Origin of the sequence: Sphingorhabdus sp., assembly GCF_046292425.1 — a bacterium.
GTDB lineage: Bacteria > Pseudomonadota > Alphaproteobacteria > Sphingomonadales > Sphingomonadaceae > Sphingorhabdus_B.
In genome coordinates, this window is sequence record NZ_JBKBQV010000007.1 from 1 (window position 1) to 55,432 (window position 55,432).

Annotated in this window: 58 protein-coding genes and 1 tRNA gene (1 of these 59 cut by a window edge); 27 read left to right on the forward strand and 32 right to left on the reverse strand. The window is 54.7% G+C overall.

The features are described from left to right. Positions 1-263 (forward strand): SOS response-associated peptidase family protein (locus ACK4S7_RS02655; RefSeq protein ID WP_409644266.1); only part of this gene is annotated, 263 nt, incomplete at its 5' end. Between the two features lie 282 nt (positions 264-545). Then, entirely contained in the window at positions 546-986 is a 441-nt protein-coding gene (locus ACK4S7_RS02660) for a hypothetical protein (RefSeq protein WP_409644268.1), read from the forward strand. Here ACK4S7_RS02660 and ACK4S7_RS02665 read toward each other — a convergent pair. The 6 genes from ACK4S7_RS02665 to ACK4S7_RS02690 all read right to left on the reverse strand — a co-directional run bounded on the left by ACK4S7_RS02665 (position 983) and on the right by ACK4S7_RS02690 (position 7,268). Then, positions 983-1,282 (reverse strand): DUF1294 domain-containing protein, encoded by a 300-nt coding sequence (locus ACK4S7_RS02665; RefSeq protein ID WP_409644270.1) that lies wholly within the window; start codon positions 1,280-1,282, stop codon positions 983-985. The genes ACK4S7_RS02660 and ACK4S7_RS02665 overlap by 4 nt on opposite strands. A gap of 24 nt (positions 1,283-1,306) precedes the next feature. Beyond that, complete coding sequence (locus ACK4S7_RS02670; RefSeq protein WP_409644272.1) at positions 1,307-1,549, reverse strand: excalibur calcium-binding domain-containing protein; 243 nt, start codon at positions 1,547-1,549, stop codon at positions 1,307-1,309. A 127-nt stretch (positions 1,550-1,676) separates the two neighbouring features. Then, on the reverse strand, positions 1,677-3,140 hold the full coding sequence (locus ACK4S7_RS02675) for a hypothetical protein (protein ID WP_409644274.1): 1,464 nt from the start codon (positions 3,138-3,140) through the stop codon (positions 1,677-1,679). Beyond that, a complete protein-coding gene (locus tag ACK4S7_RS02680) occupies positions 3,137-4,189 on the reverse strand; it encodes a ribonucleotide-diphosphate reductase subunit beta (protein ID WP_409644276.1) in 1,053 nt (350 codons plus the stop codon). The genes ACK4S7_RS02675 and ACK4S7_RS02680 overlap by 4 nt, the downstream gene beginning before the upstream one ends. Before the next feature lie 52 nt (positions 4,190-4,241). After that, positions 4,242-6,137 (reverse strand): ribonucleoside-diphosphate reductase subunit alpha, encoded by a 1,896-nt coding sequence (locus tag ACK4S7_RS02685; RefSeq protein ID WP_409644278.1) that lies wholly within the window; start codon positions 6,135-6,137, stop codon positions 4,242-4,244. Between the two features lie 594 nt (positions 6,138-6,731). Further along, positions 6,732-7,268, reverse strand: a complete 537-nt coding sequence (locus ACK4S7_RS02690; protein ID WP_409644280.1) for an EF-hand domain-containing protein — start codon at positions 7,266-7,268, stop codon at positions 6,732-6,734. Between the two features lie 364 nt (positions 7,269-7,632). Here ACK4S7_RS02690 and ACK4S7_RS02695 point away from each other — a divergent pair, with 364 nt between their 5' ends. After that, positions 7,633-9,156 carry a fumarate hydratase gene (locus tag ACK4S7_RS02695; protein WP_409644282.1) on the forward strand — a complete coding sequence of 508 codons (1,524 nt, stop codon included), beginning with the start codon at positions 7,633-7,635 and terminating at the stop codon, positions 9,154-9,156. An 11-nt stretch (positions 9,157-9,167) separates the two neighbouring features. Here ACK4S7_RS02695 and ACK4S7_RS02700 read toward each other — a convergent pair whose 3' ends face one another. Together ACK4S7_RS02700 and rpsU are read right to left on the reverse strand one after the other, a co-directional pair. Next, entirely contained in the window at positions 9,168-9,797 is a 630-nt protein-coding gene (locus tag ACK4S7_RS02700) for an FKBP-type peptidyl-prolyl cis-trans isomerase (RefSeq protein WP_409644284.1), read from the reverse strand. Positions 9,798-9,909: 112 nt separating this feature from the next. Beyond that, positions 9,910-10,116 carry a 30S ribosomal protein S21 gene (gene rpsU / locus ACK4S7_RS02705; protein ID WP_125231027.1) on the reverse strand — a complete coding sequence of 69 codons (207 nt, stop codon included), beginning with the start codon at positions 10,114-10,116 and terminating at the stop codon, positions 9,910-9,912. Between the two features lie 352 nt (positions 10,117-10,468). On the opposite strand from rpsU, the gene ACK4S7_RS02710 reads away from it, so the two are divergent. Both ACK4S7_RS02710 and ACK4S7_RS02715 read left to right on the forward strand, forming a co-directional pair. Next, entirely contained in the window at positions 10,469-11,233 is a 765-nt protein-coding gene (locus ACK4S7_RS02710) for a class II aldolase/adducin family protein (RefSeq protein ID WP_409644286.1), read from the forward strand. A gap of 149 nt (positions 11,234-11,382) precedes the next feature. Beyond that, positions 11,383-11,922, forward strand: a complete 540-nt coding sequence (locus ACK4S7_RS02715; protein ID WP_409644288.1) for a (2Fe-2S)-binding protein — start codon at positions 11,383-11,385, stop codon at positions 11,920-11,922. Between the two features lie 4 nt (positions 11,923-11,926). On the opposite strand, the gene ACK4S7_RS02720 is transcribed toward ACK4S7_RS02715, so the two are convergent. Then, entirely contained in the window at positions 11,927-12,511 is a 585-nt protein-coding gene (locus tag ACK4S7_RS02720) for an HNH endonuclease (RefSeq protein WP_295497883.1), read from the reverse strand. Positions 12,512-12,695: 184 nt separating this feature from the next. Here ACK4S7_RS02720 and gluQRS point away from each other — a divergent pair, with 184 nt between their 5' ends. From gluQRS to egtD, 5 genes are read left to right on the forward strand one after another with little or no spacing between them, the layout of a single operon-like run. Beyond that, positions 12,696-13,556, forward strand: a complete 861-nt coding sequence (gene gluQRS, locus ACK4S7_RS02725; RefSeq protein ID WP_409644290.1) for a tRNA glutamyl-Q(34) synthetase GluQRS — start codon at positions 12,696-12,698, stop codon at positions 13,554-13,556. A gap of 43 nt (positions 13,557-13,599) precedes the next feature. Continuing rightward, positions 13,600-13,827, forward strand: coding sequence for a hypothetical protein (locus ACK4S7_RS02730; RefSeq protein ID WP_409644292.1), 228 nt, complete (start codon positions 13,600-13,602; stop codon positions 13,825-13,827). 9 nt (positions 13,828-13,836) lie between these two features. Continuing rightward, complete coding sequence (locus ACK4S7_RS02735) at positions 13,837-14,418, forward strand: cob(I)yrinic acid a,c-diamide adenosyltransferase (protein ID WP_409644294.1); 582 nt, start codon at positions 13,837-13,839, stop codon at positions 14,416-14,418. Continuing rightward, on the forward strand, positions 14,394-15,650 hold the full coding sequence (gene egtB, locus ACK4S7_RS02740) for an ergothioneine biosynthesis protein EgtB (protein WP_409644296.1): 1,257 nt from the start codon (positions 14,394-14,396) through the stop codon (positions 15,648-15,650). Before ACK4S7_RS02735 ends, egtB begins: the two co-directional genes overlap by 25 nt. Continuing rightward, positions 15,643-16,608 carry an L-histidine N(alpha)-methyltransferase gene (gene egtD / locus ACK4S7_RS02745; protein ID WP_409644298.1) on the forward strand — a complete coding sequence of 322 codons (966 nt, stop codon included), beginning with the start codon at positions 15,643-15,645 and terminating at the stop codon, positions 16,606-16,608. The genes egtB and egtD overlap by 8 nt, the downstream gene beginning before the upstream one ends. Positions 16,609-16,619: 11 nt before the next feature. Here egtD and ACK4S7_RS02750 read toward each other — a convergent pair whose 3' ends face one another. Further along, positions 16,620-17,474 (reverse strand): hypothetical protein, encoded by an 855-nt coding sequence (locus ACK4S7_RS02750; RefSeq protein ID WP_409644300.1) that lies wholly within the window; start codon positions 17,472-17,474, stop codon positions 16,620-16,622. 254 nt (positions 17,475-17,728) lie between these two features. Here ACK4S7_RS02750 and ACK4S7_RS02755 point away from each other — a divergent pair, with 254 nt between their 5' ends. The 4 genes from ACK4S7_RS02755 (at position 17,729) to ACK4S7_RS02770 (ending at position 20,352) form a co-directional block, all read left to right on the forward strand. After that, positions 17,729-18,397 carry an energy transducer TonB gene (locus ACK4S7_RS02755; protein ID WP_409644302.1) on the forward strand — a complete coding sequence of 223 codons (669 nt, stop codon included), beginning with the start codon at positions 17,729-17,731 and terminating at the stop codon, positions 18,395-18,397. Positions 18,398-18,475: 78 nt separating this feature from the next. Further along, positions 18,476-19,240, forward strand: coding sequence for a MotA/TolQ/ExbB proton channel family protein (locus ACK4S7_RS02760; protein ID WP_409644303.1), 765 nt, complete (start codon positions 18,476-18,478; stop codon positions 19,238-19,240). Between the two features lie 92 nt (positions 19,241-19,332). Next, complete coding sequence (locus ACK4S7_RS02765) at positions 19,333-19,875, forward strand: ExbD/TolR family protein (RefSeq protein ID WP_409644305.1); 543 nt, start codon at positions 19,333-19,335, stop codon at positions 19,873-19,875. 21 nt (positions 19,876-19,896) lie between these two features. Next, positions 19,897-20,352 carry an ExbD/TolR family protein gene (locus tag ACK4S7_RS02770; protein ID WP_409644307.1) on the forward strand — a complete coding sequence of 152 codons (456 nt, stop codon included), beginning with the start codon at positions 19,897-19,899 and terminating at the stop codon, positions 20,350-20,352. A 470-nt stretch (positions 20,353-20,822) separates the two neighbouring features. Here ACK4S7_RS02770 and ACK4S7_RS02775 read toward each other — a convergent pair whose 3' ends face one another. The 3 genes from ACK4S7_RS02775 to ACK4S7_RS02785 form a co-directional block, all read right to left on the reverse strand. Continuing rightward, complete coding sequence (locus ACK4S7_RS02775; RefSeq protein ID WP_409644309.1) at positions 20,823-22,133, reverse strand: M20/M25/M40 family metallo-hydrolase; 1,311 nt, start codon at positions 22,131-22,133, stop codon at positions 20,823-20,825. A gap of 73 nt (positions 22,134-22,206) precedes the next feature. Continuing rightward, positions 22,207-23,115: a Brp/Blh family beta-carotene 15,15'-dioxygenase gene (locus ACK4S7_RS02780; protein ID WP_409644311.1), complete on the reverse strand. Its 909-nt coding sequence runs from the start codon at positions 23,113-23,115 to the stop codon at positions 22,207-22,209. Between the two features lie 39 nt (positions 23,116-23,154). Then, positions 23,155-23,931, reverse strand: coding sequence for a bacteriorhodopsin-like (locus ACK4S7_RS02785; protein WP_409644313.1), 777 nt, complete (start codon positions 23,929-23,931; stop codon positions 23,155-23,157). 180 nt (positions 23,932-24,111) lie between these two features. On the opposite strand from ACK4S7_RS02785, the gene ACK4S7_RS02790 reads away from it, so the two are divergent. Together ACK4S7_RS02790 and ACK4S7_RS02795 are read left to right on the forward strand one after the other, a co-directional pair. After that, entirely contained in the window at positions 24,112-24,726 is a 615-nt protein-coding gene (locus ACK4S7_RS02790; RefSeq protein ID WP_409644315.1) for a LuxR C-terminal-related transcriptional regulator, read from the forward strand. 97 nt (positions 24,727-24,823) lie between these two features. Beyond that, complete coding sequence (locus ACK4S7_RS02795; protein WP_409644317.1) at positions 24,824-25,882, forward strand: glycine zipper 2TM domain-containing protein; 1,059 nt, start codon at positions 24,824-24,826, stop codon at positions 25,880-25,882. 91 nt (positions 25,883-25,973) lie between these two features. On the opposite strand, the gene glnA is transcribed toward ACK4S7_RS02795, so the two are convergent. The 7 genes from glnA to ACK4S7_RS02830 form a co-directional block, all read right to left on the reverse strand. Continuing rightward, positions 25,974-27,386: a type I glutamate--ammonia ligase gene (gene glnA / locus ACK4S7_RS02800; protein WP_409644319.1), complete on the reverse strand. Its 1,413-nt coding sequence runs from the start codon at positions 27,384-27,386 to the stop codon at positions 25,974-25,976. A 46-nt stretch (positions 27,387-27,432) separates the two neighbouring features. Continuing rightward, the gene (locus ACK4S7_RS02805; RefSeq protein WP_125231011.1) at positions 27,433-27,771 is read right to left on the reverse strand and encodes a P-II family nitrogen regulator; all 339 of its coding nucleotides are present in this window, start codon (positions 27,769-27,771) and stop codon (positions 27,433-27,435) included. A 173-nt stretch (positions 27,772-27,944) separates the two neighbouring features. Further along, positions 27,945-30,140, reverse strand: coding sequence for a PQQ-dependent dehydrogenase, methanol/ethanol family (locus tag ACK4S7_RS02810; protein ID WP_409644321.1), 2,196 nt, complete (start codon positions 30,138-30,140; stop codon positions 27,945-27,947). A 70-nt stretch (positions 30,141-30,210) separates the two neighbouring features. After that, positions 30,211-30,876: a DJ-1/PfpI family protein gene (locus ACK4S7_RS02815; RefSeq protein WP_409644323.1), complete on the reverse strand. Its 666-nt coding sequence runs from the start codon at positions 30,874-30,876 to the stop codon at positions 30,211-30,213. Positions 30,877-30,962: 86 nt separating this feature from the next. Next, on the reverse strand, positions 30,963-31,433 hold the full coding sequence (locus tag ACK4S7_RS02820) for an RcnB family protein (RefSeq protein ID WP_409644325.1): 471 nt from the start codon (positions 31,431-31,433) through the stop codon (positions 30,963-30,965). Positions 31,434-31,562: 129 nt separating this feature from the next. After that, positions 31,563-32,750, reverse strand: a complete 1,188-nt coding sequence (locus ACK4S7_RS02825) for an acetyl-CoA C-acyltransferase (protein WP_409644327.1) — start codon at positions 32,748-32,750, stop codon at positions 31,563-31,565. An 81-nt stretch (positions 32,751-32,831) separates the two neighbouring features. Then, positions 32,832-34,568, reverse strand: coding sequence for a class I adenylate-forming enzyme family protein (locus ACK4S7_RS02830; protein WP_409644329.1), 1,737 nt, complete (start codon positions 34,566-34,568; stop codon positions 32,832-32,834). A 346-nt stretch (positions 34,569-34,914) separates the two neighbouring features. Here ACK4S7_RS02830 and ACK4S7_RS02835 point away from each other — a divergent pair, with 346 nt between their 5' ends. Then, positions 34,915-37,269 carry a hypothetical protein gene (locus tag ACK4S7_RS02835; RefSeq protein WP_409644332.1) on the forward strand — a complete coding sequence of 785 codons (2,355 nt, stop codon included), beginning with the start codon at positions 34,915-34,917 and terminating at the stop codon, positions 37,267-37,269. A gap of 44 nt (positions 37,270-37,313) precedes the next feature. Here ACK4S7_RS02835 and ACK4S7_RS02840 read toward each other — a convergent pair whose 3' ends face one another. Beyond that, the gene (locus ACK4S7_RS02840) at positions 37,314-37,952 is read right to left on the reverse strand and encodes a hypothetical protein (RefSeq protein ID WP_409644334.1); all 639 of its coding nucleotides are present in this window, start codon (positions 37,950-37,952) and stop codon (positions 37,314-37,316) included. Positions 37,953-38,295: 343 nt separating this feature from the next. Between ACK4S7_RS02840 and ACK4S7_RS02845 the strand changes: the two genes are divergently transcribed. The 3 genes from ACK4S7_RS02845 to ACK4S7_RS02855 all read left to right on the forward strand — a co-directional run bounded on the left by ACK4S7_RS02845 (position 38,296) and on the right by ACK4S7_RS02855 (position 41,382). Further along, the gene (locus tag ACK4S7_RS02845) at positions 38,296-39,717 is read left to right on the forward strand and encodes a coniferyl aldehyde dehydrogenase (protein ID WP_409644336.1); all 1,422 of its coding nucleotides are present in this window, start codon (positions 38,296-38,298) and stop codon (positions 39,715-39,717) included. Positions 39,718-39,808: 91 nt separating this feature from the next. Next, positions 39,809-39,892 (forward strand) — tRNA-Leu (locus ACK4S7_RS02850). A gap of 134 nt (positions 39,893-40,026) precedes the next feature. Then, positions 40,027-41,382, forward strand: a complete 1,356-nt coding sequence (locus ACK4S7_RS02855; protein WP_409644338.1) for an L-serine ammonia-lyase — start codon at positions 40,027-40,029, stop codon at positions 41,380-41,382. 3 nt (positions 41,383-41,385) lie between these two features. On the opposite strand, the gene ACK4S7_RS02860 is transcribed toward ACK4S7_RS02855, so the two are convergent. Further along, complete coding sequence (locus ACK4S7_RS02860) at positions 41,386-42,108, reverse strand: SDR family oxidoreductase (protein ID WP_409644340.1); 723 nt, start codon at positions 42,106-42,108, stop codon at positions 41,386-41,388. Positions 42,109-42,140: 32 nt separating this feature from the next. Continuing rightward, positions 42,141-43,115, reverse strand: a complete 975-nt coding sequence (locus ACK4S7_RS02865; protein WP_409644397.1) for a quinone oxidoreductase family protein — start codon at positions 43,113-43,115, stop codon at positions 42,141-42,143. A gap of 182 nt (positions 43,116-43,297) precedes the next feature. Between ACK4S7_RS02865 and ACK4S7_RS02870 the strand changes: the two genes are divergently transcribed. After that, on the forward strand, positions 43,298-43,492 hold the full coding sequence (locus ACK4S7_RS02870; RefSeq protein WP_409644342.1) for a hypothetical protein: 195 nt from the start codon (positions 43,298-43,300) through the stop codon (positions 43,490-43,492). On the opposite strand, the gene ACK4S7_RS02875 is transcribed toward ACK4S7_RS02870, so the two are convergent. Continuing rightward, complete coding sequence (locus ACK4S7_RS02875; protein ID WP_409644344.1) at positions 43,482-44,777, reverse strand: MFS transporter; 1,296 nt, start codon at positions 44,775-44,777, stop codon at positions 43,482-43,484. The two genes, ACK4S7_RS02870 and ACK4S7_RS02875, sit on opposite strands and share 11 nt — an antisense overlap. 131 nt (positions 44,778-44,908) lie before the next feature. Between ACK4S7_RS02875 and pgsA the strand changes: the two genes are divergently transcribed. The 3 genes from pgsA to ACK4S7_RS02890 are packed head-to-tail and all read left to right on the forward strand — an operon-like array spanning position 44,909 to position 46,174. Beyond that, positions 44,909-45,481 carry a CDP-diacylglycerol--glycerol-3-phosphate 3-phosphatidyltransferase gene (pgsA, locus tag ACK4S7_RS02880; RefSeq protein ID WP_409644346.1) on the forward strand — a complete coding sequence of 191 codons (573 nt, stop codon included), beginning with the start codon at positions 44,909-44,911 and terminating at the stop codon, positions 45,479-45,481. 4 nt (positions 45,482-45,485) lie between these two features. Beyond that, positions 45,486-45,737, forward strand: a complete 252-nt coding sequence (gene moaD / locus ACK4S7_RS02885; protein ID WP_409644348.1) for a molybdopterin converting factor subunit 1 — start codon at positions 45,486-45,488, stop codon at positions 45,735-45,737. Continuing rightward, positions 45,734-46,174 (forward strand): molybdenum cofactor biosynthesis protein MoaE, encoded by a 441-nt coding sequence (locus ACK4S7_RS02890; protein ID WP_409644350.1) that lies wholly within the window; start codon positions 45,734-45,736, stop codon positions 46,172-46,174. The genes moaD and ACK4S7_RS02890 overlap by 4 nt, the downstream gene beginning before the upstream one ends. A 3-nt stretch (positions 46,175-46,177) precedes the next feature. On the opposite strand, the gene ACK4S7_RS02895 is transcribed toward ACK4S7_RS02890, so the two are convergent. After that, positions 46,178-47,083 (reverse strand): hydrogen peroxide-inducible genes activator, encoded by a 906-nt coding sequence (locus ACK4S7_RS02895; RefSeq protein WP_409644352.1) that lies wholly within the window; start codon positions 47,081-47,083, stop codon positions 46,178-46,180. A 157-nt stretch (positions 47,084-47,240) separates the two neighbouring features. On the opposite strand from ACK4S7_RS02895, the gene epsC reads away from it, so the two are divergent. Next, on the forward strand, positions 47,241-47,960 hold the full coding sequence (epsC, locus tag ACK4S7_RS02900) for a serine O-acetyltransferase EpsC (RefSeq protein WP_409644354.1): 720 nt from the start codon (positions 47,241-47,243) through the stop codon (positions 47,958-47,960). Then, the gene (locus tag ACK4S7_RS02905) at positions 47,957-48,301 is read left to right on the forward strand and encodes a DUF2794 domain-containing protein (RefSeq protein WP_409644356.1); all 345 of its coding nucleotides are present in this window, start codon (positions 47,957-47,959) and stop codon (positions 48,299-48,301) included. Before epsC ends, ACK4S7_RS02905 begins: the two co-directional genes overlap by 4 nt. A 48-nt stretch (positions 48,302-48,349) precedes the next feature. Here ACK4S7_RS02905 and ACK4S7_RS02910 read toward each other — a convergent pair whose 3' ends face one another. Beyond that, positions 48,350-49,252: an SDR family NAD(P)-dependent oxidoreductase gene (locus tag ACK4S7_RS02910; protein WP_409644358.1), complete on the reverse strand. Its 903-nt coding sequence runs from the start codon at positions 49,250-49,252 to the stop codon at positions 48,350-48,352. Positions 49,253-49,430: 178 nt separating this feature from the next. Here ACK4S7_RS02910 and ACK4S7_RS02915 point away from each other — a divergent pair, with 178 nt between their 5' ends. After that, positions 49,431-50,948: an OprO/OprP family phosphate-selective porin gene (locus ACK4S7_RS02915; protein WP_409644360.1), complete on the forward strand. Its 1,518-nt coding sequence runs from the start codon at positions 49,431-49,433 to the stop codon at positions 50,946-50,948. A gap of 36 nt (positions 50,949-50,984) precedes the next feature. Here the strand turns inward: ACK4S7_RS02915 and ACK4S7_RS02920 are convergent, their stop codons facing one another. The 6 genes from ACK4S7_RS02920 to pstC form a co-directional block, all read right to left on the reverse strand. Beyond that, positions 50,985-51,152, reverse strand: coding sequence for a Flp family type IVb pilin (locus ACK4S7_RS02920; RefSeq protein WP_409644362.1), 168 nt, complete (start codon positions 51,150-51,152; stop codon positions 50,985-50,987). A 150-nt stretch (positions 51,153-51,302) separates the two neighbouring features. Then, complete coding sequence (gene phoB, locus ACK4S7_RS02925; RefSeq protein WP_306064271.1) at positions 51,303-51,998, reverse strand: phosphate regulon transcriptional regulator PhoB; 696 nt, start codon at positions 51,996-51,998, stop codon at positions 51,303-51,305. 13 nt (positions 51,999-52,011) lie between these two features. After that, positions 52,012-52,683, reverse strand: a complete 672-nt coding sequence (gene phoU / locus ACK4S7_RS02930; protein ID WP_409644364.1) for a phosphate signaling complex protein PhoU — start codon at positions 52,681-52,683, stop codon at positions 52,012-52,014. Positions 52,684-52,695: 12 nt separating this feature from the next. Continuing rightward, entirely contained in the window at positions 52,696-53,484 is a 789-nt protein-coding gene (gene pstB / locus ACK4S7_RS02935) for a phosphate ABC transporter ATP-binding protein PstB (protein ID WP_409644366.1), read from the reverse strand. Between the two features lie 9 nt (positions 53,485-53,493). Then, entirely contained in the window at positions 53,494-54,759 is a 1,266-nt protein-coding gene (gene pstA, locus ACK4S7_RS02940; RefSeq protein ID WP_409644368.1) for a phosphate ABC transporter permease PstA, read from the reverse strand. Further along, positions 54,752-55,432: the final stretch of a phosphate ABC transporter permease subunit PstC gene (gene pstC / locus ACK4S7_RS02945; RefSeq protein ID WP_409644371.1), read on the reverse strand. The gene runs 708 nt beyond the window's last position; only the last 681 of its 1,389 coding nucleotides appear in the window; the start codon falls outside the window, past its right edge; its stop codon occupies positions 54,752-54,754. Before pstC ends, pstA begins: the two co-directional genes overlap by 8 nt.

Genomic DNA, 55,432 nt, shown 5'->3' on the forward strand with positions numbered 1-55,432 from the left:
CGGCAAAACAGGCAAGCACGGGTGATTTGCTGCACAATCTGGAGGATGCGGACCAGAGCGAAAGCGCGAACGCTGCGCCCCCGCCGTCCAAGGTCTTTGCCTTCCTCACCTGCGCGCCAAACCCGTTGGTCGCGCCTTTACATCCAAAGGCCATGCCCGTGATCTTGCACGAGGCGGATTATCAGGCATGGCTAACCGCCGATTGGGCCGAAGCCGCCGAGCTGGCCGTCCCGTTTCCAAGCCAGTTGATGGCGGTGGAATAGGCAGACACCGGCCATTTAGCCGATACGATCAGCGCGCCCGAATTGAAAAGTCACACTAGGGTCTCACCTAAACGGTCCGCGCGCTGCACCCGTTCCAGTGCGTTTGGCGCGATTATGTCCGCAACGTTTGTTGTCCCCCGAAGGGGACATTTTCAAAGAGCATGGCCCGCATGAGCGGACCTGACAAAAATCGTCCGCATTTGCGGAGCGACCGCGATCATCTCAAAGCAAATCCTACATTGCAATGAAAAGGTTGCAATATCAGGCAGACCGCCAGTGGCGATGCCGACGCCGACATGTTATATCGGCGTCATGGGGAGGCAGCTTCATACCGCATACAAGGCCGGCGCGGCCTATTTCGCCACGGTGTTTGCGTTGGGCTTCGTGCTTGGAACATTGCGGGTGCTGTGGCTGGTGCCGATGGTCGGCGAGACGAATGCGGTGCTGGCCGAACAGCCGGTGATGCTGATCGCAAGCTGGTTTGCGGCGGGGTGGCTGGTCGGGCGGTACAGGCTGGCGTCGGTGCGGGAAAAGGCAATCATGGGCGTTATTGCGTTTTTAATGCTGATGCTGGCGGAGGTGACGCTGGCCAGCCTATTGTTCGGGCAACCACCTGCGGCGTGGCTCGGTTCCCTCTTCGCGATGCCGGGGATTATCGGCTTGGCCGGCCAGACCCTGTTCGCGCTGATGCCGTTATTTGTGCGGCGGGGTCGGCAGGCCTAGCCAGCAAGCATCCACCCGCCCGCAAGCGCGGCGGCCACGCCGTGCAGTATCGCCGTCTGGTGCAGGTGGCTGCAAAAGGGTTGCTTGCGCGTCTTGTGCCGAAATACCGCGCGGCCAGCATAAGCCCCGACCGACCCGCCGAAAAATGCCCAGGCGAGCAAAGTTCCCTCCGATATCCGCCAAGAACCCGCCTCGGCACGGAGTTTGTCAAAACCGAACAGCATGAATGTCGCAAGGTTGATCAGCGCAAACGCCGCGACGAGGTTGGGGAGGGTGAGGAGGGAGGCGAAGTTCATGGGCGAGACCGCTTAATATCCTGATCAATAAGACTCGCAAGCGATGCCGTCATTATCGCGGTCCAGATGTGCCATATAGCCGGGCTCTCCATGATGCAACGGCGCCTTGCCAGCGGCGCGGACATCGGAGCAATATCTGTAAAACACAGGCGGGTCCGGAAGGCCAGCCGCCGCCCGCTCTTCTTTCGACATCGGAAAATTATACACGGCCAGAAAGGTCAGGACGACCAATGGGGCAGCGGTTTTGAGGAAGGAGTCGCGGGCCATAAATGTAAAATGGCATGCGATGGTTAAGGGGAGGTTGAGGCTGTGGTTAGCTCTCTCCGAAAGTTCTTAATTATCTCGTTTTTACCGACCTGAGTCTTAACTGAAGTAATGAATCGAGTTATCAGTATTAATCTGGCCGATCGTCGTTGGCAATTTCGACCGGCTCGAGTGTATTTCCAGATACCAATTCTACCTGATATGGTTCCAAAAAGGTTTCTTCGAAGGCAGCGGCGAATTCTTTCGTATCATTGACGTTATCGAACACAGGCCAAGTTCTGAGCGCTGATTTGCTAATTGCATTTGATGCAGCCGCCCTGGGTAAAATCTTACACACCTGATCGACATCTCCTTTTACGGCCGCGACACAGATTTTGAAATCGTCAGAACAAGCAGACCAGTCTAATTCATCAAGTGTTTTTTGAGCCATATCAGCTTTACCTGAACGCGCGTGGGAGTTTGCTAAATTGACCTGCATCATTCGTTTTGTAATGTCGTCTGCATTGCAACTCTGCTTATGGAGGGCAAAATCAAGGAGATGAATGGCTAATCGATATCGACGTTTACTGATTAAGTCGAAACAGACTTGGTTCAATTTAGTAAATGGCTGCGGTGATTTTTTGTCTAGTTTGCGCCACGCCATAAATGCAAACATAATTCCAAATTCACTAAGATAATCCACTGCCCTATGTAAATATTTCGGACCAAGATTAAAATTTTCCCCTACATTAAGCCCGTCAACGGGGCTTTTGAACGATTTACATTTCTCGATGTATCTATCAGTCACTATACCTGCTGCATGGGCAAATTGATTTCGTCGTTCGAATATCTCAAGATAATTAGGCAGCCTGTCATATTTGCCTACAATTTGCGTTTCGATTAATTTTTCTATGTATTCAAGCTGATCTTGGTGCGAACCTCTCAGCAACTGGTTAACTTCGTTTTCAATAGCATCGTTTAGTATTTTTGAAACGTCATTTGACTGAAACAGTTCACGATATGTTATCGTTTTATCACTAAATTTTACTTTGGTAGGCTCACTACGCAATATTTCATTTATGAAATCACCGGTCAGAGAGTCAAACGTTGCAACCAAGCTGAGCAACAAACTTGAAGGTAATGCCGCTAAGCCGGCGTTTATTTCATTCAATCGGTGAACTTGTTTTATAACACTTTCAAAGCCATTGTCGCTTAGTCCATATATTTCTGACAGCTCATCACCTTCAATTTGCACGCCATGCTTTTTCGCCTCTGGCAGAACCTGACCTTCCAGTCCTCCGGCAGCCATGCTGCCGCCAATCAACGTAATGATCGATATTAAGTGATGATACCTCGATAGATCGGCTTCAAACCTATCAATAAATTTACTGCATAACTCTCCAAATCCGGATACAATTTTATCCTGATCGTTGGTTTCATCATCACTCTCATCTTTGGTTTCTGTTTCTGCAGGGTTTTGCTTCAAACTATCGAGAGTAGAAGCTACTCGAAATGAGGTGAACTTTTCGCCTTGTTTTTCTCGGCTAAATTTGACGTACAGGTGATGTTCTGCTTTATTTTCCTTATCAATAACGGCTTGCTTAGCTTTACTCACTCCGCAGCGACCCCAGCCTGTTCGAACATGTCCATGCCGTCATTTTCGGCGACGATGATCTCGGCGACGTCTTTCTTCTTACGACGGTCGAACGAATCCCATACCTGGCCCCAATCGCCACGTGTGGACGCCTTGCTGTATTCAGTGGCGCGGGTTTCGAAGAAGTTGGCGTGCTCGACACCGTTCAGCAATGGTGCGAGCCATGGCAGCGGGTGGTCTTCGACCATGTAGATTGGCTGGAATCCAAGCTGACCCAGGCGCCAGTCGGCGATGTAGCGGATGTAGCGCTTGATTTCCTTGGCGGTCATGCCGGGGACCGGGCCCATTTCGAACGCGAGGTCGATGAAGCTGTCTTCCAGACGGACGACCTTCTGGCAGCAATCGATGATGTCTTCCTTGACCGCCTTGGTCAGGCATCCGCGCTCTGCGCAGAATGCGTGGAACAGCTTGGTGATGCCTTCGCAATGTAAGGACTCGTCGCGGACCGACCATGATACGATCTGCCCCATGCCCTTCATCTTGTTGAAGCGCGGGAAGTTCATCAGCATCGCGAACGAGGCGAACAGCTGGAGCCCTTCGGTAAAGCCGCCGAACATGGCGAGCGTGCGGGCGATATCCTCGTCGGTGTTGACGCCGAACTGGTGGATATAATCGACCTTCGCCGCCATTTCTTCATATTCAAGGAACGCCGAATATTCGGATTCGGGCATGCCGATGGTGTCGAGCAAATGGCTGTACGCCGCGATATGCACGGTTTCCATGTTGGAGAACGCGGTGAGCATCATCTTGACTTCGGTCGGTTTGAACACGCGGCCGTAATTTTCGTGGTAGCAATTCTGCACCTCGATATCGGCTTGCGTGAAGAAGCGGAAGATTTGCGTCAGCAGGTTGCGTTCATGGTCGGAGAGCTTCTGCGCCCAATCGCGGCAATCTTCGCCCAGCGGCACTTCTTCGGGCAACCAGTGAATCTGCTGCTGGCGTTTCCAGAAGTCATAGGCCCATGGATATTCGAAGGGCTTGTAGCTGTTGCGTGCTTCTAACAATGACATGTCTGTTTCCTTGGACCTAAATTTTACAACTTCGAAATGGTGTCGGCGTGCCTTATTGGCAGGCGAGGCACTCTTCATAATCGGTTTGTGCGGCAAGCTCGATCACTGGGGCCTCGGCGGTGTTGTCCGCCTCAACGCCGCCAGCAAAGCCCGCGCGCTGGATCGATTTCGAACGCAGATAATATAGCGACTTCACGCCCAGCTCCCACGCGCGGAAGTGGAGCATGAGAAGGTCCCATTTTTCCACATCGGCCGGAATGAACAGGTTCAGCGACGTTGCCTGGTCGATATAAGGCGTGCGGTCGGCGGCCAGCTCAATCAACCAACGCTGGTCGATTTCAAAGCTGGTCTTGAACGTGTCCTTTTCCTCTGGCGTGAGGAAGTCGAGATGCTGGACCGAGCCGCCCTTTTCAAGAATACTGTTCCAGACATTGGTCGAATCCTTCGACTTTTCCTGAAGCAGTTTTTCCAGATAAGGGTTCTTGACGATGAAGCTGCCCGACAGGGTCTTGTGCGTGTAGATATTGGCCGGGATCGGCTCAATGCACGCGCTGGTGCCGCCGCAGATGATCGAAATCGACGCGGTCGGTGCAATCGCCATCTTGCAGGAGAAACGCTCCATAACGCCCATTTCTTCGGCGTCGGGGCATGCGCCGCGTTCGTTGGCAAGCATCATCGATGCTTCGTCGACTTGCGCGCGGATATGCTTGAAGAACTTCATGTTCCACGATTTGGCAAGCGCGCTTTCAAAGCCCACTCCGCGGGACTGAAGGAAGCTGTGATAGCCCATGACGCCAAGGCCAATCGAGCGTTCGCGGCTGGCGGAATATTTCGCACGTGACATTTCGTCGGGCGCACGGTCGATGAAATCCTGAAGCACATTGTCGAGCATGCGCATCACGTCTTCGATGAAGACCTTGTCGCCGTTCCACTCATCCCATTTCTCAAGGTTGAGCGATGACAGGCAGCACACGGCTGTCCGGTCATTGCCCAGATGGTCGCGGCCGGTCGGCAAAGTGATTTCCGAGCAGAGGTTCGAGGTCGAAACCTTGAGGCCCAGATCGCGGTGATGCTTTGGCATCGCGTTGTTCACGGTGTCGCTGAAGATGATATATGGCTCGCCCGTTGCAAGGCGGGTTTCGACCAGCTTCTGGAACAAGGACCGCGCATCGATCGTGCTGCGGATTTCGCCAGTCTTGGGGCTGCGCAGGTGGAATTCCTCGCCAGCGCGGACAGCTTCCATGAAGGCATCGGACAGCAACACACCATGGTGCAGGTTCAACGCCTTACGGTTGAAATCGCCCGATGGCTTGCGGATTTCGAGGAATTCCTCAATCTCGGGGTGGCTGACGTCAAGATAGCATGCCGCCGAACCACGACGCAGCGAGCCTTGCGAAATGGCAAGTGTCAGGCTGTCCATCACGCGGACGAACGGAATGATGCCGCTGGTCTTGCCGTTCAGGCCGACAGGCTCACCGATACCACGGACATTGCCCCAATAAGTGCCGATGCCGCCGCCGCGCGAGGCAAGCCAGACATTCTCGTTCCAGGTGTTGACGATGCCTTCAAGGCTGTCATCGACCGAGTTCAGATAGCAGCTGATCGGCAGGCCGCGACCAGTGCCGCCGTTGGACAATACGGGCGTTGCCGGCATGAACCACAGACGCGAGATATAGTCATACAGACGCTGCGCGTGGGGCTCGTCGTCAGCATATGCCGACGCAACGCGTGCAAACAGGTCTTGGTAGCTTTCACCCGGTAGCAGATAACGGTCCTGCAACGTATCCTTGCCGAATTCGGTCAGCAAGACGTCGCGTGACGAATCGGTAACAACATTGAAGCGGCGCGCATCGACGCTCTTGCTGGACGCTGGCTTCTTGGTTTCAGCGACGTCAGCTTTCGCAGCCTCGGCTACTTTCTCAAGCACATCTGTCATCATTGCGGTCATGTCGTCGGCCCCCTGGCCAGTATCCCTGAAATCCATCTTAACCTGTAGCTCCATTCCTTGCGGCGACCCGAAACTGGTTGTCGGCTGATCCGGCATCCAGCGACCTGCTGTATATTGCGGGAAGCGATGTTCCCATATTGTTCGACTCAGGGCGCGAATTCCCTGTTAGCATTTTCTGGCCTTGTCAGGGGGAGTATTTTTACTTGTCCCCAGCTTATCGACGGGAAAAAAGCACCCACCGGCAGAATCACCGTCTGCAGACCAAAGCACAATTTGTGGTAATGCCCCCTATGGCCAACCGCTACCTATTGTGCCTTATTCATTTCCAGACGCAAGAGGGTAAATTGAAAATTAAGCCCTCAATTCGTCGCTCATTTGATTCAGTTCGTCGCAGTGCCAACTGTGCTGCAGTGCAGCGACGCGCGGACTTGCTAAGCAATTTCTGTCGCGCAAGATGGAAAATGAAGGGGGAGCAATATTTCTCGACCCGAAATGGAGATTATATATTTGCCCTAGGTGCGGCACAAAAAACGGGCCCGGATTTGCCTCCGGGCCCGATGGAGTCGACCGGCGAAACCGGTCAGGGGAGAAATTTTAGCCAATCAAAAAGATGTTCATTTCAGCCTTGGACACTATTTTATTTTTGTCAGTGTCAGCGGTCGCAAATGCAGATTTGGCCCATTTTGCCTTGGCAGCGGCATCCTTGGGCGCATTTGCGTCACCGGAGGCATCATAAAGCGCTAACACCCAGTTGCTGAACTCGGCTGGTTCCAAATTGCCATTATTATTGGCGTCGTAAGTTGGAAATTCGGCGTCGACCAGCTTTTGCACAGTGACTTCACGTGGCTCAGTTGTGCCAGTGGGCACCGTTGGCTCAGAAACCGAGGGCTGGTCCATTGCTGGCGTCGCGGGCGTTGCTGGCGTAGCCCGCGTTGCTGGTACGGTAGCCTCATCGCCGCTTCGTGGCGTTGCACGGGTGGCAGGGGTAGCAGGTGTCGCAGGCGTAGCCGAATGGGCGTTGCCGTGCTGAGCCTTGTCTGATGACGGTGTTGTCGGCTGGGTTTCAGTCTGTGCCATGGCTGGCAGGGCAGTTAGCGCCAGTAGACTGGTCGCGGTCAATAAACGTAACATAATATTCTCCAAATTGATTAAAGTGTTAAGTTTGCAAATCCTAATAGGATTGGAAAATTCGCAGTGGTGGGAAGTCCACAAAGTCAATAATCGATTATATGGACTAATTGTTTCGCCATAAAATAGCTATTTCGTAACGAATATCGGTTGAGCGTTCGGGCATATTCCATCCATCGCATATATGATTGATATTTAGGACGTATGGATTGGACCGTTGTACGTCTGTTGGAATACCCCGGCGTGAATTACTTGAACCCCAGATGAACAAAGTCTTTATCCAGCACGGGGTCACCAATCCACAATCCCGCTTGAATCCGTGTCCCTTCACGTTATGGGCTGGGGCAACAACAGCTACGGGGCCGCCATGACCGTTATTATCCGCAATGCCGATCTGATCGATAGCGTCGCTGACGCGCTACAATATATCAGCTATTTCCACCCGATGGATTACATCCGCGCGTTGGGGGATGCTTATGAGGCTGAACAGTCGCCGGCGGCCAAAGATGCTATCGCCCAGATATTGACGAACAGCCGGATGTGCGCAGAGGGGCATCGGCCGATTTGTCAGGATACAGGCATCGTCAACATATTCGTGAAATGGGGCATGGACTGCCGCTTGGAAGACACGTCGTCGTCGCTGCAAGAGGTAATCGACGAGGGCGTCCGCCGGGCGTATCTGCACCCGGATAACAAGCTGCGCGCTTCGGTCCTCGCTGACCCGGCATTTACGCGCCGGAATACCAAGGACAATACGCCATGCGTTTTGCATGTAGATATGGTGCCCGGATCAAAAATATCCGTCGACGTGGCCGCAAAAGGCGGCGGCAGCGAGAACAAGTCCAAATTCAAGATGATGAACCCTTCGGACAATATCGTCGATTGGGTGGTGGAGATGCTGCCGCAAATGGGCGCTGGCTGGTGCCCACCGGGGATGTTGGGCATCGGCATTGGCGGCACAGCCGAACATTGCGTGCTGCTGGCCAAAAAGGCTCTTATGGAACCAATTAATATGGGGCCGCTAAAGGCGCGGGGGCCGCAAAATGATATCGAAGCGATGCGGATCGAGATTTTTGACAAGGTCAACGCCCTTGGTATCGGTGCGCAAGGGCTTGGCGGGCTGTCGACAATATTGGACGTGAAGATCATGGATGCGCCATGCCACGCCGCAGGAAAGCCCGTGGCAATGATCCCCAATTGCGCCGCCACGCGCCACGCGCATTTCACGCTTGATGGCTCTGGCCCTGCCTATCTTGAACCGCCCAAGCTTGATGAATGGCCAAAGGTCGATTGGAAACCGGACGCTGCGGCCATTCGTGTGGACCTTGATACCCTGACGCCGGACGTCGTTGCCAGTTGGAAGCAAGGCGACCGACTGCTTTTAAATGGCAAGATGCTAACCGGACGCGACGCTGCGCATAAACGTATTGCCGACATGCTGGCCAGCGGCGAAGAACTGCCCGTCAGTTTCAAAGGCAGAATGATTTATTACGTCGGACCCGTTGATCCGGTAGGAGAAGAAATTGTAGGGCCAGCGGGCCCCACAACCGCCACGCGGATGGACAAGTTCATGGACATGATGCTTGAGCAAGGCCTGCTTGCCTGCGTTGGTAAGGCGGAACGCGGCCCGGCAGCAACGCAAGCCATCGCCAAGCACAAGAGCGCCTATCTGATGGCCGTAGGCGGCGCCGCCTATCTAGTGGCCCGCGCCATCAAGGGAAGCAAGATTGTCGGCTTTGCAGATTTAGGCATGGAAGCCATCTACGAATTTGAAGTGCAGGATTTCCCCGTCACGGTCGCAGTCGACAGTGACGGGAACAATGTCCACCAGCTCGCGCCAGCTTATTGGCAAAAGCGGATCAAGGACGAGGGATTGTTGCAGGGGGCTTAAGCCCCACGTCTTTACTGACCGCGCATTTGGGCGTCGATTTGCGCCTGGATTTCAGGGGGTAGGCCCTGTGGTGCGCCACCAGCCTGGCCGCCGCCTGCGGCAGCACCTTGTTGTTGCTGCATTTCCTGCATCTGTTTTTGCATAGCTTCGATTTCAGCGCGCGATTTAAACTCAAGCAGTTCGACATCAAATGTCAGTTCGCTACCGCCAGGAATGGCAACTTCGCCGGTTTGCGGGTTGCGCTGATCGTCCGGGCCATAGCCAAGCTCAGCCGGGATCCACAGGCGATATTTGCCGCCACGCTGCATAATCTTCAGGCCTTCTGAAAAGCCGGGAACAACGCCGGTCACTGGAAAGCCAGCTTGCGGATTCTGGTCAAAAACGGTGCCGTCTTTCAACATGCCTTTATAGCTGACAAGCACGACATCATTGTCAGTGGGCGTCGGCCCTTCGCCAGTTTGAATAATCTTGTAGCGCAAACCGGACGGCGTCGTCACGACATCGCCGAACTCCTGCCGTACATCGCTGGTGCCCCAATAAGCGAGGCCCCCCGCAGTTGCGAGAACCAACGCAATCGCGGCCCAATATTTGGTGAGCGAGCCTTTTTTAAGCGGCAGGATTGGAACGGCAGTGACGGACATTATGAATTTCCTGTTGGCTTTGTTGGGCGCTGACTAGCAGAAAGCAGCGCGGATTCTAGACACAAAAAAAGCGCCGGTAACAGGCGCCTTCCTTGTTGCAGATCGCAAACGACTATTTCGCGCCGTCACGTTCCTGCTGCTTGCGCTCCATCTTGCGAGCGCGACGGACAGCGGCAGCCTTTTCACGGGCACGTTTTTCCGATGGCTTTTCAAAATGACGACGCAGCTTCATTTCGCGATAAACGCCTTCACGCTGCAGCTTTTTCTTCAGCGCGCGTAGGGCCTGATCAACGTTATTGTCGCGAACCATGATTTGCATAAAAAACTCAACTCCGCATCGAATCGGCAAAATGGCTTAAAACTGCCACTTTGAAAGGCTAAAAACGAAAATCGCCGCGTTCACAGGCGGCGTGTTGTTGAGCCCCCTATAGCCTAAAGTCCGAAAGTTCAAGTCGCAATTGCGCCATTTTTGGCCAATATGCACCTATTCTGCATTAATCACGTCAACTCTGCCTCAATTCAATGCCCGCCGGACTTGCTGCTGCCCCGAGGTCCGAACAACCCGGTCAAGTTTGTGGAATTTCGGCGTCGGCCGATACCCGGCGCGATAGCAGGACGGCAGTTGTCAATATCTTCCGATGGATGCATAATGGTGCCAAAGGAGAGCGTGCATGGCCACACAGTTGATGTCGAACAGCAAATATAGTGAAGCCGAATGGACCGCACGGCAGGAGCTTGCAGCCTGCTATCGGATATTTTCAATGTTCGGTTGGGACGAGTTGGTGTTCAATCACATCACCGTTAAGGTGCCGGATGAAGAGGGCGCATTTCTCATTAATCCGTATGGCATGCATTTCGGTGAGGTTACTGCGTCGAGCCTGATCAAAATTGATATCGATGGCAACAAGATCGACGTCGACAACCCGTGGCATGTTAACAAGGCTGGCTTTGTCCAGCACAGCCTGTTCCACCGCACTTTGCCGGACGCACATGCGATCATCCATACGCACACCACCGCAACTGTCGCAGTTTGCAGCCTTGAGGGCGGACTGCAGCCTGTAAATTTTTACGCCTGCAATTTCATGGGGCAACTGGCCTATCATGATTTTGAAGGTGTGACAGTGCGCGAAGAAGAGGGCGTGCGGCTGGTTCAGAATTTGGGTGACAAGCGCATATTAATGCTGAAAAACCATGGCCCTGTCGTCATGGGCAAGACGTTGCCCGATGCCTTCATCAAATATTGGGCCCTCCAACGTGCCTGCGAACAGCAAATTGCAACGATGCAAATGGGCACGCCAATCACCGTTTCGCCAGAGGTCATCGCCGTGCACCAGCGCGACTTGTATATGGCATCGCCTCCCGGTGGTTCGGGACGTGTCGAATTCGACGCCATGGTGCGCAAGGTTGACCAGATCGATAAAAGCTGGCGGGACTGATTCTGGCCTGAAACATTAACCGTTCGCCGGGAATGGTGTTGAAAACGGTCATCCCCCCCGCTTGCGGGAGGGGGTAGGGGAGGGTAACAACATATGATGAAAATGCGACACGCCTTTCCCCGGCCCATTCCGCAAGCGGGAGGGGAGATTTGACCAAATTTACCGTCAACGACCGGCCGGTCCAGTATAAGATGGACGCACAAACGCCGTTGTTATGGGCATTGCGGGATGCATCGAACCTTACGGGTACCAAATTTGGCTGCGGCAGCGGCGATTGCGGTGCCTGTATCGTCGAAATCGACGGAGAGGCGATCCGTTCCTGCCTGGTCACCATATCTGAGGCCGAGGGCCGTTTCGTCACAACGATCGAAGGCCTCAGCCGGGACCGCAGCCACCCGCTTCAACAGGCGTTTGTTGCTAGCAATGTCCCACAATGCGGATTTTGCATATCAGGCGTCATCATGGCGGCTTCGGTGCTTTTGAAGAAAAACAGCAACCCGACCGACGCCGAAATTGATGCCGCGATCACTAACCTGTGCCGCTGCGGAATTTACCCGCGCTTGCGTGACGCAATCAGGCGGGCTGGGCGAGTGATGCGCGGGGAAGAACGCATTGCAGCAGCGCCGCCGCCGGGTATCACGCCTGAAGATGCCGCGCGCGCAGTGCCTGCGTTAACCGTAACGCAGTAGGGTCTTACCCCTCCAGCTCGATATCCCAATACAGCCAATCGTGCCATGTTTCGTGTAGATGGTTGGGCGGAAACGCGCGGCCCCGGTCCTGCAATTGCCAGCTCGTGGGCCGGATTGCAGCCATGTTTAATTGCATATGCGCTTGCTTGGGCGTGCGACCTCCTTTTTTCAGGTTGCAGTGCAAGCAAGCGGTCGTGACATTTTCCCAGCTCGTGATCCCGCCCAGCCGGCGCGGGACGATGTGATCGAAGGTCAGATTGTCTCCCGATCCACAATATTGGCATTCAAACTTGTCGCGCAGGAACAGATTGAACCGCGTGAAAGCCGGATATTCGGAGGGTTTTACATATTGGCGCAGCGCAATGACCGACGGAATTTTCATGTCGAGGCTTGGGCTATGCACATGCCGGTCGTAGTTCGAGACGATATCGACCTTGTCGAGAAACACGGCTTTTATGGCAGTCTGCCAAGGCCACAGGCTTAAAGGGTAATAGCTCAGCGGCGTGTAATCCGCATTCAGCACCAGCGCAGGGCAGTTTTCCGGGTGCCGCGCCCGGCCAGCTGCCTCGAAAGTTCCGGTATGCAACATAAGTCGAACCCTACTCCCCTTTTGTCATACATGCTTTAAGCATATCAGCGTTACAGCATTCTGACATTCGGCAACCTATTTGCACATATTGTGACGTCAAGTAGGTAAAGATACTGGATGTGGTATTGTTGGGGATAATTTTTTGACGGCGTTGGATTTTATCAGGAAATATTTACCCGTTCCGTTGACGTATGGAACTCGGCCAGTCACGAGATTTGCACCGAGTCCCAACGGGCAGTTGCATATGGGGCATGCTTTTTCGGCGTTGTGCGCCCATGATTTTGCCCGCGCCTTTGGTGGCCAATTCCACTTGCGCATTGAGGATATCGACGGCACCCGTAGCAGGCCGGAGTATATTGAGGCGATTATGGCGGATATGGAATGGCTTGGATTGGAACATGACGGCGCGGTCCAGTTTCAGTCGCAACATATTGCCCGCTACGCGGCGGCAAGGGACAGTCTGATATGTGCAGGCCTTTTATACCGCTGTGGCTGCAGCAGAAGCGATATAGCCGAAGCGCTAAGGCATAAGTCAGTGCCACATGGCCCCGACGGGCCGCAATATCCGGGAACGTGCCGCGTCAGGCCCTATCAAGGCGATACTGCCTTTTGCTGGCGGCTGGATATGGAAAAGGCGCTGGCTATGGCTGGGCCGCTGACATGGACGGATCTCACGGCAGGAAAGCAATATGCCCATCCAATGGCGTTCGGGGATGTCGTGATCTGGCGAAAGGATGCACCTGCCTCATATCATCTGGCAGCGACGTGTGACGATGCAGCAGATCAGATCACCCATATTGTGCGCGGCAAAGACCTTTTTGCATATACCGCCATCCATCGGCTGTTGCAGCAATTGCTTGATATGCCAGAGCCTGTGTATTGGCATCACCCTTTACTGCTCGACGCCAGCGGCGAGAAGCTTTCCAAAAGCAAATCATCGCCTGCTTTATCCGCAAGACGTCTGGCGGGCGAAAGCGGGCCAGGACTTATTGATAATTTGCGTCAGGGAACGCTAATGCTTGGAATTTCGTTATCTGATGCCTAGATAGGTTTTGCGGGGTATTGGCCCCGGACAAGGACTTCTCCCGATGACTATTTTGCTGGTTCTCCTCATCATTGGTGCCGCTGGTGCCGTTGCTTTTGCTTTGGTGCGCGGTTTGCACGCTTTTGCCAATTTGCGTCCAGCGGACGTAGATGAGGCCGGTCTGCCCAAATCACTGACGGTGCAGAACAAAATGATGTTCGCGCGCGTAAAATGGCAAGCGATCACGATTGTGCTGCTCGCTATTCTGGTTCTTGTTGCCGGATCGCAATAAGCGCGGCGCATGGTCAAGCTGAACAAGATTTATACGCGCACTGGCGACGATGGCACAACGGGGCTGGTGGACGGGTCGCGCGTATCAAAGACAGCGTCGCGGTTACACGCGATTGGCGAAGTGGACGAAACCAACTGCGCGCTGGGCGTTGCCATTCAGTCGCTGGCGGCAGATGAGGGCGAAACCCCTTTGGTAACTGGCTTGCGCCGCGTCCAGAATGACCTGTTCGACCTGGGTGCGGATATCGCGACGCCGGGCGACAGGTTTGAACCCTCGCCGATGGAATTGCGGATTGTTGCAGCGCAGGTCGAATGGTTGGAAGCCGCGATCGATGAGGCAAATGCGCAATTGCCGCCACTGACGAGCTTCATACTGCCGGGTGGAAGCTTGCCTGCGGCGCATATGCATATGGCGCGGGTAACGGCGCGGCGGGCGGAACGCGCGTTGGTGATGGCTTCAGCTGATGTGGCGATTAACCCACAGGCGTTGAAATATCTCAATCGTCTGTCCGACTATTTCTTTACGCTTTGCCGGTTGATCAACGCGTCGCGCGGCGGTGATATTTTGTGGGTGCCGGGCGCATCGCGGTGACAGGCGACCTGAAAGGCCGGTTTTTTGCCGCCCGGCAGCTTACGGCAGACCTCGCCGCGCCATTATCGGATGCAGATGCCACTGTGCAATCGATGCCAGACGCGTCGCCCACAAAATGGCATCTGGCGCACGTCACTTGGTTTTTGGAAAGTTTCATCCTGCGCGACCATGTGCCGGGATATCGGCCGTTTGACGACAGCTTCGGCTATTTGTTCAACAGCTATTACGAGGCCGAAGGCCAGCGCCACGCACGCGACGCGCGGGGGCTGATCACACGGCCCGCTTTGGCCCGGATATTGGAATATCGTGCACATGTGGAGGGCGTAATCGCTACGCAGTGGGACCTGCTTCCGCAAGCTGCCCTCGACCTGATCGAACTTGGCATTCAGCATGAACAACAGCATCAGGAGTTGCTGCTGACCGATATCCTGCACTTGTTCGCGCAAAACCCGATGCAACCCGCTTATTGGGCGGATACTGACATTCCCGAAGTGGCATTGGCTGCAACCGATATGCATTGGGTCGATGGTCCGCACGGTATTCACCCCATGGGCCATTCGGGAACTGGCTTTGCCTTTGACTGCGAAGGCCCGCGGCATGAAGCGTTGTTGCAACCTTTCGCGCTTACCGACCGTCCAGTCAATAATGGCGAATGGATGCAATTCATGGCCGATGGCGGTTATGGTGAACCTCGGCATTGGTTGTCCGATGGCTGGGCTTGGGTGCAGCGCGAGAACACAATTGCGCCTCTGTATTGGCGAAAGGACAAAGATGGCCAATGGGGCTCGTTCGGGCTGGATGGTTGGCGCGAAATCGACTTGGCCGCACCCGTCACCCATATCAGCCTGTATGAGGCCGATGCCTATGCAGGCTGGGCAGGGGCACGTTTGCCGACCGAGGCGGAATGGGAAGTCGTGGCCGCACGACGCGATCCGCGTGAAGGCAATCAGCTTGACGCACCCGGCGCGGTCAGGCCCGATGCCACGGCGGCGCACGCGATGTTCGGCAATGTATGGCAGTGGACAGGCAGCGCCTACCGGCCCTATCCGCGATTTCGCGCCGCCGAGGGGGCAGTCGGTGAATATAATGGCAAGTTCATGAGCGGGCAGTTTGTGTTGCGGGGCGGAAGCTGTGCAACGCCGCGTGGCCATGTGCGGGCCTCATATCGCAACTTTTTTTATCCGCATCAACGCTGGCAATTTACTGGTTTAAGATTGGCTAAAGATGTCTGATAGACAATTAGAAACAGCGGCGGACCCGCAGTTCAAGGCCGACGTGTTGAACGGTTTGAGGGGTCCACGGCGCGCCATTCCAGCGCGCTGGTTCTATGATGAACGCGGATCGGAATTGTTCGACGATATCACGCGTCTTCCCGAATATTATCCCACGCGCACGGAGACGGCCTTGCTCCAATCGTGCAGCGCTGACCTCGCCGCGCGCATCGGACCCGGTGCTGCAGTCATTGAATTTGGCGCGGGCAGCGCGACGAAAACGCCTTTGTTGTTGGAAGCCATTGCGCCCTCGGCATATGTACCCATCGACATTTCCGGCGATTATCTGCGGTCGTCGGCTGATATTCTGCAATCGCGCTTTCCTGGCCTGAAAGTCATTCCCGTCGAAGCGGACTTTACCGGCGATGTTGAATTACCCGAGATTTTAGGGGCGTCGCAAAGGCTTGGATTTTTTCCGGGCTCAACCATTGGCAATTTCGTGCCCCGCAGCAGCGTCGATCTTCTACGACATATGCGCGACATATTGGGTGAAGGGGCGAAGTTGCTGATAGGCTTTGACCGTATCAAGCCTGACGAGGTTTTGATCCCGGCTTATGACGATATGTCGGGTGTGACGGCGGCGTTCAATCTTAACCTGCTGCATCGAATCAATGGCGAGCTCAACGGGAATATTCCCGTCGAAGCTTTTGTGCACGATGTGCGATGGAACGACATGCAGTCGCGTATTGAAATGCACCTGCGTTGTTTGCGCAACGTTGAATTCCGCGTTTCTGGTGAGGCGTTTGCGATGAAAGCAGGCGAAAGCATCCATACGGAAAACAGCCACAAATATGATCTGCGCGGATTGCGGCTGCTGCTGCGCGCCGGTGCGTGGACACCCATTGCAGATTATAGTGACCAGAAGGGCTGGTTCACGCTGGTATTGGCGGAAGCCGCACCGTTATTTGCGGCCCCATGACGATTTCCCCGCTACCGCTTACGTCCGCAGGGTCCAAGCGCGTCAATCACAAACTTATAGTCTGCCTGCGCGCGGGCAGTGTCTTGGTTGCTGGCCGCTTCTACCCGCTCGGATGGCAGGCTTCGCGGAAGACCGCAGGCAAGGCGATACCATAGCAATGTAAACCGTTCGGGCGCCGTCGCCGACGCGTCAATGACTTCGGCTGTCGACACAGCCCACTGCTTTTGCTGGCCGGGCCGGCTCAGCACGGTGAGAGACAGAGGTTGATCGTTGTCCGTCTTCAGGAATATTTGGGTTTCGCCCTCGCCCAAAACCGTCCCAGCACTGTGAAACGCGCTGGTTATTCCGGTAATTCGACGTGGCGCACCCAATTGTACTGCCTCGCTAGTAATGTTGCGGACTAGCGTGTCGTTCGCAGCGCTGAACAATGCCACGGCATTCGGCCGGGAAAGTTGAATTTCGCCCAAACGACCCTGAACCTGTCGCCCAAAGAGGAACACACGCTGCTTTTTTAGCTTGGGAATTTTCCCTTTCGCGTTTTTCGGCACATCCAGCAAAAAACGAACGCGCGGGGCGAACCCGCCTTCGCCGCGAATCAATGCCATAACGTCGGCTTCGACCAACACCCGCTCCATCGATGTGGGCACGCCGACTGACTGTTCGACGGTTAACTTTTTTACATTTCTAACAGTCACGTCGATAATGAGAGGCGATATTACTATCAGGTCCGCTAAATCTGAATAGCTTGCAGAATCCGCCTGAATTGCAAATGAGACTGGCAGATCCAGCGGAGCCTGTGCCGACGTTGCCGTACCAAGCCCTAGAAAAATCAAGCATAAACTCATTTTTGCATGAACGATGCGCATTCATAATCCCTTTCCTCAACCGCAATTGGACGCCATTTCGGCTTGTCTCATATTGTAGCATAATGCTGACCTGTCCATGAATTGCGCGTGAATCGCAGAATCCGGATTGCTTGGCCTGTTATGGTTGGCTAATGCGTCGATGAATCGAGCAAAAAAAAGACAGATTTCGATATCGCGGGGGTACATCGCGGGCATGTTCAAGCATGTTACGTTCGTGTACTGTATTGTTTTGAAGGTAGGAGAGTTGTTTCCGCATGGCATATGCTGATCAAGATGGGATGAGCACGAACCGTTTGGTTTCTGTCATCATTGTTATCCTGCTTCACGTCTTCCTGGGTTATGCCTTGGTCACGGGTCTTGCGTATGACGCGGTCACGTCCATCAAGGAAAAGATGACCGTAGTTGATGTGAAGGAAGAAGAACCACCAGAAGAAGAAGAGCCGCCGCCACCTGAGCCAGAAAAGCAGATTGAGCCTCCGGTCGTTTCACCTCCGCCTATTGTGAAGACGGTGACGCCGCCGCCACAGATCACGACCGTTGCGACACCGCCGCCGTCGATCAGCATCGTGCCGACTGCTGCCCCGCCCGCGCCGGCAGCTCCACCTCCACCTCCACCGCCACCCGCAGGTCCGACTGCTGAGGCAAAGCCGAGGGGCAACCCCGGCAACTGGGCAAACACGAACGACTATCCGTCACGTGCGTTGCAGCAGGAGCGTGAAGGTACGACAGGATTTCGCGTCACTGTCGGTACTGATGGCCGCGTAATTGATTGCACCATTACGCAATCTAGCGGTCATGAAGATCTGGATGCGGCAACCTGCACCAACGTCAAACGTCGTGCGCGCTTTGATCCCGCTGTCCGGAACGGCGAGAAGATCGAAGGTTCTTACTCAAACCGCGTACGGTGGCAGATACCGAAATAATATACCGGCCCGGCAAAGGGGGAGCCTTCGCGCCGGGTCTTATTGCTAGCGAGTTAAATTTTTTGAGAGGTAGTTAAAATGTCGATTTTGTTTCTGACTGCGGCTGGTGCCGCAAACCCAGATGTGGCCGCACAATTCGGTCTTATCCCTGCACTGAATGAAGGTGGTCCGATTTCCTGGGCGATTTTCAGCGTCATGGTCATCATGTCGATTTTCTCATTCTACATTTTGTTCACCAAATTGTTCGAACAACGTCGCGTGATGAACCAGTACAAGCAGGTCCGTGCACAGTTCTGGCGTGCAAACACGCTTGAAGAAGGCGCTGCAAAGCTCGACAAGGATAGCGCGTATCGCCAGGTCGTTGACGACGGTATTGAGGCACAAAAGCAGCATGGCCTTTTGACTGACCCAGTGGAAGCGCATGACTGGTTGCATGGCGCAATGGCCCGTTCGGAAGATTCGATTAACAACAAGCTGGCAGCCGGTCTTCCGTTCCTTGCCACGGTTGGTGCAACGGCTCCTTTCGTCGGTCTGCTTGGTACCGTTATCGGTATTTATTCAGCGCTGATCAAAATTGGTATTGCCGGTCAGGCCGACATCGGCAAGATCGCTGGCCCAGTGGGTGAAGCACTGATCATGACCGCAATTGGTCTGTTCGTTGCCGTTCCTGCCGTGCTTGCGTACAACTGGCTTCAGGCCCGTAACAAGACGATCGCACGTAGCTTGGCAACTTTCTCGAACGATGTGCTTGGTTACATCTCTTCGGGTGGCCGCGTGAAGCCAGCCGTGACCACAATGGCAGCGCCTGGCAAACCAGCACCTGCCGCTGCGGTAAAGAAGTAAGATTGGGTGAGGGCTGCGTTTCGGCGCGGCCCATCCGCCAGCTGACGCTGGTGCTCGATTTTTGACCCAATGTAGTTAGAGAGGATTGGCCAATGGCAATCAGTTCAGGAGGCGGCGGCAATGATACGCCAATGTCTGACATCAACACGACGCCGCTCGTCGACGTCATGCTGGTGCTCCTCATCGTTTTCCTCATCGCAATTCCGGTCGCCATTCAAACGGTGAAAATGGATATTCCGATCGTCAAGTTTGAACCAACGAAGGCGAAACGTGAAAACGTGCTTTTGTCGGTGACGACGACTGATGTTGCAGGTCGTGACCCAGGTGACCCCGCTTATGAAGGTGCAAACCCGAATGGCGAGTGCCGCATATACTGGAACGTCACGCCCGTAGACTCAACTGAGTTGGTGGATCGCGCGGCAAAGCATTTGAAGGCCGAATTCGAAAAGCTAGGTGGCGAAGAAGCTGCTGCGGCTGGTCAGATCTTGCCTGAAATGTTGCCGGAAGCGCATATCCGTGGTGATATTAACACGCCCTATCGTTGCATCGGTGGTGCAATTTACACCATGCAAATGGCTGGTTTCGCGCGCGTTGGCTTCATTTCGTCGCCATTCGAAAACGCGAATGTCCAGTAAGCAATTTAAGGAGCAATCATCATGGCAATGAGTGGCGGTAACGATGATGGCCAGCCGATGATGGAAATGAACACGACGCCGTTGATCGACGTCATGCTCGTTCTCCTCATCATGCTGATGATCACCATCCCCCCGGTTTCGCACGCCGTAAACATCGACCTTCCGGTCAATGACCCCAATGCACCACCACCTGAGGTTCCGATCGATCCTGTGATCAACAAGATCGTCATTCTTCCGGATAGCACTATCCAGTGGAACGGTACCCCGGTTACATTGCAGCAGATGGAGCAGTTTCTGGTCCGGACGACTTCAATGAACCCGGAACCTGAGCTTCAGTTTCAGCCAGCACCAACAGCGCCTTATGACACTGTTGACAAGGCATTGGTCGCAGTGAAGCGCAGTGGCATTACGAAATTCGGTTTTGTTGGTAATGAACAATATCGCGTATTCGGTAAGGCCGCGCGTGAAGGTCGGTAGTCTCACGACCTCAAATTGAATCGACATAGAAACGGGCGGTGCAGAAATGCGCCGCCTTTTTTTGGTTCAAGGGTCAGGTGTCGACCACGCATTTGTGAGAGGCGGCCACAAGATGTGACTGGCCTTTCCTATGGCCATTCCAGCCACTGTGCGCGTTCAGGCAACAATATCCCCACCGGGCAGGCAGAAAACTAGCTCAGTTTCCTTGGCACAGCTGCGGTCACTGCCAAGATATTCAACGCCCCCACGCCAAGGCGACGACGTCATTCTTTGGAAAGTCACACTAAGGTCTCACCTAACCGGACTTGGGAGCGTCCTGATGAGCCCAATGCACGCGGCTGCCGTCATTGACGATTGACGATGCTTCCATACACGCTGTCATGCCAAACCCTACATTGCAAGCCTGTTTGTAATCGGTACGCGAGCGCGGCGTGACATAAGGAGGTTGCAATGAAGCTGGCCTCCGGATGCTATTTCCCGCGCGACAACCGGGTCATCAATATGGCTGCGCGTTTGGCTTGGCGCCTTATGCTTGTGAGATCTACCGTCTCGCCGGGCGCATGGTCGCCCTTGCTGTATGCGCCCAGGCCAACGAGACCATCGACGTCATTGGCGACAAAGCTAATGTCTCCAGCCCCCCGCTTGAGAGGGTCGAGTGCTGGCTGTTCTGCGAGGCCAAGGTCCCGGTTGACCGTATTGAGGTGCGCCAACAACGCCTTATTGCCGTCGGTCGGCGCCATGGCAGGGTAGCTGCCGGGGTCGAAGCTGATTGTTGCTTTGGTTTTCGGAGCGGAGGCTGCAGCGATGGCAATCATCTTTTCCCGAACGCGCGCGCTCTGTTCCTCTGATAAGGTCCGGAAATCTCCGCGGGCCACCGCGACACCGGCTATTATGTTTGTCTTGCCCTTCGCGCTAACGCGCACGCCGTCGGCATCTAAGCTTGCTTCCTGGCCGCCTGCCACAAGGCCGACATTGAACGTCAGGTTCTGCTCCGGCAGCTCAGTGCGGAACCGGTGCAAGATGCGCGCAAGTTCAAAGACCGCGCCGTCGCCATATGTCGAATCAAAGATAAGCGAGCTGTGCCCCGTGACACCGGACACTTCTAGTTTCCAGCTGTTTGATGACCGCCGCGAAATGACGCCCATATCTTTGCCATCTTCAATGGACAGCCCTTCAAAATCGAGTGCGACATCAGCAATCTTGCCTGCTGCAATTAATGGCGCTCGAGTGATGTCGATGGGATCGCCTGCATCCTCCTCGTCACCTGTCATATGTATCTCGATTGCTGCGTCCTTCAGTGTGCCTGCAGCCTGCATTGCGCGCAGTGCGGATACAATGACAACCATCCCGCCCTTATCGTCTCCAGCGCCGGGGCCGACCGCCTCATCGCCGTTGCGTACAAAGGTCTGGAATGGACTATCCTCCTCAAACACGGTGTCGAGATGGGCAATGAGCAAAAGCTTCTTGCTACCCTTCTTACCGGCTTTCTTCGCGACAAGATGGCCGGCACGACCTGCCTTTGACATATCGAGCCATTCGACCTTGAAACCCAGCGGCTCCAGTTCCTCGCGCATCATGTCGCCTACGGTCTTAACGCCGGGAAAATTCATCGTGCCGGAGTTCTGGTTCACCAGCTTTTCAAGCAAGGCCACCGAGCGTTCATACTCAGCGTCGACCGTTGCCACCATCTTCGTTTCGGGGGCGGACAACCGGGCATGCGCTGCTGGCGAAAGTGCGACAAGGGCAAAGCCGCTGCACAGCATGAGGGCGCGTAAATTCATAATATACTCCCGTTTAAGACCAGCCCGATGTGGCGCGATTTGCCAAATGAGGCAAGAGCGTTGACGCGGACAATCAGGCGGACTGCTTGCGTGATAGAATATGTTCAAGGATAAAATGGGGCACGGTCAGCGTGGAGATGAGGATAAATGCCGCGCGAATTACGCCCATGTCAGCCGCAACCTCGCCTTGATATAGAAACATCAACACACCGAGGCCCAAAGACAGCGCGAACACTGCAAAAATTATTGCTGTTTTCTTGAGCGGGGAAAGGGCACCGGTCGCGCGCAAAGCATCTGCCATATGCCGTGGCGAATGCAGGCCGCAAAAGAATAGCGCAAATGCCACCAGCGGCGGCAGAAACAAGGCAGCGACGATACAGGCCAGCACCTCAAGCGCGCTTTGCGTGTCATTATGCCTGATTGCCCAATACGCGAAGACCAAGCTGCCCAACGCCGCCGGCACCGACGCGGCGCCGAGCAGGGCCGCAATGACTTTGCCATTATCACTGCCCGTGAGCGCTGCGAATATCATCGCCACATCGTCAGGGCTGGCAAGCGCAGGCAATGCGACCAGCGCCCATCCGACCATCATAGCCAGAAACGGATCGACCCCACCGCGCCAATCGCGGCTGAAATGCACGATTGAGATGATGAGGAACGTGACAAGCGCAAGCTCGGGGATTTGAAGCCACAAAAACACCATGGCCGCTGCACAGCCAAGATAGCTGCCAATGATATTGGCTTTGCCGATGATGCCGTGTTGTCCGAAATGGGCAGCAGCGATTTCGACGTCCAAGGTACCGTGCGGGATACCTGCGAGCACGATGGCGATAGCGGCCAGCATGTTGGCCTGTACGCTGTCCATACCTCCAAAGAAACGGTCAACAGCGATCAGCAGCAATGATACTGCTGGAAGTGCCCACAGGCGCAACGGTTTCGGGAACGTTGCGCCTGTGAACTTCGGGATCGGTAAGCTAATCATGACGGAGCGTGGGCTGCCGAAGCAGCCCACATCCATTTCTTACCCGACGGCCTTATCGCCGTACTCGGCTTGCGACTTGCGTACTGCGATCATGTAGATCAAGACGCCGACGCCTGCCTTTGCGATCAAGTCAGCAATTGTGTAGCCGACTTCTACACCGACGGTTACGTTCGAACCGCTCAAGTTTGTGTAGGGGATCATGTACACGATTGGGTAGAAACCCCATGATGCGAAGGTGAGCAAACGCGCCTTCTTCACCAGTTCACGTACGTTTTCTGGCTGGTTTTCAATAGATGCGCCCAAGCCGACAAACAATTGCCAGATGATGTATACAAATGGAATTGCGGACAATGTGCCCCACAATACGCGGGTCGGGATGTCGGTTGCGATTTCACCTGGGTAGCCCAGAATGATCATCAATGCAGCCGCACCGCCGAGCTTCAGCGACTTCGACACGGTTTCTTTTTCGGTCAAACGCATCACGAGGATGAGTTCGATCAACAACAATGGCACGGTCAACAACCAATCGACATAACGATAGGCTTGGTTAAACGCGTAACCGCTTGCGGTGACGTTGAAATCGCCGGTGACGCCTTGCTCAATGTTAAATGCGCCTTCCCAGCTCTGGAAAATGCGCAAATAGTGATAGGCGGCGATGGCACAGACCAAGCCAGAAATCGTCAAGGCTGTCTTATATGCGTGACCGACTTGCGAACGGCCAAGCCACAGGAACAGCGTCGTTGCTGCCATTGTGGCAAATGTGAATGAAAATGCGTTGTAGACCAATGAGTATTGGCCAAATGAAAGGTTTTCCATATTTATCCCCTTTGGCGACCCGGCGAATGCGCACGGGTTGGGAGGGGAAATACGCTTTCGGCCTTTTGCAACAACCTACCCTTTATACCATGTTTTGCCGATATTGCGGGCTGGGCGCAGGCTGTAGGATGAGGTGCTCCAAGCGCTTCATGTCTGGTTTGCAATTTGGAGGCAAAGCCATTGGTCGTTATTGACCGAATTACCGAGCGGTTGGACGCTCTGATCGCAAATAGCCCGATAGCGTCGGTGATAAGTGACCCGCGCCAAAAGGACAATCCAATCGTAGCGTGCAACAAGGCGTTTATTGAACTGACTGGTTATGCCGAACACGAAATCATTGGTCGGAACTGCAAATTTCTGGCCGGTCCGGCAACTGAGCCCTGGTTGACGCAAGCGATCCGCAGAGGTGTCGAGCGACACGCGCCGGTGCTCGTTGAAATTCTGAACTACAAACGCGACGGCACACCCTTTCGCAACGCGGTGCTGGTGGCGCCAATGTTTGATGAAGAGGGCGAGCTTGAATTTTTTCTGGGCTCACAGGTTGAGCTGGAACCCACTGCGCCGAAGACTCACGAAAATCGCCGGATTGCAGCGGCGTTTGCGGTAAAGACATTGTCGCGGCGGCAGCGCGAAGTTCTGGCGGAAATGGCGCTTGGCCATTTGAATAAACAAATCGCGTTCAGACTTGGTCTCAGCGAGCAAACAGTCAAGATGCACCGCGCCCTGTTGATGGACCGGCTTGGCGCTGCCACCACTGCAGACGCCATCCGCATTGCGGTAGAAGCGGGACTTTAAGGACTGAGCGTGGCCGTCGGTTGGGCGGCGAAAATGGAACATTAGGACCCGGCATTGATTACGCTTTCACGAAACAATTACGTGAAAAGAGAATCTTATGAAAAGTCCCATATTTCTCGCAGGCGTAGCGCTTGCTATTCTCACCCCTTCTGTGGCCATGGCGCAGGATGACGGTTGCAAACGTGACGGCAACGGTCGCATCATCGGTACTGCCGTTGGTGCAGGCGCAGGTGGTGTCCTGGGCAATGTCATCGCCGGACGTGGCGACAAGACCGAAGGCACAATCATTGGTGCCATCGTTGGCGCCGTGGTTGGCAATCAAGTCAGCAAATCGGATCGTGGAGACTGCCGCAGTGCCTATGGCTTTTACGACGAGCAGGGTCGCTGGCATGCAACCGGTGTAAACGCGTCCGAAGCGCGTGGCTATTATGACCGCAATGGTGGCTGGGTCGATGGCCCGCCGAACGGCTATTATGACAATGGCCGTTGGGTTATTTCTAACGGTGACCGTGATACTGCGGGCTATGTCGACCGGGACGGCCATTGGGTTCCTGCATCATCAGTAGGCTATTATGATCGCAACAACCGCTGGGTAGGCGGCACGGCAACTGGATATTATGATACCAATGGACGTTGGGTCGCTGGGCCCACGCGCGGCCGTTATGATGCCCGTGGACGCTGGATCGCTGGCGATACGGGTTATGCCAATGAAAATAGCCCTAATTGGAATGCGGTCGAGCAGCCTGGCTATTATGACACCAATGGACGCTGGGTCGCTGGCCGAACTTATGGCTATTACGATGCCCGCGGCCGCTGGGTATCGACGCGTAGTAACAATTATCAGTCGAACGATAATCGTGCAGATAACCAATATCGTCCTGGCTCGGGCCAGTATGACCTGAACCAGATGCCGACGGATATTTCGACGCGGATCATTTGGATGCGCGAATATGTGCGTTCGGGCGTGCAGGCACGGCGGATTAACCAGGCAACTGCGGAATATGCACGTCGGGAATTGTCAGCGATTGAAGCGCAAAACCGTCAATTCAACCGTGATGGCCGTTTCACGCAGCGTGAAGAGAATACCATAGACAAGCGTCTCGACCGGTTAACCAAACGCCTCGACAAGAACTGGCGTCAGGCGCGCAGATACTGATCATTTGATCGGCAATTTGAATAATGATCAAAAGTAAGGCCCGGCAGTCCCCCAACTGCCGGGCCTTTAGCTATGATCCGATGCGTTAGGATCAGTAGCTATAGTACATGTCAAACTCGACGGGGCTAGGCGTCATTTCCCAACGGGCGACGTCTTCCATTTTCAGTTCGATATAGCTTTCAATCTGGTCCTTCGAGAACACGTCGCCCTTTAACAGGAAGTCGTGATCTGCGGCCAGTGAATCGAGCGCCTCGCGCAAGGACCCAGCAACGGTTGGAACCTCGGCCAGTTCTGCAGGTGGCAGGTCATAGAGATTCTTGTCCATTGCTTCGCCCGGATGGATCTTGTTCTGGATACCGTCAAGGCCAGCCATGAACAATGCGGCATAGCACAGATACGGGTTGGCCATGGCATCCGGGAAGCGGACCTCAACGCGCTTTGCCTTGGCGCCTGCTCCATATGGGATGCGGCATGAGGCCGAACGGTTGCGCGCAGAATAAGCGAGCAACACAGGCGCTTCATAGCCGGGCACCAGACGCTTGTAGCTGTTGGTCGTCGGGTTGGAGAAGGCGTTGATAGCCTTGGCATGCTTGATAATGCCGCCGATGAAATACAGGCACATTTCCGATAGACCAGCATAGCCATCGCCTGCGAAAAGCGGGGTCTTGCCTTCCCAGATCGACAAATGGGTATGCATACCTGAGCCATTGTCTTCCTTGATTGGCTTAGGCATGAACGTTGCGGTCTTGCCATAAGCATGCGCAACCTGATGCACGACATATTTGTAAATCTGCATACGGTCGGCGGTCTGAGTCAATGTGCCGAAGGTCAGGCCAAGTTCATGCTGGGCTGCAGCAACTTCATGGTGATGTTTGTCGCAGGGCAGGCCCATTTCCAACATCGTTGAAACCATTTCGCCGCGGATATCCATGGCGCTGTCAACGGGCGCAACCGGGAAGTAGCCGCCCTTGGCACGCGGGCGGTGGCCCATGTTGCCGCTTTCATATTTGGTGCCGCTGTTAGTAGGCAGCTCAATATCGTCAATCTTGTAGTAAGACGTGTTGTAGCTGTTTTCAAAACGCACATCATCGAACATGAAGAATTCGGCTTCAGGTCCGACATAGACAGTGTCACCGATGCCAGTCGTTTTCAGATAGGCTTCGGCGCGCTTGGCGGTTGAACGCGGGTCACGGCTGTAGAGTTCGCCAGTCGAAGGTTCAACGATGTCGCAGAAAATGATCATCATCGGCGTGGCCGAAAATGGATCAATATAAACCGCTTCAAGATCGGGCTTCAGAATCATGTCGGATTCATTGATCGCCTTCCAGCCTTCAATCGACGAGCCGTCGAACATCAGGCCATCTTCCAGTTCATCTTCGCCGATGACGCCAGCGCACATAGTCAGATGCTGCCATTTGCCCTTGGGGTCAGTGAAGCGCACATCGACCCACTCGATTTCCTCATCCTTGATGCGTTTGATAATGTCCTTGGCTGACGTACCCATATTGCGTTCCTTCTTCTGCTTGTCTTTTTTGGCTGATTTCGACTTTTTAGACGGCATCGTTATCGCGTTCGCCGGTGCGGATGCGCAAGGCGGTCTCAACGGGGATAACGAAAATCTTGCCGTCGCCAATGCGTCCGGTTTGCGCGGCAGCGGCGATAGCTTCTACAACGCGGTCAGCCAGGCCGTCTTCAACTACAACCTCAAGCTTCACCTTAGGCAGGAAGTCGACAACATACTCGGCGCCGCGATACAGTTCAGTATGGCCCTTTTGCCGTCCAAAACCCTTGGCTTCGGTTACGGTGATGCCGGAAACGCCAACCTCGTGCAGCGCCTCTTTAACTTCGTCCAGCTTGAACGGTTTTATGATCGCTTCGATCTTTTTCATGGCTTTCTCCTGTGTGCCGCGTGAGGCGGAGGCTCCGCGCGCGCGGATGATGTTGTTTACATATCAAGTATCGTGCCAGTTGGTCCGGTACACAAACTCTTGATTTTTACCCACGGTATCAAATGCACCTGCCTAAAAATTAGGCATATGCCAGATTCATGGGCAGCAGTTAGTTACTTTTCCGCCTTCTTGGCACTCGCACTCAACGCTGCGTCATTCGTCTTGGCATAATGCGCGCGGCTGATCACATAGGCCCGCATTTGTTCAGCCTCTTTCGGGGTAAGTACGCTGGCAAAGCTGACCATGCCATTGCCTTTTAGAATACCGTCAATGACCACCGATTTCCATAAATCGGCATCGGCGATAGTATTTGATTTGCGCAGGTCGGGCAGCACGCCATTTCCAACCGCACCCGGGCCGTGGCACACGAGGCAATAGCGCTGGAAATTTGACCCACCCGCGGCGATGTCCGCTGGCGCGCCAAATTGCTTTGGCGGTGCCCAAGTATAAGCGGGCGTTTCAGGCAAAGCGGGTAGGGTGACTTCGCCACCGAGCTTCAGCACAATCAAACGTGGCAGGTTGGGCACGGCTGCACTCGTTGCCCCTGCATAGCCGGCAACGAGCGGAAATGCGCCCCCCTTGCTGGTCAGAAAGGCAACATATTGCTCGCCATCCACCGTGTAGGTTGAAGCCCCAGACAGAACGCCGGACTGTACGTTAAGGTTGAGCAATTGCTTACCGGTGTCAGCAGCATAAGCGCGGAATTCGCCCATGGCCGTTCCCTGGAAGACAAGATTGCCTGCCGTGGTCATGGTCCCGCCATTCCATGATGCAGGGTGGTCGACGGTCCATTTCGCTTTCCCCGTTTTGGGGTCAAACGCCACCAGCTTGCCCGTTGTCGCAGCTTTCACTGCCTTGACGAAATTGGTGTCGTCGGGAAGGTCAGCGGTCGCCATTGCGCCACCCGTGTTAAAACCAAGCCTTTTACGATCCTGCTCGTTTGGCGCGACCGGCGGCAAATAGGCTCCGCCGATATACAAGGCCGGGATATAGACCAGCCCGGTAGCGGGGTTGAAGCTCATCGGATGCCAGTTGTGGGCACCCAATGCAGACGGGTTCGCCATGTACAGCTTGCCCGTCTTTTCATAGCGCGCTTCAGGGTTCTCGATCGGGCGTCCAGTTTTAAGGTCGTAACCCGTTGCCCAAGTGATGCCGTCAATGAACGGATTGGCCGACAACAACTTTCCATTCAGGCGGTCGATGGTGAAGAAGAAGCCGTTTTTGGGTGCATGGTAAAGGACTTTGCGTTCCTTACCGTCCCGCTTTTCCGTTGCCAATATGATGGGCTGAGTGGCTGTGTAGTCCCAGCTTTCCGCTGGCGTCTCCTGATAATGCCATACATATTCGCCGGTATCGGGTTTCAGCGCCACGATTGATGACAGAAACAGATTGTCGCCTTCACCATTCGACCGGATCCCGTGGTTCCACGGATTGCCATTGCCAACACCCAGATAAAGCTGATCAAGCTCGGCATCATACACAATTGCGTCCCAGACCGTGCCGCCGCCGCCGCTTTCACGCCAGTCACCCTTTTTGGGCTTTGCGCTCCACGTGCTGGTCGCGGCAGTTTTCAATATCTCGTCGCTGGCGGCGTTGTCAGGTTCGCCCTTGGGATTGGGTGTCGTGTAGAAACGCCATGCCTGTTCGCCGGTCGCCGCATCATAAGCCGTAACATAGCCCCGCGCGCCAAATTCAGCGCCGCCGAAACCGATAACGACCTTATCCTTCACAACGCGGGGAACGCCGGTAATTGTCCCGTTCGATTCCAGATCGAGTGTCTGTGCGCTCCAATTCTGTTTTCCGGTGCTGGCATCGAGCGAGATTAGACGTCCGTCAATCGTGCCGACAAATACACTGCCCTTCCAGAAAGCGACTCCGCGATTGACGACGTCGCAACACGCTTTCACGCCGCGCGCTTTGTCGACCTCTGGGTCAAAGTTCCACAAGGGCTTGCCGGTTTTGGCGTCATAGGCAAAGACCTTTGACCAAGCGGTCGATACGAACATCTTGCCATCGACCACGACTGGGGTCGCTTCCTGACCGCGCGCATCGGGCAAGTCTGCAAACCACGCAATGCCCAAATCTTGCACATTGCTGTCGTTAATGAGGGTAAGGGGGCTGTGCCGCTGCTCATCATAATTGAAGCCGGTCATCGCCCAATTGGAACCGTCACCACCGGTTTTCAGATACTCGCCGTCAATAGCGGCAAAGGCTGGAATATCGGATTCAACTGCCGCTTTTTTTTGGCAGGACCCCAGCATCAACGTCGCGCTTACAATTGCGGCAGCGACCAAAAGCTTTCTTTTCATGATTTTTCTCTCCCGAACAGAGAGGCTATGCCGATGAAACGCCTGCGTCCAGTGCGAATTAACTGATGGATTAAATTATATTTTGGATAGCAATTTTCATTTCGGAAGCGGCTTTGTCGTATACACGCGCCCGCAAATTACCGACGATTTCATCAGAGGAACGCGCAAGCGAGCCGCCGCCAAAGGGTGGCGCGGGATCATATTCGAGCGCCAATTGAATCGTCCTGGCCATTTCCTCGCCCGCGATTGCAGCAATTAGCTCAAGCGCGAAATCAATGCCTGAGGTCACACCCCCTGCGGTTATCAAATTGCCATCGCGCACAACCCGCGCTGGCTGGTGCGTTGCGCCGAACAGGGGAAGCAACTGCGTGTACGCCCAATGGCAGGTTGCTTGCTTGCCTTGAAGCAGTCCCGCTGCGCCCAAGATGAACGCGCCGGTGCATATGCTGGTTATATACTCCGCGCCCTTCGCCTGCTGGCGGACGAAATCGACAATCGCTGTGTCTGCAATGGCCTCGCGCACACCATGGCCACCGGGGACGCATAATATCTCTGCTTGCGGGCACTCGGCAAAGCTGGAGCGTGGCAAGATGTCAAAGCCGCAGTCTGTCGTGACCGCTTCGCCATCTTTTGTCACCACATGCACTGTTGCGCCGGGCAGGCGGGATAAAAACTGCACTGGCCCGGTAAAATCTAGCTGTGTGACATTGTCGAACAAGACGAAAACGATATCCATGGGCTGACCTTAACGCGCAGCCGTCAAAAATAAAGGGCCGCCGGATTTCTCCGACGGCCCAAAGCGTTCAGGGAGGATTGAACGCTTTAGAGGTAAAAGCCGCGATAGGCTCTAATCACACGGCCAGTGCGGGTGTTTACCAACAGCACATCATTGTAATGACGAACATATGTCTGCAAACGACCCGGGTTGGGCAGGCGGTAATTCTGATAATTGCCGACCCGATAGCGTGGCGCATAGTAATTTGCGCCTATGGTTACGCCATCGTTGAAGCTGCGGTAGCGAAAGGGCGCATCAAAGCGTGTTGCCTGAAATGCACGACGGTTTTTCTGCCGATATTCGCGCCAATCTTCACGATATTCCTGACGGGCGTCACGCACATCACGGCGTTCATTGCGAACATCGCGACGGTCACCATAGCGGCGGGCTTCACGGAGATCCCGTTTCTCTTCGCGAATATCCTGACGATCGCGCTGCAATTCGCGTGTCTGGGCCTGCGCCGCCATTGGAGTTAATGTGCTGGCGATGACCGCTGCGATCAATAATTTGGTCTTCATGGTCTTCTGTCCTTCGTCTCGAGGTAAACGCAACATTTGCGTTGACGTTCCCAAGATGGACTTTCGACCGTGAACGAGAGGAGAATAACCCGTTCAGAAACCGGACATTAGTGTCGCGAATTGTATCAGTTAGACAAGCTCGATCGCCAGCGCGGTCGCTTCGCCCCCGCCGATGCAGAGCGACGCAAGTCCACGCTTCTTGCCATGGCGTTGAAGCGCGGCGACCAAAGTAGTGATGATCCGCGCGCCCGAAGCTCCGATGGGATGGCCGAGTGCAGTCGCCCCGCCATGGACGTTAATCTTATCATGCGGAATGCCCAGATCATGCATCGCGAACATGGCGACGCAGGCAAAAGCCTCGTTCACTTCGAACAGGTCAACATCGCTGATAGCCCAGCCGGCTTTTTCAAGGCATTTGTTGATCGCGCCGACCGGTGCAGTGGTGAACGCCGATGGCTCCTGCGCATGGGCGGCATGAGCGACAATGCGTGCAATTGGTGTTTGCCCATTGGCATCCGCGACCGACTGCCGGGTGAGCACCAGTGCAGCAGCACCATCGGAGATTGACGAGCTGGTTGCTGCGGTAATCGTTCCGTCCTTGGCAAAGGCAGCCTTCAGCGTCGGAATCTTGTCAGGCATGCCCTTGCCGGGCTGCTCGTCGGTGTCAACAATCACATCCCCCTTCCGGGTAGCTACGGTCACGGCAACGATTTCCTGCTTGAACGCACCGTCGGCAATTGCACTTTGCGCGCGGCGCAGCGATTCAATCGCATACGCGTCCTGCGCCTCGCGGGTCAGTTGATATTCGTTAGCAGTGTCCTGCGCAAATGTGCCCATTGCGCGGCCGGCGTCATAGGCGTCTTCAAGGCCATCGAGGAACATATGGTCATACGCCGTGTCATGTCCGATGCGCGCGCCGCCGCGATGCTTTTTCAATATATAAGGCGCGTTCGTCATGCTTTCCATGCCGCCGGCGATGACATAATCTACTGAGCCAGCAGCGAGAGCTTCGCTGCCCATGATAACGGTCTGCATACCGGATCCGCATACCTTGTTGACTGTCGTGGCCTGAACCGATTTGGGCAGACCGGCCTTTATTGCGGCCTGTCGCGCTGGGGCCTGACCCAAGCCAGCCGGCAAGACGCAACCCATATAGATGCGCTCGATCATTGCGCCGTCGACGCCCGAACGCTCAACCGCAGCTTTCACCGCAGTCGCGCCCAGATCGGTCGCGGCGACTTCCGCCAACGCCCCCTGCATCCCGCCCATGGGTGTGCGGGCGTAGGACAGGATTACGACAGGGTCAGCATGGCTCATGGGAGATTCCTTTGATTTCGATTTACTGGCATATAGTGCGGCGCAGCATCAAAAACAAATCTGAATCGGTCGGGCCGTCCGTTAGAATAATGCTTTCAAATCACGCTTGAGGATCTTGCCATTGGCATTGCGCGGCAAGGTATCCTGCGTGAATATGATTTTCACCGGCACCTTGAACTTGGCCAATCGCTCGCTGACGTAACCGCGAAGCTCCTCCTCGCTGACACTCATGCCCGGCGCCAGATGCACGACGGCAGCGGGTTCTTCACCCAATGTCGGGTGCGGAATGCCCACCAAAGCAGCGTCAGTAACCGCCGGATGCTCGTACAGGATGTTTTCAACCTCGGACGAATAGATATTCTCGCCACCGCGAATGATCATGTCCTTGGCGCGGTCAACGATGAAGCAAAAGCCTTCTTCATCTAGGCGCGCCAAATCTCCGGTACGCACCCATCCATCGACGAAAGTCTCTGCCGTGGCGTCGGGGCGGTTCCAGTAGCCCTTGACGATTTGCGGACCACGTGCCCACAATTCGCCGACCTCGCCGACCGGCAGTTCAGTCTTTCCATCCTCCGACATGATTTTGAGGTCGGAGACAGCCACGGGCGGACCACAGCTGTCGGGACGGTTGAGATAATCTTCGGCGACGTGCGATGTGACCGTTGCCATCGTTTCCGTCATGCCCCAGCCATTGCCCGGGAATGCACCGAATATTTCGTAAATCTTGCTCACAAGTTCGGGCGCAGAAGGCGCTCCGCCATAGCTGATGGCGTCGATCGAGCTCAGATCATATTTGTCGCGGTCGGGATGTTCTATCAATTGCCAGGCGATGAATGGCACGCCGCCGGTGGCATTGATTTTTTCGCGCTCGATAATCTCGAATGCTTTCACCGTATCCCATTTGTGCATGAACACGATCTTGTGCCCTGCCTGAATTGTGGGAATCATCGATGCCGAGCAGGCGGTGACATGAAACATCGGAATGACAACCAAGCCGGCCCTGATGCTAGGTTCGGGCAAAGGTTCACCGCGGCGCAGCATAGTTGCCGCCCCCGAATATGCGCTGGAAAGCCCGTTAGTGAGCAGATTACGATGGGAACCAAGCGCGCCTTTCGGTTTTCCGGTAGTGCCGCTGGTGTAAAATATCGTCGCGGCATCATCTGGCGTAATCGACACTTCGGGCAAGGACATATCTGGCAGGTCAGCAAAGTTTTTCGGGCTGCCAATGATATTTTCGAGCGCGATTGCTGGCGCTGCCATTGCTGCTTCACCGGCGCGCGTGACAAGCACATGCTGGAGCGCAGGCATATCTGACCTGAACGGTGCCATGCGATCCCAACGCTCGGTATCGCAAATCAGAACGGTTGCGCCGGAATCGGCCATACCAAAAGCGAGTTCTTCGCCCGTCCACCATGCATTCAACGGCACGACAATAGCGCCAGTTACGGCGGCTGCAAAAAAGGCAACGGGCCATTCGGGCAGATTGCGCATGGCAAGCGCCACGCGGTCACCTTTTTTCACGCCTCGCGCCTGAAGCGCATGCGCCAGCGTGGCCACTGCGCGATACCAGCCCGCATAAGTCACGCGTTCATCTTCATACACAACAAATTCACGTTCGCCGAATGCCGCCTTTGCATGTTCGGCAAGGACGGCGAGATTGGGTAGTGCGTTTTTCCAAACCCGCGTTGGCACGCCTTCAATCTCTACCGTGTCCATTTCGAATGGCATAGCTGGTGCGCACAATGCGGCCTTCACCTGGTCGCGTGTCATCACCGGCCAACCCGCAGGTGGCGTCCACTTCTTACCGGCCTCGATCATGTTCTCTCCAATGTCTGGTCACGCTTTGCGCGTGTTCGCATCACCGATACGCCAAAATGGTTTCAATGTGCAACGCTTCACGCAAGCAATTCATCAACTGATTAAACGGCGAGAGAAAATAATCGCAAAATGCACGCGGTTCAAAAAATAGCGTGCAGCAATCATCGCGCACACTTTTTTTTTAGACGCGCCGCCCGTTTAAATTCCTCGACAACCCTATGGATGAACCAACGACAAGTATCATAACAAATTGATTTATTGATGTTTTATCCAGAGCGGGTACAGCCTTACGTTGACGATTCGCAGATCGTCTGGATCTTGGATAGCGGGGAGTTTGCCAGTGACCATGGGAAGCAAATCGACGCCAGTTGTGCCTGGCGAGAAGAATGTCGTGCCAAACCCGACGAAAGGTCGAGGCACGGCGGGTACTAGGTTGCCAATGCAAAAATTAGGTCGGGATGGCGATCAACTAATCCTCAGCCCTGTCGATGCCATCTATCAGAAATTCGTGAGCATCTTTGGTAATACCAACGAGTCTCAGGTGTTCTCGCTTATCTGGCCTGGCACAATATTGGACCCCCACTCCTATGATGGACTCGACGACAATGGTGTAGACGGAATTCTCGCGAGCATTGCCCAATCCCTGTTATTCGACCAGCATTATCCGGTCGGTACGATCACGCAACCTGACGGAACGCGTGTATCGGATCGTTATGCGCAGGCCATTCAACGCTATGGCATTGTTCCAAACGCGAGCCTGCTGTCGCTGCAATCGATCCTCCGTGACCGTCTGAGTCAAGTTACGCAAATGTCGATTGACGGCAAGTTGGTCAGCATGACGTTACTTGATCAATTTAACTATCTGAATGGAATATGGACTTCTCGCCGACAGCAATGGGACGATCAGCAGACAACGAAAATCCAGCAGCTGAAGGCAAGCGGTGATGCCAATTGGTTCGCTGAATATGTCGAATGGTATGGGATCAACGCCCAACCCTATATCGACTCGATCAATGCGGCATATGACAGGTTGATTGCCGAGTTTCCGCTCAATGCATTTCAGGACGCGCTGTCGATATTGGGCACTCAAGAAGCTGCAGCCCTCCTGCGCGCACGCAACGACCTGGCGAATGCAACGATTCCCGTACCGTCGTCGATCGGGAATGACTATGTGGTTACGCAAGCCATTCCAGCGGATTGGGGAAGTATTTTGACTTCGTCCATGACCTTCGTCGATCTGCTTGCATCTCCGCAGGCGCAACAGGCAGCGCTCGACACGGCAATCACCGTGCTTCAGCAGCAGATTTACGGGTGGCAGGCAATTCTTGCCCAAATTCCTGCTGGACAGGCAGCTGACATTGCCGCCGCCCTTGCTGCTTTCGAGGATGCCGGAAACACCTACTCCGCAGCAGTCGATAGCACTCTGAGCACCTACACAAACAATGCCGTGACTGCTGTTCAAATCTATATGAACAATAAACAGGACGAAACCACCCTCGGGCAAATCAACCAAGCCAAGCAAGACATGGACATCGCAGCGGGCAACGAACCCGCTGACCTGAATCAGGAGCAGGTTGATGCGATCATCGGTGACATTGGCAAAGGCCAAAGCGACCTGATCACATCCAATTCCAGCATGGTTTCCGCCGGATACAATCTGGCCAGTAAGGCGACTGCCTATCTGAACAGCAAGAACGGCGCGGGACTTAAAAGCATGATTCAGCCGGTTGTGGACCAGCTAACCTCGCAGCTGGCGCTGGTCGTCCAGAAAGCGGCCGACCTCGCATCGTCAGCCGCGCGCGCGCAACAGTTGGCGGCTGGCGCCAACCCTGCCTTCAAGGACGGCCCGGTGCTCGATCCCGTTATGCCAAGCAATGCCGCTTCCGCGATTAATCAGCGGTGGAGCGAGATTACACTCAGCGTAAACGCCAGCTCCATGGCGACCTCATCGACGGCAACGACCTCTTATGAGCAGATGAACTGGAGCGTCGACCTGTTCTTCGGCAGTGCCGGTGGAGAGAGCAGCGAAGCTTCTTCCTCTTTCGCGTCTAACTATATGAAGCAGGACTCCACGATCCAGATCGGTATGCTCGCGACGAAGGTTGTCATCCAGAGGCCATGGATGCACCCGGAGCTTTTCAACATGTCGTCGAACTATTTTCGCGTTAGCCAGGATCCGCTGACAACTCCGACGCCGCCGGAAGGCGGATGGACCCGCGATCTCATTGTTCCGCAGGAGCTGGGCGGAAGTGCGCCGGGGACCTCGGGTGGCATGGCTGCCCGGGCCCTCAACCAAGGCCCCTTTCCGGCGTACCCGGTTGCACTGTTGCTCGTAAAGGACGTCACTATCAAGTTCAGCTACGACAGTGCGAAGACCAATGCATTCGAGCAGCAGTCATCATCCAACAGCACGCAGGGCGGCGGTTTCTTCTGCTTCAGCGTTTCCGAACAGCAATCCTCCAGTTCGGATACCAAATCGTCCGGCAGCTACTCTCAAGCCGGGACGTACGCTTTCAAAATCGCTGCGCCTCAGGTTATCGGTGCCTGGCTTCAAATCACCCCGCCGGACAACTCGGTGCCGCTTGATGAGACCCTTGCAAGCGAAATTGCGGACTCACTCGGCTTCGTCACGAAACTGCAGGCTGTCGCGCAAGCAGGTCGCGCAACGTTCAAACAGCCTAGCCAGCGCCACGCAAATTAGGCGCGCCGCCTTTTTTAGCGGGATCAGCGAAAGATTTGCATTAGTTAGACGGGCAGATTTTGATCCCTGATGTAATGCAGCGTCTCCTCGCCGCGGACCCGCTCGATCAGGATGTAATGTTCCGGCCTAATGGCGCTTGGCAGCGCGTCGAAGCTCTTGGCTTCCGCTTGCGAGAGGTCGCGATAGCTCCATTCGCCATCTTTCTTGCAAAGCAGGGCAAAGGGTTCGCTGCTTGGCAGGCGTATTTGAAATGTTAGGGCGAGCTCGCCCTGCATGTATCCGGAGAGACGCAACATGTTGCTGTTCGTATGACTGAACAGTACACCATTCCGGCTCGTGCTATTGTGCCAGTGACATAGGGGCATAAGATAGCAGACGCCACCAGTGGCCACGACGCCATTCTGGTTTGGCGTCATATGTCCGCCAACCGAAAAGTCCGGGTGCGACCCTCCGGGATTCGCGTTTGTGACATAGCATTGACCATTGATGCCATAGTTGATGAGCAATTGCTTCCAGGCCACGCCATTGTTGTTTGGCACATGTTTGGGGTCGTCGGTGCTGCCCGAAACATTATACAGTCCACCGGTGTAGTTGACCCGCGTCGCGCCAGTCGACTCTATGCCCCTTGTACCGACAGACCGGACGAACTCCATCATGGCAATTGATTCAGGGTCGTTTAACATAATAATCCCCTTCATTGATCAAGCGGATTGCCCCAAGGCCAGTAGGTCCGACTCAGTTATTGTTCATAAAAATATGATATTTCAAATGTTTATGGATTCATAGCAAAAAGCATATTGATACATGCATGGGGAAAAGTGTGTGGCGATGGCTCTGCGACCCGGTTAGTCATAGACGTTAGGATTGGCGGGTTTGCGATATCTTCTGCGAATTGTCCGGCCTCGTCGTCTTTACTCCAACAGTTCGCCACGTCTTGGGAGTTGATGACCTCGAAATGCCAAAATGGTTTCAATGTGCAACGCTTCGCGCTAGCAATTCATCAACTGATTAAATGGAGAGAGAAAAATGACCGCAAAAATGCAAGCCGTGCTCCAGAAGCAGCGTACAGCGTTTACCGCGGCGATGCCTGAATCCATGTCCGTGCGCCGCGATCGTATCGACCGCGCCATTGCCATGCTGATTGATCATGCGGAGGATTTTGCAAAGGCGGTCTCTGCAGATTTTGGCCATCGCAGCCGCGAACAAACGCTGCTGACTGATATCATGCCATCGGTGAGCGCAATGAAGCATGCGAGGAAACATTTTGAAAGCTGGGCGAAAGGCGAGAAGCGTAAACCGACCTTTCCGCTTGGGTTGCTTGGCGCAAAGGCCGAGGTTATTTATCAACCGAAGGGCGTTGTCGGCGTCGTTGCGCCATGGAACTTCCCCGTTGGCATGGTCATGGTGCCCATGGCGGGCATCCTTGCCGCCGGCAACCGCGCCATGATAAAGCCATCAGAGTTCACCGAGCGCGTGTCCGCCTTGTTTGAAGAAATTGTACCGAAATATTTTGCCGAAGAAGAAATGGCGGTTTTTACCGGCGACGCAGAAATTGGCATGGCCTTTTCCAAACTAGCCTTTGACCATATGATTTTTACCGGCGCCACTGGGGTCGGCCGGCATATCATGCGCGCAGCCGCCGACAATCTGGTGCCCGTCACGCTTGAACTTGGCGGCAAGTCGCCGACGATCGTGAGCCGGAGCGCCGACAAGAAAAAGGCTGGCGAGCGCATCGCGCTTGGCAAGATGATGAACGCCGGACAAATCTGCCTCGCGCCGGATTATCTGCTGGTGGCAGGCGATCAGGAACATGATGTCATTGAAGCGGTAAAAGCCGGTGTGACAGCGCAATATCCCAAATTGCTGCACAATGACGACTACACATCCGTCGTGAACGGCCGCAATTATGAACGGCTGCAAGGCTACCTTGCCGACGCACGGGAAAAAGGTGCGGAACTGATTGAAGTCAATCCTGCCGGCGAAGACTTTGAATCGTCAAACGGCAACAAAATGCCATTGACCATAGTCCGCAACGTAACTGACGATATGAAAGTCATGCAGGAGGAAATTTTTGGGCCAATACTGCCCGTGATGACCTATTCGTCGATGGATGAGGCAATTGACTATGTGAATGCACATGACCGCCCGCTTGGCCTGTATTATTTTGGATCGGACAAAGCCGAGGAAGAACGCGTGTTGTCGCGGACGATCTCTGGCGGGGTTACCGTCAACGACGTCATCTTCCATAATGCGATGGAAGATCTGCCTTTTGGCGGCGTTGGCCCATCGGGCATGGGCAATTATCATGGCGCTGACGGGTTCAGGACATTCAGCCACATGCGCGCGGTATATCGTCAGACTGGCATTGATGTTGCCGGCATCGGCGGCTTCAAGGCACCTTATGGCAAGGCCACGCTCAAGACGCTCGCAAAAGAGCTGAAGAAATAAGGCGAGCCGAAGACGTAAGGATGCACTTGCATCGTAGCGGAGGCTCGGTTAGAGCGACCTCCGCTTCGACGGGTTTGCCCGTTAAATATGTGCCCCAGTGGTGGAATGGTAGACGCGCTGGATTCAAAATCCTGTTCCGAAAGGAGTGCCCGTTCGAGTCGGGCCTGGGGCACCACCTAGATTTCCGATATTTCCGCATGTGCTCTGACGAGCAAGGAAATCCGCTTCTTCGGTTCGGCGCAACATTGGTTTCATCTGCAACTAAAACGGTTGTGGAAACGCGTAGCGCTGTTAATGCCGTAGCGTCAAATGTCGCAATCTTTTAGCATCACGGACTTGTTCACCATTGGTATCGGGCCTTCAAGCTCGCATACTGTGGGGCCAATGCGTGCCGCGCGCGATTTTGCGGAGCGGGTGCTGATCCGGCCCGATGTCGGCCAGCTTATCTGCGAACTGTTTGGCTCGCTCGCCTTGACGGGACATGGCCATGCCACCGATACCGCGATATTGCTTGGTCTATCGGGATTTACACCTGAAGGCACTGATCCCGATGACATCGCGTCCATCATTGCCGCTATCCGTCATGCCGACAGTCTGAAGCTAGCGGGCAAAGTAGACATCAGCTTTGTCGAAAGTCAGCATCTGCTGTTTCGTAAAGGCGAATTCCTGCCGGGTCATGCAAATGCGATGCGCTTTACCGCGATCTATGGCGATGGGTCGGAATGTAGCGAGACCTATTTCTCCATCGGCGGCGGCGCGATCAAGCGCGAAAACGCAGATGCGCCACGGCTAAATTTTGTCCTGCCACATCCATTTGCCTCAGGCGCAGATTTGCTGGCCATGGGCAATGACACTGGCATGACCTTTGGCGCGATTGTCGAGGCCAATGAAGCTGCGTGGCGTAGCGAGGCGGAGACCCGCGCCTTCATCGACGAAGTTCGCGTTGCCATGCTCGCTTGTATCAAGCGCGGGATTGCAAAGGACGGCATTTTGCCGGGCGGCCTGAATGTGAAGCGCCGCGCCAAATGCCTGCACGAACGGCTGGTGGAGCGAGGACCACGCAGCGACCCTTCGACCGTATTTGAATGGGTCAGCCTCTGGGCGCTTGCGGTAAACGAGGAGAATGCGGCCGGGGGCAGGGTGGTGACAGCCCCGACCAACGGCGCAGCGGGCGTCATTCCCGCCGTTCTCAAATATTATGAAATATTCACCGCCAATCCAACACCGGAAGGAAGCCGCCTGTTGCTGACCACGGCAAGCGCGATCGGCTTCCTGTATAAAACCAATGCGTCAATATCCGCCGCGGAAATGGGCTGTCAGGGCGAAGTTGGCGTGGCCTGCTCGATGGCGGCCGCCGGACTGGCCGCGGCGCTTGGCGGAAGCAACGCGCAGGTCGAAAACGCGGCCGAAATCGGCATGGAACATAATCTGGGCCTCACCTGCGATCCTATTGGCGGGCTGGTGCAAATACCGTGCATTGAACGCAACACGATGGGCGCGATCAAGGCAATTAACGCTGCCTATCTCGCGCTGCAAGGCGATGGTTCGCACATTGTCAGCCTCGACGCAGTCATTGAAACCATGCGTCAAACCGGCGAGGATATGCGTTCGAAGTATAAGGAAACCAGCCTTGGCGGTCTGGCGGTCAACGTCGTGGAATGCTGACCATCAATATTTGATCATGATGCGTCGTGCGAGTGCTGGCGAAATGGAATAAGCAAGCCGAAGCAGCTTTACCATGCCGACATTGGCTTCCTTGGCATTGGTGGCAATCGCATCGACGATCTCTGCCGCGCATTGCTTGGCCGATATTTTCTTTCCGTTCACGCGCCCACGCGTCATCGCAGTGTCAACCACAGGCGGAAGCGCTTCAATCACATGTACGTTAGTGTCGCGCAAATTGTGGCGGAGCGATTGCGTAAAGCTGCGCAGGCCAGCCTTGGTGGCGCAATAGACCGGGCCGCCAGCGCGCGGGGCAATGGCAAGGCCTGACGTCACATTGACAATGACTGCCTCTGGCCTTTGAAGCAATGTCGGTAGGAAATGCCCGATCAGGTGCAAGGGTGCGTTAAGGTTTAGGAAGATGGCCTTGTCGGTCAAGGCAAGGTCAAGCGGTTCGCCAGGCGCGAAATTTCCGCTCATCCCGGCATTGTTAATCAGCATGTCGATTGGCCGGTTCGCCAATGTCGCGGCCAGCGCGGCGCAACCAGCGGCGGTCGAGAGGTCCGCCTGAATAGCCTCCAAGCCCTCCTCGCGCGCTGACACCAATAGCTCTTCGCGGCGACCGCATATGATGACGCTGGCCCCTTTTGCCAATAACTGGCGCGCGATTTCCAGACCGATACCGTCTGTCCCACCCGTCACCAGGACGCTCTTGCCTGTGATATTCATGAAGCCCCCTTCTTCGGATTGGTCTATGTCATTTACGGGATCAGCACCGACGAGCCAATGGTCTTGCGTGTCTCCAGATCGCGATGTGCCTGCGCTGCATCTTCGAGCGCGTAGCGTTGCCCAATGGTCATTTCGATGATGCCCTGCCGGAACATGTCAAACACATATTCTGCGCCCGCCGCCCGCTCGGCAGGGTTGTGGTAATAGTCAAACAAGGTAGGCCGCGAGACGTAGAGCGAACCTTTTTGTGCCAATAACCCGAGGTTAACGCCAGTGACGGGTCCGCTTGCATTGCCGTAACTGACGATCAGGCCGCGCCGCGCAGTGGCGTTGATCGACGTCTCCCATGTATCAAGCCCGACGCCGTCGAACGTCACCTCGACGCCCTTGCCGTCTGTCAGTTCACGAACCTGTCGTGCGACGTCTTCCTTGCCGTAAAGGATAACATGGTCTGCACCCGCGGCTCGGGCGAGCGCAGCCTTCTCATCGGTACTGACGGTACCGATCACGCGCGCACCAACATGTTTCAACCATTGCACGAGCAGCAAGCCCACACCGCCGGCTGCGGCATGAACGAGGACGTCCCATTGCGGCTGAACCTTGGCGCAGCGTTCCACCAGAAATTCGGTCGTACATCCCTTGAGCAAACCCGCCGCGGCGACTTCGTCGCCGATCTCGTCCGGTACTAGAAACAGACAGTTGGCGGCGATGTTGCGTGCTGTCGAATATGCACCAATATTGGGGCCAAAGCTGGCGACCCGGTCGCCGACGCGCCAATCGCTAACGCCTTCGCCGATGGCTTCGATTATGCCGGCGGCCTCCATGCCCAAGCCGCTTGGCAAGGCTATCGGATAAAGTCCGCTGCGATGATAGGTGTCGATAAAATTGAGGCCGACTGCTCGATTTCGCATCCGAACTTCGCCGGGGCCAGGCTCTGCAAGCTGGACATCGGACCACTGGATCACGTCGGGACCGCCAGTGCGTTGAATTTGCGCTATTCTTTCCATCACCAACAGCCTCCAGATTACTCTGCGCAGTCTAACAGACTGCGTTATCGCCCGCCAACCTATCCGTTGGAATATGGCAAAAATAACATTAACGGCTGTCGCAATTCGGGACAGTCCATTTTTGCGCCAAATCCGGTATCATTTTCAGATAGCCATAATCCCTAACAAAACGTTAACGTCCCATGATGATGAAAAGACGATTGGTCAGCTATAACGAAGCCGCGCGCCACCCGTTGCGCCGCATGCTCCCGCCACCTTCTACCGGCTTGGTCCTCACCGCGCCGCGACCGAAATCCTGGTGGCGAAAGGAAGACACGCATTTGTTCATGCTGAGCTTCAGCGCGTTTTTCGTGGCGATTACCAGCTTTATTGCGTGACCTGAAGGGCAGCAACATCGCAGGCTTTGTGAAGTCGCCACGCGATCCATGCCGACACCGAGCAGGCTGCTGCAATCATGAACAAAGTATCTGCAATGCTGACGCCTGCGCTGACAAGCAGGCTGTAAATGATGGCACCAATGACCATCGCGCCTGAATTGACGATATTGTTGGCAGCAATCGTCCGCGCCGTCTGTGACTTTGCAACTGTTGTTGTCAAAAATGCGTAGAGCGGGACAACGAACATGCCACCGGCGATGGCGATGCCAAGCAAATCGACAATCATTCGTTCACCCTTGCCAAGCATCAGGAAGGCGTACCAGTCCATCAACTCTGGTCCGACTGGCCCCCAATGGCTGACGGTCCACCACAGGTCGAGAACGAACAGTCCCATTACAATTACCGACACCGGCGCATATCTTGCGGAAACCGTACCCTTTAGCAGACGATTAATAGCAATTGAGCCAATAGCGATCCCAATCGAAAAGAACGCCGTGAACAGCGTTGCGACGGTGTTGTCGCCACCAATCGCATTTTTCACCATTGGCGGAAAGATCGAGCCGAGAACTGCGCCTATGCCCCAGAAAAAGCTGATGGCCATGATGGCCATGAACAGATGCGGGATATGCATCGTATCGCGCACCAGCCGCCAACTACTGCGGAAAATGTTCCAGTCCATTTTTGCGGTGGGCGCATCGCTTTCCGGCGGAGCGGCTGGAACGGATTGGGCGGTCACGCGACCAATGATGGCAACGATGATGATGCAAACGCCCGCAATTTTGCCCGGAATGATACCACCCGCAATCGTGCCGCCGAGGATGGCAAGATAGGTGCCTGCCTCGACAAGACCTGTGCCGCCAAGCACTTCATCCTTTTCCAGATGCTGAGGCAAAATGGCATATTTGATTGGCCCGAAAAAGGTCGAATGCACGCCCATTGCGAACAAAGCGGCGAGCATGAGCGGGATATTGTGCAGGTAAATACCGGCTGCACCAAAAAGCATGATGAAAATCTCGGCCGATTTCACCATCCGGATAACCTTCGTCTTTTCGATACTGTCAGCCAATTGACCTGCCACTGCCGAAAACAGAAAAAACGGCAGGATAAAAAGCGCGCCTGCGATCGCGTTAAAATTCGCCTCGCGCGTGGGGTCTGAATAGATTTCGTAGGTGACCAAAATCACCATAGCCATTTTGTAGAAATTGTCGTTGAAGGCATTCAGAAACTGGGTGACGAAGAGCGGGAGGAACCGTCGCTTGTTCATCAAAGACATTGCCGTGGCCATAAACTTACCAGTTTCCCATGCAGAGGATTTGCCGTGCCTTAGACGCCGTGTGGAAGCATGGCAAAGTGCATTTCGATAGTTGGTTAAATAGCTGCGTGATTTTGCCCGCGCATCACGCTATCGGAGGCATTATGCTAAGCCTGCCTAACATATTGACCCTGTCGCGCATCCTCGCCGTGCCTTTATTGGTCTTTCTGTTATGGCCCGGCAGCAAGCCAATGTCGGTGCAGCCAGTGCCGCTCGATTATGCATTTGCATTTGTGCTGTACTGCCTGATGGGCATCACTGATTATTTTGACGGCTATTTGGCGCGTGCGCAGGGCACGGTGTCGAAACTGGGCGTGTTCCTCGATCCAATCGCGGATAAGATTATGGTGGCTGCGGTCATTCTGATGCTGGTGTATACGCGGGATGTCGATGGCTGGCATGTGATTGCAGCGCTGACCATATTGTTACGCGAGATGATCGTATCTGGTTTGCGGGAATTTCTGGCTGGGCTGCAGATATCTGTTCCAGTCTCCAAACTTGCCAAATGGAAGACAACCTTCCAATTGGTCTCGCTGGGCGGGATCATATTGGCAGGATCCATGCCCGATTGGATCTTGCTGAAACAGGCTGCACTTGCATTGTTATGGATCGCAGCCGTGCTGACGATGATTACGGGCTGGGATTACCTGCGCGTCGGCATCAAGCATATGGATTGACCGCGTGAAGCTGCTTTATTTTGCAAGCGTACGTGAAGCCGTTGGGCTCTCTGATGAAGAACGGGATGTGCCCAATGAAGTGCGCACTGTTGGCGACTGCATCATCTGGCTCGCAGGGCAGTCGGTAGAACACGGCGCTGCGTTAGGCGGCCAGTCGCGTCTGCGCTTTGCCTTGGACCACAATATGGTGACTGCCGATGCAATGCTTGGAGATGCGCAAGAGCTAGCCATATTCCCCCCGGTAACGGGCGGATGAAACAGGTCCGGATCAGCAGCGGCCCTATCAAAACAGACGTTGAGCTATCGCCGCTTGTGGGACTGGGTGCCGGCGCGGTGTCGAGTTTCACCGGTATAGCAAGAGATGACGGTGGTGTTACCGCCATCGAACTGGAACATTATCCAGCCATGACAGAGGTTAGCCTGTTGCGCCTCGTAGAAGCTGCTACGGTTCGGTGGGCGCTTCTCGGGGCAGTGATTACCCACCGGGTTGGCATCGTCCCTGTAGGCGAGCCTGTGGTTGTTGTGGGAGCGGCATCCCGGCACAGGGCGGAAGCGTTAGAGGCGACAGCATTCCTGATTGACCGGCTCAAGACGGAAGCGCCCTTTTGGAAACGAGAACATTTCGTCGATGGCACCTCAAAATGGGTCGACGCCAAATCGACTGACGATGCGCGTTCGGAGCTGTGGACATAGAGCCTAGGCTGCGTGCAATCCCTTTAGGGACCCTGCCAAAAGTTCGAATTCCTCGCGGCGCGGGCTGTTAGTGCGCCAGACCAAGGCGATTTCGCGGGACGCGTGTTCGGCGTTTAACGGGCGAGCCTGAACATCGGTGCCGTGCAGTAACCCGGCTTTGATGGCCATTTCCGGGATAATGGTAAGTCCAAGTCCATTGTCCACCATTTGCACCAATGTGTGCAACGATGTGCCCAGCATTGTGGCAAAGGCACGCATTTCCGGCCGGTTGCATGCCGCCAGCGCGTGGTCTTTCAGGCAATGGCCATCGACCAGCAAGAGCAGCCGGCTTTCGTCGATCAGTTCGGGCTTGATGCTCTCCGGCGGATCGCGCGGATCATCTTTGGGAAACGCGACAAACAGACGGTCATCGAAAAGGGTGGCCTTTTCGACATCACCCGCCGCAAAGGGTAGCGCCAGCAAGACGCAATCAACCTGCCCATGATGCAGCGCCTCAATCGCGGCAGCGCTGGCTTCCTCGCGCAAATAGAGTTTGAGTTCCGGATATTGCTTACGCAACTCCGGTAGCAATTTAGGTAGCAAAAATGGTGCAATGGTCGGGATGACACTCATCCGCAGGTCATCGGCGAGCGGTTTGCCTGCCGAGCGCGCCATTTCCGCCAATTCTTCTGCTTCACGCAGGATGCGGTGCGCCTTGGCGACCATCTTGTTGCCCAGCGGTGTGAACCGGACAACGCGCCGGGTGCGTTCGACCAACATGAGCCCAAGCAAGGATTCAAGCTCGCGGATTCCGGCTGAAAGTGTCGATTGAGTCACAAAGCAGGCTTCTGCCGCTTTGCCAAAATGGCCGTGTTCCTGCAGAGAAACGAGATACTGTAGCTGCTTTAACGTTGGCAAATAGGTGCTCATTTATCGACCCTGTTAATTAATAGTCTCCATATAATCGCTTTTGACGATGTTTCCAGACATATTTGTCGTAAAAACGCATCCTTCGCTGGAAAAGCGTGCCTGGAAGGCTTAGCTAGTCGGTGTTCAACTGGTCCCGCAAAGGACGGCAGGGTCGTTTATGTTTATTTCTAACCTCATCGAATATCTCGACTCAATCAAGGAACGGGACCCGGCCCCGCGTTCGCGTTGGGAAGTACTGCTGTATCCCGGCGTATGGGCGGTTGGCTATCACCGCATCGCGCACTGGTTGTTTCTTGGCCACATGTATTTTCTCGCGCGGTTGGTAAATCATTTTGCCCGTTTCGTGACAGGCATTGACATTCACCCGGGCGCCAAAATCGGCAGCAATTTTTTTCTGGATCATGGGTTTAGCGTCATTGGTGAAACGGCAGAAATTGGCGACAATGTCACAATGTATCAGAATGTCACGCTGGGCGGCACAAACCCGACGACCGGCATTGGCGGCAAACGGCATCCCACGATCCTGAACAATGTCATCATCGGATCAGGCGCACAGATATTAGGCCCAATCACGGTGGGCGAACGCGCCCGCATAGGAGCTGCAGCCGTTGTGACTGACGATGTGCCTGCAGGCGCAACCATGATTGGCCAAAAGGCACGTTCAACCCTCGTGAAGGCGGAAACCTATGCGCGCGATTTCATGCCTTATGGCACGCCCTGCCGGGAAATGTTTGATCCTGCGACACAGAGCCTTGAGATCATGCAGTGCGAGATCGAGACCTTGCGCAAGAAGGTGGCGGAGCTGATGGCAGAGCGCGACGCGCGCGATGTTGCGCCAGCCAAGCCGAAAAGAGCCAAAGGAAGCACGTCCAGTTGAGCGCGATTGTCACACCCTTTCCGGGGATCAGTCGACATAATCAGGTCGGCTTCGAAAAGAATGAGCTCACGCAGATCCTTAACCTTTATGGCCGGATGGTTGCGGCTGGAAACTGGCGGGATTATGCCATCGACCTTGGCCGCGATGCCGCCGTTTTCAGCATGTTCAGACGCGCCACGGAACGGCCTGAATACCGCATCGAAAAACGCCCCGCATTGCGTAATCGCCAAGGCATGTGGGCATTGGTCGGCGAAGGCGGCGCTATTCTGAAGCGTGGCCATGATCTTGGCCCCGTGTTGGCGCCTGTTGAGCGCAAGTTGATCAAATTGGTCGACGCATAAAAAAGCCCGGCCAATGACCGGGCTCTTTCAACTGCCTTTTTGCAGAATTTAACCGAGAGCCTGAAGCGCCTTCATCACGGCGATCGATTGCTCGCCGCCTGACTGGGGTACAGTCTCGCCGGTGCGGTCGATAATCTTGTCCCAAGCTGCGGCAAAGCCTTCGACATTTCGATCTTCCTGACGCAGCGCAACGCCGGGCGTCATGGTGACATAGGCTGCATGGTAACCGCCACCGCCGGCGCCGATGATCATATTGGTCGGCGCATCTTCGCTGACGAGATAAAGCGCCGCTGGAACGACATTTTCAGGTGTGAACTGCTCGAACAGACCTTCTGGGAAAATGTCTTCGGTCATGCGCGTACCAGCGACGGGTGCAAGTGAATTGACGCGGACGTTATATTTTGCGCCTTCAAGATGAAGCGTCTTCGTAAAGCCAGCCAACCCGAGTTTGGCCGCGCCATAATTGGCCTGTCCAAAGTTTCCGTAAAGGCCAGTCGACGACGTGGTCATCAGTATTCGGCCATAAGCCTGCTCACGCATGGTGTCCCAAACAGCCTTGGTGCAGTTGGCTGAACCCATGACATGGACCTGGAGCACCAGATTGAAATCGGGCATGTCCATTTTTGCAAAGCTTTTGTCCCGCAGAATACCTGCATTGTTGATGAGGATATGCACGCCACCCCAAGCTTCTTTCGCTTTGGCGACCATTTCGACCATCTGTTCATATTCGGTCACGCTGCCGCCGTTGGCCATGGCCTCGCCACCTGCTGCTTTGATTTCTTCAACCACCTGAGCAGCAGCGTCGGATGTGCCAGTTCCATCACGTGCGCCTCCAAGATCGTTGACCACCACTTTTGCGCCGCGCTTGGCAAGCTCCAAAGCATATGCCTTGCCCAGTCCGCCACCTGCACCGGTCACAATAGCAACTTTGTCTTTGAAATTGATGGTCATAAGCTATCTCCATTGTCAAAGGCGAACGGGCCGCCGAATTACGGTACGCCTTGGCATGGCCGTTCACTTGACGCAAGCGTAAAGCTGGGCTGCGATAGCTGTCATAAATACGCAATGTAAGCGTCACGTTTGAGACACAAAAATGTTGTTTAGGCGTCACCAAATTAAACGGGATAGCATGATGACCGCTCAAAAATGGCTTTACGGCACAGCTCTTTGCACGATGGCTACAGCGTCGTTGCCCGCTTATGCGCAGGAAGGCCGGTCGGAAATTGACGCCCTGCGCGCCGAAGTGGCGGCCCTTAAGGAGCAGCTGGCAGCCATTTCCGAAAAGGTGGAGGCCGTAGATAAAAAAGCGCCCGTTAATGAAGTGAAATGGAAGGGCAGTCCTGAATCCAGCAGTGCCGATGGCTGGAGCTTTAAGCCGCGCGGACGGATTCATTATGATGTGGGTGATGTGAGTGTCCCCGGCGAATATGCCGCAAATCGCAACCTTGGTTTCAACACCAGGGTGCGGCGTGTGCGACTGGGTGCTGAGGGATCCATGCCCGGTGGCTTCGGATATAAGGTTGAAGTAGATTTTGCGAACGCCAATGTTGGATTTGGCGACACATTTGTAAGCTACAGTCCGAAAAATGCTCCAGTAAGCATTCGCCTCGGCAACTTCGAAACGCTGAGCGGGCTCGAGCAGGTTACGAGTTCAAACAATATCAGCTTTACGGAGCGTGCTGCGTTTAACGATGCCTTCCTTAATTCGCGCAGGCTTGGCGGTGCAGTTGCCTGGCATGATCAGGACAATGCACTGCGGGCCGAAGCCGGATTGTTTGCGGCCCACAGCATCGATGGCTCTTTCGATAATGATGGCTGGATCGGCGCTGGACGACTTACTTATTCGCCAAAGGCGTTAGGCGGGCAGCTTCACTTCGGAGCCAATATCCAGCAGCGCGATTTCGCCTCGAATAACAATGGGACAACGTCCGCCTCGACAAATGCGCCATCCACAAACCAATTAGCGCGCTACCGTGCGCGCCCCAATACACAACTGACGGATGTCCGTTTTGTGGACACAGGTAGCTTTGCTGCGAAAAGCGACCGAATTATCGGTGTGGAACTTGCGGCGATTTTTCCGGGATTCTATTTCGCTGGGGAGGGACAGTGGACGAAGGTGAACGCATATCGTCCAGGGGACACTGCTGCGGGGCTTAACAGCTTTACCGGCGGAAACAGTGCTGTCACCCCTGCCGGCGATCCGAGCTTTTTTGGTATGTATGCAGAAGCTGGCTATTTCCTGACTGGCGAAACACGCGGGTATAAGGACGGCCTTTGGTCACGCACCAAAGTCCTGCAGCCAATCGATAAAAATGGTATGGGCGCGTTCCAGATTGCCGGGCGTTTTGAATATCTAGATCTGGACAGCAACATCCTGAAGAACGGTGTCACAAACAATTTCGCGACGGGAACTAACAGCTTGGCCGGTCTCAACGCCCGCCTTGGACGTGGGGGTACGCAGACCAGCTACCTTTTTGCAGTGAACTGGTACCCCATTGATTACATCCGCTTCATGCTCAATTATGGACGCGTAAATGTTGAGGGTGGGCCATTGGCTGCGACGATCAAGCCGCTCTCCACTCAGCCCGTCGATCAACGCGATTATTCAGTAGATGTTCTGGCAGCACGAATGCAGTTGGAATTCTAGACCGCATCCAGACTTGCGGAAGCTCAAGCCGAGCCCTCAAGATTTGACAAGGTTAGCATTGACCTTGTTGAACGTGGTACCGAGCCTCGTGCCCAACGTCCCCATCGCCGTGATTGAGGCGACTGCGATCAATGCAGCAATCAAACCATATTCAATGGCAGTTGCACCTTTCTGGTCTTTTCTAAGCTTGCGAAAAAATTTCATTTTCAACCCCACGCTGATGTTTATTCGGTCCTAACGGCGCCAGACACATTACAAAAATGTTCTATGCCGTTGGATATAGAATTAAGCGGGATATGTTTGCTAAGTTATTAACTTTATATGTAAAATTGTAATATTTGTCGACATGCTCTATTAAACAGCGTCTTGATCCAAGGAATAGCCCGCCGAACGGACTGTCCGGATGATATCGCTGCCAAAGCCCTCGTTCAGTGCTTTTCGCAGGCGGCGGATATGAACATCGACCGTGCGTATTTCAATATCACTGTCATGTCCCCACACGCTGTCAAGCAAGCGTTCGCGGGAAAATACATGGCCTGGATATTCCAAGAAATGCTTAAGCAACCGATACTCGGTTGGTCCCAAGGGAACCTGCTTTCCCCCGCGTTTCACTTTATGGGCCACAGTATCCATTTCGACATCACCAAAGCGCAATGCTTCACCCGCAAGTGCAGGCCGCACACGGCGTAACACTGCCTTTGCGCGCGCCACCAGTTCGCGCGGTGAAAAGGGCTTTGTTACATAATCGTCGGCGCCAATTTCAAGGCCGCGAATCCGGTCATCTTCCTCGCCCCGAGCGGTCAGCATTATGATGGGTACGTTGGCCGTGTTGTCGGACTTTCGCAATTGGCGGCATACCTCAATACCGGAGAGATTCTCCAACATCCAATCAAGCAAAACCAGATCGGGTGTGCGCTCTTTGGCCATCAAAAGCGCCTCTTCGCCGTCCCCGGTGTGTTGAACGTCGAACTCCTCACGCTCGAAATGCCAGCGGACCAGTTCTGCAAGCGCACTGTCGTCTTCAACCAATAGCAATTGTGCCTTGGGCATGTGAGTCTCCGCTTTAAGCGTCGGGCAGGTTTTCACCCGTTTCGGTAAAATAAATCATCTGCGCCACGTTTGTCGTGTGGTCACCAATCCGTTCCAGATTTTTCGCGGTGAAAAGAAGGTGCGCCACCTCGGTCGCGTCCTTCGGATTCTTGGCGACATGGGCGACGAAGTCGACGAACAAATCCTTGTTAAGCTGGTCGACGACGTCATCGCGTACGGTGACTGCACGCGCCAGGTCAATGTCGCGCTTGGCATAGGCATCCATGGCAGTCCGGATCATTTCGACCACAATTTCGCCCATACTAGCAAGCTGGTCCATCGCGGTGGCCGGGATTTTGCCATTCATCTGCGGAACGCGCTTTGCGATATTCTTGGCATAGTCGCCAATCCGTTCAATAACTGCGGACATCTTGAGCGCCGCGATCAGTTCGCGTAAATCGTCGGCCATTGGCGCGCGCAAGGCAATCGTCCGGACGACAAGTCGTTCAACATCGGTTTCCAAACCGTCGATGATCTTATCTTCCGCACGGATGGTTGCAGCGGCATCGGTGTCATGCTCTCGCAGCGCCTTCATGGCCGCAATAACCGCCGCTTCCGCACGCGCACCCATTTCGGCGATAAGACCACGGATCTCGTCCATGTCATCGTCAAATGCAGTGATTGTATGCCTTGTGCCTGTGCTCATGTCCAATTTTTCCTAACCGTAACGGCCTGTAATATAATCCTTTGTGCGATCTTCGCGCGGATTGGTAAATATTTCGGAAGTCTCACCAAATTCGATCAAATTACCCAAATGGAAAAAGGCGGTACGTTGCGAAACGCGTGCGGCCTGCTGCATGTTATGCGTCACGATGATGATGGCATATTTTCCGCGCAGATCGTGAATTAACTCTTCAATCCGTGCAGTGGCGATCGGGTCGAGCGCAGAACAAGGTTCGTCCATCAAAATGACTTCAGGATCAACGGCGATGGCGCGCGCGATACACAGGCGTTGCTGTTGGCCACCTGACAGAGCTGTGCCGCTTTCGCTAAGCCGGTCCTTCACTTCCGTCCATAATCCTGCCCGCGTCAATGATCTTTCAACGATCTGGTCAAGTTCTGCCTTGCCACTGGCGAGACCGTGGATACGGGGACCATAAGCAACATTGTCATAAATGGATTTTGGAAAAGGGTTCGGCTTTTGAAATACCATGCCAACACGTGCGCGTAGCTGGACCACGTCCATAGCCGATGCATAGATGTCTTGCCCGTCGAGCAGTATCTGACCTTCTACACGCGCCCCGGCAATCGTGTCATTCATGCGGTTCAAAGACCGCAGGAAGGTCGATTTTCCACATCCCGATGGACCGATAAACGCAGTGACATTTTCGCGATCAACGTCAATTGATACGTTATTAATGGCTTGTTTGTCGCCATAATATACGTTCACATTGCGTGTGGAAATTTTGGCTTTTCCCGGGGTTACGCCCACATTAACGTCCTTCATGTTCATAGGTCACCAACGCGTCTCGAAACGGTTGCGAAGATAGATGGCCAGTGCGTTCATCCCCAACAAGAATATCAGCAATACGATGATGGCTGCACTTGTTTTTTCAACAAAGCCTTGGTTCACCTCGTCAGACCAGAGATAAATTTGGACCGGCAAGGCTGTGGCTGCGTCAGTGAAGCCGTCGGGAGCAGACGGGATGAACGCGCGCATGCCGATCATTAGCAGCGGTGCTGTTTCACCCAAGGCGCGGGCCATGCCGATGATGGTCCCAGTCAAAATGCCGGGCAACGCCAATGGGAGGACATGGTGGAACACCACTTGCACGGGGGATGCGCCAATCCCCAGCGCTGCCTCGCGGATCGACGGCGGTACGGACTTGACCGCATTACGTCCCGCGATAACAATGACGGGCATTGTCATAAGTGCGAGTGTCAGCCCCCCGACCAGAGCTGAAGATCGCGGCATACCGAACAGGGTCAGGAAAACCGCTAGACCAAGCAGTCCAAAGATGATGGAGGGAACTGCGGCCAGATTGTTGATCGACACTTCAATCATATCGGTCAACTTGTTCCTGGTTGCATATTCTTCAAGATACAATGCCGCGAGGACGCCAACAGGAAATGCCAGCATCAAGGTAATTGCCATCGTCATGAGCGATCCCTTGAACGCTGCCCAGATGCCAACTGCCGATGGGTCCGTCGCATCAGCGCCGGTCAGAAACGTCCAATTAAACCCGGTGCGCAGCGCGTCCTTTTCCGCCAATAGGGCAACAGTCTTTTCCGCGACAGGCTCCCCACTGCGTTTGAATGCGACGTCCAATCGTGAATCCACAGGCAACCACAATATCTGCTTTGATGTAACAAGGTCGGGATTGTCGACCAGCATTTGTCGCACATTTCCTGCGGCACCGGATGTCAAAAGACCTTCGCCAATGTCCCCATATTGTTGTCCAACGGCCAGATCCACGATGCCAGGGATGTCCATAGAATTCAGCGCCGCGTCAGCGTTAGGCCCGCTGATGGACGCTGCCGATGTTCCGGCAGTCAAAGCGGGGAAATCGAAATTCACTGCAATTTCGGTACGCTGAAAACCACGCAAGCCTTGGCCCAACATCGTGAACAGCAAAAAGGCCAGAAATAGCGTCGACAATGCAACGGCAAGGAATCCCATTGCCTTGAACCGCCGTTCCGCTGCGTAGCGGCGCGCAATGCGTCTTTGCATAATCTGCCCGTCCCAGTCGGTGGGCGTCGGGTCTATGTTGGCATCACTCATAAGCTTCTCGATATTTTTTCACGACCCGCAATGCGACATAATTGAGGAAAAATGTCGTTACGAACAGCGCCAGCCCAAGCGCGAACGCGGCAAGGGTGTGCGGACTTCCGAAATCCTGGTCACCCGTCAGAAGAGCCACAATCTGAACCGTCACAGTTGTAATAGTGGCGAACGGGTTCGCGGTCAGGTTGGCGGTGTAACCCGCCGCCATAACAACGATCATGGTTTCGCCGATCGCGCGGCTGACGGCGAGTAATATCCCGCCAACTACGCCCGGCAATGCGGCGGGCAACAATACCTGCTTGATGGTCTCGCTCTTGGTAGCGCCCATGGCAAGGCTACCGTCGCGCATGGCATTGGGCACGGCAGCAATGCTGTCGTCGGACATCGACGATACCAAGGGAATAATCATCACGCCCATCACGATGCCCGCTGCCAAAGCATTGTCCGACGCGGCGTTGCTAACCCCAAGCATGACGGCGAAATCCCGGACTGCCGGAGCAACGGTCAACGCCGCAAAATAGCCGTAAACAACGGTCGGGACGCCGGCGAGGATTTCGAGGATCGGTTTCATCCATTTGCGGACAGTTGAAGATGCGTATTGCGTGAGGAAAATTGCGCTCATCAACCCCAGTGGGATAGCCACAATCATTGCGATAATGGCGCCAATGAA

What these genes read in the sequence shown, in the direction of transcription:
- ACK4S7_RS02660 (WP_409644268.1), top strand. Translation starts at nt 546, where the DNA reads ATGCCGACGCCGACATGTTATATCGGCGTCATGGGGAGGCAGCTTCAT.
- ACK4S7_RS02665 (WP_409644270.1), bottom strand. Translation starts at nt 1,282, where the DNA reads ATGAACTTCGCCTCCCTCCTCACCCTCCCCAACCTCGTCGCGGCGTTT.
- ACK4S7_RS02670 (WP_409644272.1), bottom strand. Translation starts at nt 1,549, where the DNA reads ATGGCCCGCGACTCCTTCCTCAAAACCGCTGCCCCATTGGTCGTCCTG.
- ACK4S7_RS02680 (WP_409644276.1), bottom strand. Translation starts at nt 4,189, where the DNA reads ATGTCATTGTTAGAAGCACGCAACAGCTACAAGCCCTTCGAATATCCA.
- ACK4S7_RS02685 (WP_409644278.1), bottom strand. Translation starts at nt 6,137, where the DNA reads ATGACCGCAATGATGACAGATGTGCTTGAGAAAGTAGCCGAGGCTGCG.
- ACK4S7_RS02690 (WP_409644280.1), bottom strand. Translation starts at nt 7,268, where the DNA reads ATGTTACGTTTATTGACCGCGACCAGTCTACTGGCGCTAACTGCCCTG.
- ACK4S7_RS02695 (WP_409644282.1), top strand. Translation starts at nt 7,633, where the DNA reads ATGACCGTTATTATCCGCAATGCCGATCTGATCGATAGCGTCGCTGAC.
- ACK4S7_RS02700 (WP_409644284.1), bottom strand. Translation starts at nt 9,797, where the DNA reads ATGTCCGTCACTGCCGTTCCAATCCTGCCGCTTAAAAAAGGCTCGCTC.
- rpsU (WP_125231027.1), bottom strand. Translation starts at nt 10,116, where the DNA reads ATGCAAATCATGGTTCGCGACAATAACGTTGATCAGGCCCTACGCGCG.
- ACK4S7_RS02710 (WP_409644286.1), top strand. Translation starts at nt 10,469, where the DNA reads ATGGCCACACAGTTGATGTCGAACAGCAAATATAGTGAAGCCGAATGG.
- ACK4S7_RS02720 (WP_295497883.1), bottom strand. Translation starts at nt 12,511, where the DNA reads ATGTTGCATACCGGAACTTTCGAGGCAGCTGGCCGGGCGCGGCACCCG.
- ACK4S7_RS02730 (WP_409644292.1), top strand. Translation starts at nt 13,600, where the DNA reads ATGACTATTTTGCTGGTTCTCCTCATCATTGGTGCCGCTGGTGCCGTT.
- ACK4S7_RS02735 (WP_409644294.1), top strand. Translation starts at nt 13,837, where the DNA reads ATGGTCAAGCTGAACAAGATTTATACGCGCACTGGCGACGATGGCACA.
- egtD (WP_409644298.1), top strand. Translation starts at nt 15,643, where the DNA reads ATGTCTGATAGACAATTAGAAACAGCGGCGGACCCGCAGTTCAAGGCC.
- ACK4S7_RS02750 (WP_409644300.1), bottom strand. Translation starts at nt 17,474, where the DNA reads ATGCGCATCGTTCATGCAAAAATGAGTTTATGCTTGATTTTTCTAGGG.
- ACK4S7_RS02755 (WP_409644302.1), top strand. Translation starts at nt 17,729, where the DNA reads ATGGCATATGCTGATCAAGATGGGATGAGCACGAACCGTTTGGTTTCT.
- ACK4S7_RS02760 (WP_409644303.1), top strand. Translation starts at nt 18,476, where the DNA reads ATGTCGATTTTGTTTCTGACTGCGGCTGGTGCCGCAAACCCAGATGTG.
- ACK4S7_RS02765 (WP_409644305.1), top strand. Translation starts at nt 19,333, where the DNA reads ATGGCAATCAGTTCAGGAGGCGGCGGCAATGATACGCCAATGTCTGAC.
- ACK4S7_RS02770 (WP_409644307.1), top strand. Translation starts at nt 19,897, where the DNA reads ATGGCAATGAGTGGCGGTAACGATGATGGCCAGCCGATGATGGAAATG.
- ACK4S7_RS02775 (WP_409644309.1), bottom strand. Translation starts at nt 22,133, where the DNA reads ATGAATTTACGCGCCCTCATGCTGTGCAGCGGCTTTGCCCTTGTCGCA.
- ACK4S7_RS02780 (WP_409644311.1), bottom strand. Translation starts at nt 23,115, where the DNA reads ATGATTAGCTTACCGATCCCGAAGTTCACAGGCGCAACGTTCCCGAAA.
- ACK4S7_RS02785 (WP_409644313.1), bottom strand. Translation starts at nt 23,931, where the DNA reads ATGGAAAACCTTTCATTTGGCCAATACTCATTGGTCTACAACGCATTT.
- ACK4S7_RS02795 (WP_409644317.1), top strand. Translation starts at nt 24,824, where the DNA reads ATGAAAAGTCCCATATTTCTCGCAGGCGTAGCGCTTGCTATTCTCACC.
- glnA (WP_409644319.1), bottom strand. Translation starts at nt 27,386, where the DNA reads ATGGGTACGTCAGCCAAGGACATTATCAAACGCATCAAGGATGAGGAA.
- ACK4S7_RS02805 (WP_125231011.1), bottom strand. Translation starts at nt 27,771, where the DNA reads ATGAAAAAGATCGAAGCGATCATAAAACCGTTCAAGCTGGACGAAGTT.
- ACK4S7_RS02810 (WP_409644321.1), bottom strand. Translation starts at nt 30,140, where the DNA reads ATGAAAAGAAAGCTTTTGGTCGCTGCCGCAATTGTAAGCGCGACGTTG.
- ACK4S7_RS02815 (WP_409644323.1), bottom strand. Translation starts at nt 30,876, where the DNA reads ATGGATATCGTTTTCGTCTTGTTCGACAATGTCACACAGCTAGATTTT.
- ACK4S7_RS02820 (WP_409644325.1), bottom strand. Translation starts at nt 31,433, where the DNA reads ATGAAGACCAAATTATTGATCGCAGCGGTCATCGCCAGCACATTAACT.
- ACK4S7_RS02825 (WP_409644327.1), bottom strand. Translation starts at nt 32,750, where the DNA reads ATGAGCCATGCTGACCCTGTCGTAATCCTGTCCTACGCCCGCACACCC.
- ACK4S7_RS02830 (WP_409644329.1), bottom strand. Translation starts at nt 34,568, where the DNA reads ATGATCGAGGCCGGTAAGAAGTGGACGCCACCTGCGGGTTGGCCGGTG.
- ACK4S7_RS02835 (WP_409644332.1), top strand. Translation starts at nt 34,915, where the DNA reads ATGGGAAGCAAATCGACGCCAGTTGTGCCTGGCGAGAAGAATGTCGTG.
- ACK4S7_RS02840 (WP_409644334.1), bottom strand. Translation starts at nt 37,952, where the DNA reads ATGTTAAACGACCCTGAATCAATTGCCATGATGGAGTTCGTCCGGTCT.
- ACK4S7_RS02845 (WP_409644336.1), top strand. Translation starts at nt 38,296, where the DNA reads ATGACCGCAAAAATGCAAGCCGTGCTCCAGAAGCAGCGTACAGCGTTT.
- ACK4S7_RS02855 (WP_409644338.1), top strand. Translation starts at nt 40,027, where the DNA reads ATGTCGCAATCTTTTAGCATCACGGACTTGTTCACCATTGGTATCGGG.
- ACK4S7_RS02860 (WP_409644340.1), bottom strand. Translation starts at nt 42,108, where the DNA reads ATGAATATCACAGGCAAGAGCGTCCTGGTGACGGGTGGGACAGACGGT.
- ACK4S7_RS02865 (WP_409644397.1), bottom strand. Translation starts at nt 43,115, where the DNA reads ATGGAAAGAATAGCGCAAATTCAACGCACTGGCGGTCCCGACGTGATC.
- ACK4S7_RS02870 (WP_409644342.1), top strand. Translation starts at nt 43,298, where the DNA reads ATGATGATGAAAAGACGATTGGTCAGCTATAACGAAGCCGCGCGCCAC.
- ACK4S7_RS02875 (WP_409644344.1), bottom strand. Translation starts at nt 44,777, where the DNA reads ATGGCCACGGCAATGTCTTTGATGAACAAGCGACGGTTCCTCCCGCTC.
- pgsA (WP_409644346.1), top strand. Translation starts at nt 44,909, where the DNA reads ATGCTAAGCCTGCCTAACATATTGACCCTGTCGCGCATCCTCGCCGTG.
- ACK4S7_RS02890 (WP_409644350.1), top strand. Translation starts at nt 45,734, where the DNA reads ATGAAACAGGTCCGGATCAGCAGCGGCCCTATCAAAACAGACGTTGAG.
- ACK4S7_RS02895 (WP_409644352.1), bottom strand. Translation starts at nt 47,083, where the DNA reads ATGAGCACCTATTTGCCAACGTTAAAGCAGCTACAGTATCTCGTTTCT.
- epsC (WP_409644354.1), top strand. Translation starts at nt 47,241, where the DNA reads ATGTTTATTTCTAACCTCATCGAATATCTCGACTCAATCAAGGAACGG.
- ACK4S7_RS02910 (WP_409644358.1), bottom strand. Translation starts at nt 49,252, where the DNA reads ATGACCATCAATTTCAAAGACAAAGTTGCTATTGTGACCGGTGCAGGT.
- ACK4S7_RS02915 (WP_409644360.1), top strand. Translation starts at nt 49,431, where the DNA reads ATGATGACCGCTCAAAAATGGCTTTACGGCACAGCTCTTTGCACGATG.
- ACK4S7_RS02920 (WP_409644362.1), bottom strand. Translation starts at nt 51,152, where the DNA reads ATGAAATTTTTTCGCAAGCTTAGAAAAGACCAGAAAGGTGCAACTGCC.
- phoB (WP_306064271.1), bottom strand. Translation starts at nt 51,998, where the DNA reads ATGCCCAAGGCACAATTGCTATTGGTTGAAGACGACAGTGCGCTTGCA.
- phoU (WP_409644364.1), bottom strand. Translation starts at nt 52,683, where the DNA reads ATGAGCACAGGCACAAGGCATACAATCACTGCATTTGACGATGACATG.
- pstB (WP_409644366.1), bottom strand. Translation starts at nt 53,484, where the DNA reads ATGAAGGACGTTAATGTGGGCGTAACCCCGGGAAAAGCCAAAATTTCC.
- pstA (WP_409644368.1), bottom strand. Translation starts at nt 54,759, where the DNA reads ATGAGTGATGCCAACATAGACCCGACGCCCACCGACTGGGACGGGCAG.